Below are 57,671 nucleotides of genomic sequence, written 5' to 3'. Positions count from 1 at the left end.
GCTGGCGTCGGTACTGTCCGCGCTCGGCGACATCGGGGAGATCGCCACGTGCGAGCATCCCGTCGACGGACTCCACCTCGCTCGCCAAGTCGTCCCGCATATCCTCCTGCTGGACATGTCCGCGGAGAAGAGTTCGGCGAGCGCACGTCTGTACGCCAGAGAATTGCCGGAGACCAAGATCGTGGCTCTCGCGCTCCCGGAAACGGAGCAGCGTGTCGTCGCCTGCGCGGAAGCGGGAGTGGTCGGGTACGTCCCGCGCGAAGGATCCATCGACGACCTTGTCGCGACGATACGGCATGCCGCACAGGGGAAAACGCTGTGCTCACCGGTGATCGCGGCCGGACTGATGCGGCGCGTCGCCACGCTCGCCAGCGAAAATCGTCGGCGCGGTTCACGGCCACTGCTGACCGCCCGCGAGGCGGAGGTCGCCGATCACATCGCGCTCGGCCTGAGTAACCGTGCGATCGCCACGTGCTTGGGAATCGAGCTGTGCACCGTCAAGAATCATGTGCACAACATCCTGGAGAAGCTCGGTGTGACTCAACGCGCAGACGTCGCCGAGCATCTCGGGCACAGAATCCGATCCCTCCCGGACAACTGCCGTCCGTCCGAGTGACCGAGCCATCCGGCTCCGGTAGCTAACCCAGCCCGTCAAGTTTTTCATCTTGACGATGCCGCCGCAGTGACACAGGCGCACCTTGGTGGTTGCGGTAGCTCCGAGCGGAGGACCCTCGAAGCTGCAATCGTCTCCGATGCTGGACGCGCTGAACCGAACCGGCGACGAGGCGTCAGCGCGAACATGGGTCCGGATCCGGGTTCACTCGAAAACGGATCCGAGGACTCATTGTCCGAGTGCCGGTGCTGGGGCGTTACTGGATAGAGCCGGGCCATGACAACAGTCGGCACACCGGTGCAGACGGAACCCTCTATATCCCGCGTCACCCTCTTCACCACATCAACAAGGAGGCAGCGCCATGCCTACTATCACTTCGATCTCGCCGACATCGGGGCCCACCTCGGGATTCAACAGTGTGGTTATCACCGGCACCGACTTCACCGGTCCCACGACCGTGCGGTTCGGGACGACCGCAACCACTTTCACCATCGATTCCAGTACGCAGATCACGGCGATCGCTCCGCCGGGGACGGGTACGGTGCCAGTAACGGTTACCACTGGTGCCGGTACGAGTAACGGTGTTTCATACACCTACGTATCGGTTTCCACGGTTCCCACGGTGGCTTCGATCACTCCGAGTTCTGGACCGGTGACCGGAGGAACTTTGGTCACCTTGACCGGCGCCGGGTTCACGGGTGCTACTGCGGTGAGATTCGGCGCTACTCCGGCGACGTCCTATTTCGTGTTGTCGGACAACCTGATCATTGCGTTGTCTCCCGCCGGGACGGGTACGGTGCCGGTCACGGTCACCACTGCAGGTGGTACGAGTGCTGGCGTTCCGTTCACGTATGTGCCGGTTCCCACGCTGACTTCGATCAGTCCGAATTCGGGGCCGGTGACCGGCGGAACTACGGTCACCTTGACCGGCACCGGGTTCACGGGTGCTACTGCGGTGTTTTTCGGCATTCTTCCGGCGACTTCGTTCACGGTGAATTCGGATACGCAGATCACCGCGGTCACTCCGGTTGGCCTCGGCACGGTGCCGGTCAGGGTCACCACTGCAGGCGGTACGAGTAACAGTGTTTCCTACACCTATGTGTTGCTTCCGATCTTGCTTTCGTTGATTCCGAATTCGGGTCCGTCCACTGGGGGGACTACCGTCACTCTGACCGGTGTGGGCCTTTCCGGTGCCACAGGTGTGAGTTTCGGTGCTACGCCGGCGATTTCGTTCACGGTAGTGTCGGACACGCAGATAACGGCGGTTGCTCCTGCTGGGCTCGGTACGGTGCAGGTGACGGTCACCACTGCGGCCGGTACGAGTAATGGGCTGCCGTACACTTACGTGTCGGCTCCCACGCTTCCCACCGTGGCGTCGATCACTCCGAATTCGGGGCCGACGACCGGGGGAACTCTGGTGATCTTGACCGGCACCGGGTTCACGGGAGCTTCCGCGGTACGTTTCGGCGCTACTCCCGCGACATTCTATTTCGTATTCTCGGACACGCTGATCATTGCGTTGGCACCTGCGGGGACCGGTACAGTGCCGGTCACGGTCACCACCGCGGCTGGTACGAGTAGCGGCGTTTCCTACACCTACATCTGAGCCCACCACCTGCATGCGCCTCAGCCCGAGCTGAGGCATATGCGATCACCGATGGGACCGACCCGGATTCACGGGCCGGTCCCATCGCCGTTGTTGTTTCGCCAACCCTGCCCCGACTTTTCAGTCGACATTTACCGTAGCGTGCCGGTTCGGCCAGTTAATTCCAGACGCGATACCACTATGGGGCCGTTGCGGGTTTGTCGAAAGCGTGAGCGGGACGTGTTTATGGCGAAGTGGTTCAAGCAGCTACAGCAGCACCGGTGGAAAATGTGAAGTTTGCACACCATCCGAGCTGTTGTAACAGGAAATACTTCGTCTGGGCGGGCCGCTGTCCCAGGCGCTTTCGAGTGGCGGAGCGATCGGGTGAGCAAATCTGGCGCCTGAGACAAGCTCGGTACTCGAGGTACGGCCGCGAGCCGTCGAGCGGCGCCGCCCCTCGCGGTCGGCGAAACCATCGGCGACCGGTCTCGGCGCTGCGCCGACGACGGCACCACCGCGTCACCGAAAACGACGCTGCCACAACGTCCGACAAGGCCCTCCTAGCCTCGCTTTCGGCGCCGTCAACCCCTGGCAACAATCCGAAAACGGACCAAAACGGATCGGAAGACACGTTGCCCAGGTGCCGGTCTAGGGGTGTTAATGGAAAGTGCCGGGCCACTAAGCGAATCGGGCACCCCCCGGTGCAGAGGAACCATCAACCCAGCAACAAGGAGGCAGCACCATGCCTACCATTACTTCCATATCCCCAACCTCAGGGCCCGCCAATACCAGTGTCACGATTACCGGCACCGGCTTCGACCCTATTGTCACGACCGTGAAGTTCGGCAACGTGTCGACATCTTTCACGGTGGACTCGCCCACCCAGATCACGGCCATCGCCCCCGCCTATTTGTCCGGTACGGTGCTGGTCACCGTCACCACCTCGACTGGTGGCACCAGCAACGGGGTTCCCTTCAACTATGTCGCGGTTCCCGCGTTGAACAGCATCAGCCCCAACCAAGGGTCGACCTCGGGCGGGACGACGGTCACGCTCACCGGATCGGGTCTGACGGGAGCCACCGCGGTCAACTTCGGTGGCACACCGGCGACTTCGTTCACCGTCAACTCCGACACGCAGATCACTGCCGTATCCCCTGCCGGCACTGGGATCGTGCCGGTCACGGTCACCGGCCCAGGGGGCACCAGTGGTGCGGTCCCCTTCATCTATGTCGTGATACCTACTATCACTTCCATCTCGCCGACCGCGGGACCCCCGTCGGGCGGTAACACTGTCACGATAACCGGCACCGGGTTCACCGGCCCGCTGACCGTGCGGTTCGGCACGACCGCGACCATTTTCACCATAAACTCCCCCACGCAGATCACTGCCATCGCCCCTCCTGGGACCGGAACCGTGCAGGTCACCGTCACCGGCTCGGGTGGAACCAGTAACGGCGTCTCCTACACCTACGCCGCGGTCCCCAGCCTGACCTCCGTCACTCCCAGTTCAGGGCCGGCGGCCGGCGGGACAACGGTCATCCTCACCGGAACCGGGCTGGCCACTGCCTCCGGGGTCAACTTCGGTGGCACACCCGCGACTTCGTTCATCGTCAACTCCGACACGCAGATCACCGCCGTCGCCCCCGCCGGAACCGGCACTGTACAAGTCACCGTCACCACCGCGGGCGGAACCACTAACGGCGTCGCCTACACCTACGTCTCGGTTCCCACCCTGACCACGCTGGTTCCGAGCTCAGGCCCAGGCGCGGGCGGGACAACAGTTGTCCTCACCGGGACAGGACTGACAGGAGCCACCGCGGTCAACTTCGGTGGCACACCGGCAACCTCGTTCACCGTCAACAGCGCAACCCAGATCACGGCCGTCGCACCCGCCGGAGCAGGCACCGTGCAAGTCACCGTCACCACCGCGGGCGGAACCAGCAACGGCCTCGCCTACACCTACATTCCGGTACCCACCCTCACCACGGTGGTTCCGAATGTGGGCCCCGTAACGGGGGGGACAACGGTCGTCCTCACCGGAACGGGACTGACGGGAACCACCGCGGTCAATTTCGGTGGCACACCGGCAACCTCGTTCACCGTCAACAGCGCAACCCAGATCACTGCGGTCGCACCCGCCGGAACAGGCACCGTACCAATCACCGTCACCACCGGAGGTGGAACCAGTAACGGCGTCGCCTACACCTATGTCGCGGTTCCCGCACTGACCACGGTGGTTCCGAATGTGGGCCCCGTAACGGGCGGGACAACGGTCGTCCTCACCGGAACGGGACTGACGGGAACCACTGCGGTCAACTTCGGTGGCACACCGGCAACCTCGTTCACCGTCAACAGCGCAACCCAGATCACCGCGGTCGTCCCGGCGGGGACCGGGACCGTGCAGGTCACCGTCAACACACCGGGTGGAACCAGCAACGGCGTCGCTTTCACCTACGTCGCCGTACCCACGCTGACCACTCTGGTTCCGAGCTCAGGCCCAGTCGCGGGCGGGACAACGGTGGTCCTCACGGGCACGGGCCTGTCCACTGCCTCCGCCGTGAACTTCGGTGGCACACCGGCGACCTCGTTCACCGTCAACTCCGACACCCAGATCACCGCCGTCGCCCCGGCCGGAGCGGGCGCCGTGCAAGTCACCGTCACCACCGCGGGTGGAGTCAGTAACGGCCTCGTCTACGCCTACGTCGTGGTCCCCACCCTGATCACAGACGTTCCGAATGTGGGCCCGGTCTCGGGCGGGACAACCGTCGTTCTCACCGGCTCGGGATTGACAGGAGCCACCGCGGTCACCTTCGGTGGCACACCGGCAACCTCGTTCACCGTCAACTCCGACACCCAGATCACCGCCGTCGCCCCGGCGGGGACCGGGACCGTGCAGATCGCCGTCACCACCGTGGGTGGAGTCAGTAACGGCGTCGGCTACACCTACGTCGCGGTTCCCACCCTGGCGACGGTCGTTCCGAATGTGGGCCCGGTATCGGGCGGGACAACGGTCGTCCTCACCGGAACAGGATTGACGGGAGCGACCGCAGTCAACTTCGGTGGCACACCGGCAACCTCGTTCACCGTCAACAGCGCAACCCAGATCACCGCCGTCGCACCCGCCGGAACAGGCACCGTACCAATCACCGTCACCACCGCGGGGGGAACCACCAACGGCGTCGGTTACACCTATGTCGCGGTTCCCGCACTGACTACGGTGCTTCCGAATGTGGGCTTGGAAGCTGGTGGGACAACGGTGATTGTCACCGGCACGGGCCTGTCCACTGCGTCCGCGGTCACCTTCGGCGGCACACCGGCGACCTCGTTCACCGTCAACTCCGACACCCAAATCACCGCCGTCGCCCCGGCGGGGACCGGGACCGTGCAACTCACCGTCACCACCGCGGGAGGAGCCAGTAACGGCGTCGCCTACACCTACATTCCGGTACCCACCGTGACCACCGCTGTTCCGAACGTAGGCCCGGCATCGGGCGGAACAACCGTCATCGTCACCGGCACTGGACTGACAGCAGCCACCGCAGTCAACTTCGGTGGCACACCGGCGACCTCGTTCACCGTCAACTCCGCCACCCAAATCACCGCCGTCGCCCCGGCGGGGACCGGGACCGTGCAACTCACCGTCACCACCGCGGGTGGAACCAGTAACGGCGTCGCCTACACCTACATTCCGGCACCCACCCTTGCCATCGCACTTCCGAATGTTGGCTTGGAAGCCGGCGGGACAGTTGTCGTCCTCACCGGGGCTGGACTGACGGGCGCCACAGCGGTGAACTTCGGTGGCACACCGGCAACCTCGTTCACCGTCAACTCCGCAACCCAGATCACGGCAGTCGCACCTGCCGGGACGGGAACCGTGCCACTCACCGTCACCACCGCAGGTGGAACCAGCAACGGCCTCGCCTATACCTACATTCCGGTACCCACTCTGACAACAGTGGTTCCGAATGTGGGCGTCGAGGCGGGCGGGACGATAGTTGTCCTCACCGGGACGAGCCTGTCCACTGCCTCCGCGGTGAACTTCGGTGGCACACCGGCAACCTCGTTCACCGTCGACTCCGCCAACCAGATCACCGCCGTGGCCCCGGCAGGAACTGGGACGGTGCAACTCACGGTCACGACAATAGGTGGAACCAGTAACGGCGTCGCCTACACCTACATTCCGGTACCCACCATTGCGGCGGTTGCTCCGAATGTGGGCCTGCAAGCCGGCGGCACGACGGTCATCGTCACCGGCGCCGGACTGGCGGGCGCTACTGCGGTCAACTTCGGTGGCACCCCGGCGACCTCGTTCACCATCGACTCCGCAACCCAGATCACGGCGATCGCACCTGCCGGGACGGGAACCGTGCCACTCACCGTCACCACCGCGGCAGGAATCAGTAACGGCGTCGCCTACACCTACATTCCGGCACCCACCCTGACCGCAGCGGTTCCGAATGTGGGCCCGGAAACGGGCGGGACAACGGTCGTCCTCACCGGAACGGGGCTGTCCACAGGAGCCTCCGCGGTCACTTTCGGTGGCACACCGGCGACTTCGTTCACCGTCAACTCCGCCACCCAAATCACGGCCGTCGCCCCCGCCGGTACCGGGACCGTGCAAGTTACCGTCACCACCGCAGGAGGTACCACCAACGGCGTCGCCTACACCTATATTCCGGTTCCCGCCGTGACCATCGCACTTCCGAATGTCGGTTTGGAAGCCGGTGGGACGATAGTTGTCCTCACCGGAACAGAACTGACCGGAGCCACAGCGGTCAACTTCGGCGGCACACCGGCAACCTCGTTCACCGTCGACTCCGCCAACCAGATCACGGCAGTCGCACCTGCGGGGACGGGAACCGTGCAACTCACCGTCACCACCCCGGGTGGAACCAGCAGCGGCATCGCCTACACCTACCTCGGGGTACCCACCCTGAACACGGCGGTTCCGAACACAGGCCTGGCCGTCGGCGGGACGCCGGTCATCCTCACCGGGACACAGCTGACCGGAGCCACAGCGGTCAACTTCGGCGGCACACCGGCGACCTCGTTCACCGTCGACTCCGCAACCCAAATCACGGCGATCGCCCCCGCTGGGACGGGAACCGTGCAACTCACCGTCACCACCTCCGCAGGAACCAGTAACGGCATCGCCTATATCTATATCTGACGGCTGATGCGGCTGGGCCGCTGGCAGGTTGCTGCCGGCGGCCCAGTCTCGTTGCGGTTGAGCGTATAGCGACAGAGCCTCCGCCACCGTGACGGAGGCTGCAGGGGTAAGGGGGCTTTCGTTGGCGACTGTACTGAAGATGCTCCTGGCGGAGCGGCATCTCAAAAGTCATCCGGATTTTCTGGCCGCGTACGACAAGTGCGCCGCCCTGCTCGACCCGCCCATTCCCTCTGGTCATGGGCCGGCGAAGGCGCAGTACTACCAGTGGCTGTCGGGCCGCATGATCGGGCTTCCCCGCGACTACCACTGCCGGGTGCTCGAGAAGATGTTTCCGGGCTGGACGGTCGAAGGATTGTTTCAGATGGCCGACTCGGTACCGGCCGCCGCTCGACCGCATGAGATAGGCCCCTCCGGCGCCGACGTCCAGCTGCAGGCGTTCCTCGGAGCTGAGATGACCACCCGGGGTGCCACTGTGGTGTACCCGACGTTCGAGCTGACCGGGCCATCCGTAAACGCACTCCGGAAGGCCGGAATTTCCCGTCAGCGCACATTCGGGAAGAAGGACAGTGCGGTCGCGGACCGACATCACGTCGATGTCCCGGTGGTTGTGGCGGAGAACGATGTTCGAGGGTTGCTGTACGTGTCCTCCCTGCTCCAGCGCCACACCAGCATTCCGATCACCCTCGAGAGCGACCGCGACATCGTCGCGCGCTGCGACCGCCCGTTCATCAGTTTCGGACTGAGCAGCAACGACTGCACCCATCTGTATCTCGAAACCGTCGAGCGTCCTCTCTTCACCATCCGCGACAGCACTGCCGAGGACGGCTCCAATTCGGAGTGCCTGGAGCTGACCGATGGAACCCGGTATTTCTCGAGCGACAACCGCAACATCGGCATCATTGCGCGGGTGCGACCGAACTCGGATCGGCACCCCGACCGATACTGGATATATTGCGCGGGCTTGGGTCGGCGCGGCACTGCCGGGGCTGGGTGGTATCTCGCCAACTATTGGCGCCCGCTACAGCAGCGTGTCGGTGATCGTGAGTTCGTCGCGGTCATCGGCGTCCACAAGTACTCCGACCAAACGGCCGGTTTGGAGCATCTGTTGATCGAATGACCACCAGTGGATGAGCGGCGCGAGCGTGGACCGAGCACGGCCGGCGGCACGAGAAATTCTCGTCCGGTGCTCGACCACGCCTCCGCGCCGCTGGATCGGCTGCTGTCCAGGCGAAGCCCGAGCCGGCCGCTGTCCTCGAATCACCTGGAGCAGGACGTCACCGCGCCGGCCGGCCGACAACGGCTGGAATCCGACCGCAACCTCACCTCGCCGCCGCCACTCCGGAGACGTTCTTAGCCATGGGAATACAGCAGGACCAGTAAATCCCTTGGGAGTCATACGCTTTCGAGCAGCGAAACCACGCCGGCGAGGTCGATCCTTCCGATTGTCGCCGCGTATGAAACGTGAGGACGACGAGGCATTCTCGATGAGCACTTTTGTTTTGATTCACGGTGGAAGCCACGGCGCGTGGTGCTGGTACAAAATGATCCCTCGGCTCGAGTCGGCCGGGCACCGGGTAGTGACACTGGATCTTCCCGGCCACGGCGTCGATCGAACTCCACTCGAGGGACTCACCCAGCACCACTACGCCGCGGCCGTCGAAGCAGTCCTGCGCACCCTCGAGGAGCCTGCGGTGCTGGTAGCCCATTCGATGGGGGGAATGACGGCGTCCTTGACCGCCGAACGCTGCCCTGAAAAGATCGCCGCTATCGTATATTTGGCCGCCATCGTGCTGAACGGTGGGCGGTCGATGATGACCGACCCCGACATGGCGCGACTTTTCGGAGAACTGAGCTCTTCTCTAGTATTTGATGAGCAGAACGCAGCGAGCATCTTCCCCCCAGAGTTGGCGATTCGGTGTTTCTACGGCGACTGCGACGCCGCGGACACCGCTTTGGCGCTGCGCTTGTTGACCCCCGAACCCAACAGCGCGATGTCCACGCCGATAGACGTGACCGCGCAGCGTTTCGGCACCGTTCCGCGTTTCGGGATTCAGACCTTGAACGACGGTCTTCATCCTGCCGATCTCCAACAGATGATGTACAAGCAGAATGATTGTGCCGAAATCGTGAGCCTGCCGACCGCCCACTCGCCATTCCTGTCCGCTCCGGACCAGCTCACCGAACAACTTTTGTACTTCGCCGACCGAGCCCGGTCCTGAGTTTCCGCGAGGCATCAGCGCTGACAGCTACGATTTTCTGGCAACCGCACGGCGCGCTCCACGCCGCAAGACATCGAATTCACCGGCATGGCCGGTGGGCCCGATTATCGGTCCGCATGCACCTCGGCACAACCCAATGGCCGGGCGGCAGGGGCGATGCGAAGAGCGCCTTGGTCGAGATCGAGCATCAGCGGCCCCTGGGTGGTTTGCAGCTGCCTCCGCAACTGGTCTGGTATGTAGTCCATGGTGGCTATTCGGTTGCGGTAGTTGAGAAAGCTGTGGCAGCCGATTGCCTGGATACCTGATCGACGGGCGCTGGTGACGGCATCGGTCAAGGTCCATACAGCGTTTTCGGCGGGCTGGATGATGTCGATGGCGTCCAGGTGGCGAGACCGGATCCGTTCCCTGAAGAACTTCGCCGCGAAGTGCCGGTAGAGCACATACTCCGAAGCGCCGGTCCATTTGGCATGTTCTACCGTCGCGAGGAACGCCTCCCAGAACGGTCGCGCGTGCTGATGCTCGACTCGCCGCATCAGATCGGCGAGAATCTGCCGGTCGAACACCATGTGGTGTTGCATTCCGCTGTAAGGGTCGACGGGACGCCACTCGGCGAGCAGCCTGGTCGCCGCGGCGATCGCGGAGTGATGAGAGGGCAGCCCATGCTCGCGAGTATCGAGGCGCCACTGCAGCGGATACCCAAGCGCCAGGCAAGCTCTGCCCTCCTCGTCGATGAACACGACGTCGTCGACAAGTGTGTAGTCCGCGTCGAGCACGAGGATGTGCTCGGCCGCACCCGGTAGGATCTCGAAGCAGTCCAGTTTGATCAGTTGCTGGAAATACCACGACGAATTGTGGTGATCGCCGCCCCCCGCGCGCAGAGTCGCTTCGATCATCGCGGGCTTCGGCGACACCGATTCCTCGCCGATCCACCGCACCACGCCGCCGACCCTCACCTGCGCCGCCAGTCGAGCCGACCCGACGACATTCACCGACCGGATCGGGTTGCGACTGTATGTGATCAGCCCCGCGATACAGGTGTCCAGACCGGCAAGGTCCTTGGCTGCTACCGGGATCATGACATCGATCGCTGGTAGGCACGCACTTTCGCTGGCCACGTTCACTCTCCCCGAAGGCTGATCGTCAGAGGCAACCATAGCCAAGACATTCGGCGTATGGTCCGGCCCTGACGTTTTCGCGGTTGGTCGTGTGGGCGGCATCGAGGTCGTCGTCCTTCTCGCCGAGTTGGCGGCGCAGTTCCGCGACTTACTTCCGTCGTTCCAGCGCGCCAGCCGATGGTCGTGCCGCGCGCCAGCCGATGGTCGTGCCGTTGGAGTTCTCTGGCCGACCCACGACAACCCTCGGTCCGCCGCGCTGATTCCGCTGGTGGCGTAACCGATTCCCGGCACGCGGCCAGAGAACTACCGTGGCCGCATGCACTCACCGATCACAGGCACAGCCGCCGGCGTGCCGTTCACCGCCCTGCCACCGGCCGACAACGGACCCGCGCCGCTGATCGTCACCTGGCACATGCTGGATGCGCCGAGGTCGAACGCCGCGTTCGCTGCCGCGTTGCCGATGAACGACCTGCCCGCGTGGCGGGTGCACCTCGGCATGCCGATGTGCGGGGCGCGCATGGTCAACGGCAGCACCGCCGCCGTCTTGGAGCTGATCCGCAAGGACGCTCTGATGTCCTTTCTGTACCCGTTCGTCCGGCAGGCGACCGAGGAGTTCCCGGCCGCGCTGGCGTCGATCCGTGCGCAACTGCCGGTCGACGACGGCCCGATCGGCGTGCTCGGCGGCTCGCTGGGCGGGGCCGTCGCGCTGCGGATCCTGGCTGGCACCGAGATCCCGGTTGCCGCTGGCGCCGTCGTGAACGCCGCCATCCGGATGCGGTCCGTCGTCGACCTGTTCCCAGGCGACTACCGGTATGACACCGAGTCCGACAAGGCCGTCGACAGCCTGGACTTCGTCGCCGAAGCGGGCGCCATCGCTGATCGCGCGCCGCTGCTGGTCGTCAGCGGCGAGCTGGATCACCCGGCGCTGCGTGCCGACGCCTTCCGCCTCGTCGACGCTTTAGGGGAACAGTCCGAACTGCTGTCGATCCCTGGTTTGGCGCATCCGCTCGCCGACGAGCCCGGCATCGAGCCCGCGCCACAACTGCCGTCGGCTCGCGAGGTAGACGCCGGCCTGACCACGTGGTTCCGACGCCACCTCACGGATGCAGGATAGGTGTGTTTCTCAGGACGTTGGTTCCACGGTGGTGAGGTCGAGCTCGACCGCCGCTGTCGGAAGCATTCGCACGGTTCACATTTCGACACCCATCCTGCCCTGCGGCCGATAGTTTTCCGGCCAGTAGGGCGGCCGGTGTCATCACCCCGCCCGCATGGGCGGTGCGGAAGGCGTCGGCCCCCGGTGAAAGCGAACCCACCCAGACCAGATACAGCACCGGCAGCAGTGTCAGCCCGATCGAACGGCTGCACTACGCTGGGCGATCTCGCGTTCGCCGAGCGTGCTTTTGCCGGTCCCGGTAGACACGCTGCCCGCCGAAGTCGTCTACGCTGTCTCTGGCCCACGTGCGCATCAGAATCGGCCGATACCAATATCTTCCGCGTGATGGTGGTGTCCCATTGCCACTGATCGGCGGTGTGTAGATGACCGATGTAACCATTCAGGAGTGCCCGCGTGCCAGGTGAAATCGATTCCGCTGTCTTTCCGCATCTGGAGGCAGACCTCGACCGGGTCCGTGAGGTTCTCGGGCCCATACGGCTGCCGGGCAGGCCCGAACTGACCGCCCTCACAGACGAAGGACCCGACACCTCCCGCCGCCTGGTCCGGCCCACCTTGACCTTGCTGTCGTACTACCTACTCACCGATCCCGCGGCGCCGGCCGACGACCGTACGATTCGCGCCGCCGCGGCCGTCGAGCTACTGCACCTCGGCTCGCTGTACCACGACGACGTCATCGATCACGCGTACGAGCGTCGAGGTCGCCCCAGCGCCAATGCGGTGTGGGGATCACACATGGCCGTACTGGGTGGCGACTCCGTGACGGCCTCGGGCGGGCGCATGCTGATCGAGCTCGGCCGGCGCGAAGGGCTCGCAGGAGCGATCGTGAGTGAGCAGATGTGCGCGGGCATGGTGATCGAGGCCGCCGATCAGTATGTGGCATCCCGCAGCGAGCAGGCCTACCTGGACTCGATCGACGGCAAAACAGCGGCGCTGGTTCGGAGCCTGCGAACGCGAAGCGCACCATCGCATCAATGGCTATATCCCCGCCACGGCCGACTACCTGCCGCTGCGGAGGTCGACCAGTGGCATCGACATCGCCCTCGCCTGCGTGGAGGTGTACCAGGACCGGGAACTGCCGTCGAAGCTGCGCAACCACCCGGTGATCCGGCGTCTGGAGGAACTCGCCTTCTTGGTGACCTTCGTGGAGAACGACCTGGTGTCACTGGATCGGGACGAGGCCGACCATGTCCCTTACAACCTGGTGCGGGCGGTCCGTCACGAGACCGGCTGCACCCGCCGCGAAGCCGTCGAGCAGGTGCAGCGCCGGTTGGCCGATCAGCGTGCCCAGCTCGATGCGGTGCTGCGCTACGCTTCCGCATGCTCCCCGGCCTGTCGGGCCAGGGGAAAAAGTACGCGTCGATGTACGAGGTCATCGCGCAGGGGGCGCTGCGGGTGAATCAGAGCGATCGGCACACGCAGAACTCCACTTCCGCGGCACCGGACCTGGAACGCTTGCGCCGTGAGATCTACCTCCCGGCCGACGAACCGGCTTTTACCGCACCGTAAGCCCCCCAAGCCGGCGAAGCACCGAGGGGTCTTGGTAACAACAACGGCCTAGGACCTATCCCGTTCCGTGACCGCTCGCGGGCACCCGGATCGTGAGAATGAAACCGGGCATCCATCACCGCCGGCACCAGGAGTTGCGCCACCCAGCGCCGGCCGCGCGAGCGCTGGAGTGCGGCCTCATGAGCGGAACCGGCGGGCCACGTCGTGCAGCGCGGTTGCCAGCTGGTCGACGTGGCCGGTGGGGGTGAACTGGGCTGGGGTAACCCGCACACAGTCGCCGCCCGCGACGCCGCCACGCCGGACCGTGAAGATGCGGTACGTGTCCAGCAGGTAGCCGGCGATGGCCTCGTTGTCGGCTTGCGAGGTCCGACCGGAAAGCCGGAACGACGTGATCGCGCCATACATCGACGAGTCGTCCGGGGTCAAGATCTCCAGGTTGTCGATCTGCCGGACCTGATCGACCCAGCGGTTACGCAGGTAGCGCAGCCGGGCTTCCTTGACAGAGGCGCCCAGAGCCTCATGACAGTCCAGAGCGGTCGGCAGGGTGAGGAAGGCAGCCACGTCCAGGGTGCCGGAGTGAACCCGGGAGCGAATGTCGCCTGCAGGGTAGGTTTCGTCGGCGAAGGCCGCGTCGATGTCTGCCAAACGGTTCTTGCGGACGTAGAGGAACCCGGCACCGAGCGGCGCGTTGATCCACTTGTGCAGGGAGAACCCGGCGAATTCCACATCCAGGTCGGGAATGGTGAAGTCGAGCTGACCCCAGGAGTGGGCCGCGTCGACGATCACGTCCACATCCCGTTCCCTGGCCATCGCCACGATTTCCCGTACCGGCACGACCAGGCCTGTGCGGTTGTTCATATGGCTGAGCAACAGCAACCTGACCCGGGGATGGTCGCGCAGCGCCCGGGAGTAGGTGTCGAGAACTGCCTGGCGGGTCGGCGGTTCCGGGATCACGATCCGCACGATCTCGACGCCACGCCGGTGGCGCAGTGCGTTCACCGCGTACTGACAGCTGTGGTAGTCGAGGTCGGCATACATCACGGCATCGCCTGGCCGCAGCCGGTTGTAGCCGGCGATGAGATTCTGCAGCGCCTCGGTGCCGCCACGGGTCAGGGTGACCTCCTCCGCGGACACACCGGCCGCCGCGGCCAGGCGTTCCCGGATGTGTTCGAGTTCCGCTTTATAGGTGGTTCTCAGCAGGTACGAGTTCAACTGGTTGAGCCGGTCCATGTTGCGCAGGTACTCACGACGCACCGGTGCCGGCATAATCCCGTAGTAGCCGTTCTCCAGGTTGATGACTTGCGGGGTCACCGGATATTGGTTTGCCACCGTAGTCCAGAACCGCTCGTCCCTGGCGATCTCATCGAGACCGCGGCCCGAGGGCGCCACCACCGGCGTGATATCCGATCCCCCGTCCTTGGAGTGGTCCCCTCGCAGGATGCCGGGCGCAACGGCACCGGCACCGAGCCCGGTCAACAGCCGACGCCGAGACACAGACATAGCCATTCCTCTCAACAATTGCCTTGCACCGCAAGGCTTTTCGACATGCAGGGCCCACCGCTCCCGGTGGGCCCTCTCCCGGATCTACCGCAGCATCTTCCGATCGCATCGAAGTCGGACTTCCCGGCTGCGGTATGCACTCGACATAATCTGCGCTGTGCGTGCGACCGGTGCGGGCCCGCAGCTGGTCGGGTTCCTGCTGTGGACGGGCCCGATGTCGAACGTCTGGCGCGGATGTGACGTATTCGCGACCGTGCGATCAGCGCATCCCGTCGGTTGCGTCGTCCGCCCCCGCGGGGACAGTTCCTCGACTGGCCGCGTGCACACTCGGTGGCCGGCGGCGGCCTACCGGGTGAGCGCCTGTGATGGAGACAGCTGTGGGCCGGAAACGGTCGAGGCCGTGTAGTGCGAACGTCGCGAGGACGCCGATCAGGCTGAGTCCCAGCCAAATCGCCCAGTCCGCTGCGGCGTCATGGGCGGCGCCGACAATGGCGCCGGTGGCGAGATTGCCGATCAGGATGCCGACACCCACGACGGTGTTATAGAAACCGTAATGAGTCGCCACCAGTCTTCCACTCGAGAGTGTCACCACGGTGTCCATCTCGAATGGAAATACCGCCGCCGTGCCGACCGCCAGGATTGCGGCCGAGACCAGCAGTGCCCCGACCGCGGCTGCGACGCCGAATCGGTCCGGTCCGGATACAACCGCCAGCGGCACGAACGACGCGGTCAGGATCCCCATGCCGACGACCAAGCTACGGCCGGTCCCCCATCTCGCCTTGAACCATCCGGTGATTCGCAACTGCCCGGCGACCGTTACCACTCCGGATACCACGAACACCGCCGACACCAGCAGCTGAGATCGTGCGCCCGCGACGAATTCGGCCTGTAACGGCAGTGCCAGATACACCTGGAACGACAGCACATACGAGCCGATCATCGCCAGCGCAAACCACACGAACCGCCGGTTGGCAACGACCGTGCGCCAATCGTCGAGCACCGAGGGCTTCTCCGCCGCCGCCTCCGTGCGCCGGGCGGGCAAGGCGAACAGCTGCGCCACGGTCAGCGCCGCGAACACCACCGCCGCCGCACCCGCGGTCACCCGGAAATCCACCGCCATCAACGCTAGGCCGACCAGCGGACCGGCCAAGATGCCCGCCTGATAGAAGACGTTGAACACCGCGAACGCTTCCACCCGACGCTCCCCGGTATCGGCCGCAAGGTAGGCACGCACCGCCGGATTGAACAGGGCCCCGGCGAAACCCGTTGCCGCCGACGCGATCAACAAACCAGGCAGTGAGGTCGCGAACACCAGCAGCGCGAACCCACCGGTACGCAACAGACACCCCGCCACGATCAGCGGCTTGTACCCGAGCCGGTCGGCCAGTGTGCCGCCGACCAGGAACATGCCCTGCTGGGAGAAGTTCCGCACGCCCAGCACCAGCCCGACCGCCCACGCCGCCAAACCGAGCGGACCCGCCAAGTAGCCCGCCAGGTACGGCATCAACATGTAAAAGCCGAGGTTGATGCCGAACTGATTGACCATCAACCACCTGGCAGCGAGGTCGAAACTACGAAACTTCCGGAACACCGTCACGAGACCGCCTCCCCGACCAGGGACAGCGCGCGTGGATCGACCACCGTCGCACAGCGAGTCCAAGACTGGACCACCCGCTCGCTCGGATGCGCGATAGTGTCCGGCTCGATCGGCGGGGCGCCGTCCAGCAATCCGTGTTCGGCGCAATACCGATCGTTGTAGACGGTGTCGAAATAGCGGTGCGGACCATCGGGGAACACCGCAGCGACAGTAGCGTCGGCGTCATGGGTGCGGGCCGCCCAGCCCGCGACCAGCGCCACGGCTCCGACGCTCCAGCCGCCGGCGGCATAGTGGGTCGCGGCGAGGGTGCGGCAGGTCCACACCGCCTCCGACGGCGCTACCCAGTGCACTTCGTCGAAGGCGGCATAGTCGATGTTCGGCGGGTAGATACTCGATCCCAGGCCGCGCATCAGGCGAGGGCCCGCGGGCTGACCGAAGATCGTCGAAGCCACCGTGTCCACTCCGATGAGCTTCAGGTCCGGATTGAATCGGCGCAGCACCCGGGCCACTCCGGCCGAGTGTCCGCCGGTGCCTACCGCGCACACCAGCACATCCACCACGCCGAGCTGTTCGATCAGCTCGAGCGCCAACGATTCGTAGCCGTCGACGTTGTCCGGGTTGCTGTACTGGTCCGGGCACCAGGCATCGACATCCTGGTCGAGCAGCTCCGCGACCCGATCGCGACGGGCCTGCTGCCAGCCCCCGATCGGGTGCGGCTCGGCCACGACGTCCACCTGCGTGCCGTAGGCCGCGAGCATTCGCGCGACGATGGGCTCCAGACCGGGGTCGGTCACCACCGTGACCGGGTGGCGGTACACCATTCCAGCCAGCGCCAAACCCAAACCCAATGTTCCACTCGTGGATTCGATGATCCGTGCCCCAGGCGCCAGCTCGCCCCGGACTTCCGCCCGCCGCACCATGTGCAGCGCGGGACGGTCTTTCATACCGCCGGGATTGGCCGCTTCGATTTTGGCCCAGAACCCACGCCCGACCGGTGCCAGCGGGGCGCCGACCCACAGGACGGGAGTGTTCCCGACCAATGCGTGGGGATGCCGGACCGCGCCCGGCGCGGCACCAATCCCTGCGGATATCTCGGTGCGCCTGTCGAACACAATCTTGTTCATGACTGTCGCTTCCTGTATCTGGACCGCCATCAAGACGGTCCGAACGATGAATGGGCAGCGAACACCGGCCGACGACCCGGCAACGTCGGCCTGGCGCTGACCTGTCAGCGTCGCGCGATACAGAACCGCGTGAGTAGATCCCGCCCACCCGCAGCGGGCAGGGACGTCGCCGGTGGACCACGGACACCGCGGCCGTGTGGCGAGAAGACGACCGTGAGGACAACAGCGGCCGCAACCAACATCAACACCAACAGTTGAAGCGATAGGGCCCTCGTCCCTGTGCTTGGCAGCACCGACTTGACGAGGCAGTGCACGATGTGCGGACCGCAGTCATCATCCGAATCTGTTGCAGCCCCGTGGGTGTGCTCCTCCGGCACAGAATGCGCACGGGAGGTGAAGTGCCCGGCTACCGAGGCGGGCGATGGAGGCCGGTGCGCATGGGATCCCAGCAGTGCACAGTCGATCATGTGTGCCACGAGCAGCACCGACACGACAAATGCGACCACGACTCCACCGCGCCGCAACCGACCGAGAGAATTCACAATGTCCGACTATAGCAACTTACCGCTACGGGGTATACCTATCTGGAGAGCCCGAAACGGGGCGCCACAACGGTAACGGCGGCGCACATTCGGCCGAAGTCGAACTCGCCGGTCGTGGCGCTCGAGGTGCCGGGGCGGCACTCATCGCTCCGTCGGCGCTGACGCTGCCGATGATGCTGTTCGGTTCCGCTCCGCGGAAATCGACCAAGGCGCGGGCGTCAGTGGCGGCGGCTCCGGCCGGTGGCACTGCGGGTGTGTTCCTCAGGGGTGTCATCACCGAGTACATCAGCCGGCTCGGGTTTCTACATCAACGCTCCGAGCGCGATTTTCGCGCTTATCGCCGTGCCTGCCCTGATGTCCAGCGCACCACAGCCTTCCAGTCCTGTCGATCTGCTCGGCGCGGTCATCGGTCGACAGCGGCTATCGGGGACCGACCCGCCATGGCACCTCGTTCGGCGGCAGGTCGTTCCATGCGGCGTAGGCGTCATGCTGGCCGAGTGCGATTGATGCCTCGATGAATTCGTGATCGAAGTACAAATAGCTGAACAAGTCACCGCGGCGAGGGCCGTCCCCGCCCAACGCGCGGCCCAGCATCCGTAGCTCTGCATGACGGAGCATTCGCACGATGCCTCGCCGCTGGTGGCGCTGGTTGGCGAATATTTCCTCGGCAAGGTTGCCCAGGGTTGCCCGCGCTGGCGGGGTGATAGAAAGGAAGGGGATGACCTTTCGTGGTCGCCCGGTCGTGGTGACGCATTCTGTCGAGTCGACGAGGGTGTTGACTTTGGCGAGGGTCCGCAGGTCCTCGATCATCCGGTCGACCAGCGCAGCATCCATCAAACGCACGACTACGTCGTCCACGTCGGGCGGTAGGTTGTTCGCAGGCAGTGCAGGTGCTGCGTCGACTTCGGGGTGAGTCGCCACGACGGCGATCGCGTCGGTGCCCAGCGCGATCGCTGGTTTGAGTGGTGCGTTGAGCCGTATACCGCCGTCCAAATACCAACCGTTCCACTGTTGCGGTTCGCTGATGCGAACGGGTGGAAATACGATCGGGATGGCCGACGACGCGAGCACATGCTCGAGCGTGATGTCGGCGGCCACGTAATCAATCGGCCGTTCATCGTCGGGTGGTGGCAGCGGCACTGCGTCGGCGCCGTCGACGAACACAACGGTCCGGTTGTCCGCGCCGGATGTCGCGACTACCGCCAGCGTGGTACGCCCCTCGGCGATATTGGTCCGCAGCTGATTCCAATCGATGACTGATCGGGCCGTGCGGCGCAGCGGATCGGTGTCGAGCAGATTGGTCAGCTGCACTCGCGGTATTCGCAGTAGCTGGCCGGTAGCGCGGGTTGCGACGCGGGGAAACCCGATGATCGGCGACCGGAACACGTCGGAGACTGTGATGTCGCGCCAGACCTGGAGCGCCTGTTGTGCCTGCTCGGCCGGCGGCAAGTGCGACAGGGCGGCAAAGATCGTCGCGTTGATGGCTCCAGCGCTCGTGCCGACAAACCGTAACGTTTCGACACCCGCGCGGCGTAGGCGCGGCACCAGCACCGAAAGCACACCTGCCTCATAGCCGCCGCGGGCTCCGGCGCCAGCCACTACTACGCTCACCCGACGGGGTGGGGACGCAGACCACTCCTCCATCAGTGAACTCCCTTCCTCAGTGAACTGCGTAAGGGTGCACCGGCAATTGGATTTCCGGGCAGCTGGATCGCTTCGATATGGGGAAGCGGCTGGGGTTGAGGGGCTACACCCTTGCACCCTGCACGCGCGTCCACCCCTGCACGAAACCGGGATCCGCGAGCAATGATTGTGACTTGTGGATCGATCCTGGCGGTTGTGGATACCGACGACACGGTGCGCGTCATGATTCTCCTGGACCCAGGACAGATAGCCATTGGCGACGATACCGCAAGAACGCGGCCGGTTGGTTCTGTTCGGAGCCCCCTGGGTTCCCGAAGTAATTCGGAAAACCCACGGTCAGGATCCCGGGGCACGGCTAGGTATCCGATCTGCCTGCCAGCACGCAGTGTCGGCGATGCCTGGCGATAGGTACTCGCTGCCACGGCTACCGCTGTCACCGCGGACGGCACACTGATCACCCGATGCACAGCCGTACACATCCGCGACACCGCGGTGGCGGGCGACGACTTCACCCGACTCCAGCCGGTGGCGGCTGTGCTGGGGACGTTCGACCAGGTGCTCGATGACGGGCGATAGGCGTCCATGCCGCTGGCGGCCGGAACCCGGCTAGCGCGGGATCACGAGATCCGACGCGCTCCAGCCGACGGTACCGCCACGAGGGTCCGGGGCGCTGTGAAGTTCTCGGCGTGGAACCGCGTCGCTATGGCAGCGGCGATGTGCCGCGTGCGCTCGGCGTCGGCGAGCGCGATGACGCTACCGCCGAAGCCACCACCCACCATGCGAGCTCCGTGGGCGCCGGCCGCCAGCGCCGTATCGACCGCGGCGTCGAGTTGCGGTGTGGAGATTTCGAAATCGTCGCGCAGCGAGGCATGCCCTGCGGTCAGGATCGGCCCGATCTCGCGCGGATCGTGACGACCGCGCAGAGTGTGGAGGACCGCGAGCACCCGGGCGTTCTCGGCGACGACATGGCGGGCCCGCCGTCGCAGCACAGGATCGCCGATCCGATCCGTTTCGGCTGGATCGGTGACTTCGCGCAGCGCGCGCACGCCGAGCGCCGCGGCGGCCTCCTGACATTCGGTGCGCCGCTTGCCGTATTCGCCATCGACCAGCTGATGCGGGGTATTGGTGTCGACCACCAGCAGTTGCAGCCCCGCCGCGGCCAGATCGAACGGGATCTGCGTGTGCTCACCCCTGGCGAAGTCGAGGAACAGGGCGTGCCCTGCGGTGCACAGCACCGAGGCCGACTGATCCAGGGTGCCGGTGGCCGCGCCGACGTAGGTATTCTCCGCGGCCCGGCCGATGTCGATGAGGTCGGTGTCGGCGACGGGCAGCGCGAACAGGTCACGCAACGCGATCGCCACCGCACACTCCACAGCCGCCGAGGATGACAGCCCGGCGCCGACCGGCACCGCGCCGTCGAGCTCCAGTGTCACGCCCGCGACCGCATGTCCGCGACGGAGGTATTCGTGCACCACACCCAGCGGATACCTGGCCCAGCCGGACACATCGGCCTCTGCCAGTCCCGTGATCGGCACGTTCACCGACTCGCCGGGATGCTGCCGTGACGAAACCCGTGCCCTGCCGTCGCCCGTCGCCACCGCGGTACAGGTCACCACCTGCGGGACGGCGATCGGCAAGGCGTAGCCGTCGTTGTAGTCGGTATGCTCGCCGATGATGTTGACCCGCCCGGGCGCCGCCCATACCCCGCTGGTCACCGCATCTCCCGCAATTCGGCCGCGACCGTCTCCGGCGTGGTGTCGCTGATGAACACCGACATACCGGACTCCGAGCCGGCCAGGTACTTCAACTTGTCCGCCGCACGACGGGTCGAGAAGAGCTGCAGGTGCAGCCACCAATCCTCGCGGGCCACACCGGATCCTGGCGTCGGCGCCTGATTCCACGCGGCGATATACGGCATCGGGCTGTCGAAGTAGTGCGCAAAGCGTTGCAGCACATCCAAGTACAGTGTCGCGAACGCATCGCGCTGCGCGGCCTCGAGGTCAGGAAGGTCAGCGACGCGACGATGGGGATACAGCAGCACCTCGTAGGGCCAGCGCGCGAACGGCGGCACGAACGCCGTCCACTCCTCATTGGCCGCCACTACCCGCAGCCCGGCCGTGCGCTCGTCGGCCAGCAGGTCACCGAACAGGTTGCCGCCGTGGGACTTCCGGTAGCGCCGCACATTCTCCGACATCCTGGTCACCCGCGGTGTGACGAATGGGTAGGCGTAGATCTGTCCATGCGGATGCGACAGCGTCACCCCGATCTCCGCACCATGGTTCTCGAAGCAGAACACCTGCCCGATGCCATCGATGTCGGCCAGTTCCGCACTGCGCTGCGCCCAGGCGTCCACCACCAATCGGGCGCGCTGAGGATCCAGTTGGGCGAAGGAGGAATCGTGATCGCTGGTGAAGCACACCACTTCACAGCGGCCGAAGCCGTCGCGCAGCGGGGTCAGCGGTGAGCCCGCGACGGTCGCGCCAACCGATCCTGCCCCGTCTGCGTCCGGCACCGCACCGGGCCCGAGCGGGCCTTCGTGACCGGTGGACAGCGAGGGGAACCGATTCTCGAAAACGACCACCTGATACTCGGATTCGGGGATCTCGGTGGCCCGCTCCGGCGTGGACGGGCACAGCGGGCACAGATCGGCGGGCGGCAGGAAGGTCCGGGTCTGCCGGTGCGAGGCGATCACTACCCACTCGCCCAGCAGAGGATCGAAGCGCCGCTGCGAATGCGTGGTCGTCTGTAGCGGCTCGCGAGTGCCGGTCGCGGTGCGCGGTACGCCCGGGTCGGCGTCGAAGTACAGGATCTCGCGGCCGTCGGACAGCTTCCGGCGGGTGGTGATCACTGGGCCGCCCGGCAGTAGACCTGGGCCCAGGTGGGCGGGCGGTGAAGTGGCGGCGGCGCCATGGCGACCTCCGATCGTCGCTCGAGGATTCGGTCGGACAGTACACCGACGACCGTGAACACTCACATCGGATGAATCGGAGCGGCGGCGCCGTGGATGCGGTGCCACCGCCCTCCCTGCGGACGGAGGCAGCGCGGGCAGCGCACGACCCTGTCCTCATGCCGCTCCCGCGACACATCCTCGCGAGTCACGAACTGCCACAGCGCCTCTCCAGGCGGAGACCGTCGATGGGACTGCGGACACAGTCGGCACTGGTCGGATCGCTCTGCTCGTGCGAGCTCGTCGGTGTGTCACATAGCTATTGACAGCGCGTTGGCTGGGATGGTTTCCTCTAGCAGGTCGGTAGATCGATCTACCACCTTGCGGATGGCTACACGGCGCGCCTTTCGGCCCTCAGTAGTCGCGGAGGTCATGTGTTTGCGCGAGAGGGCGTTCATCGATGAAGGCCACCAAGTCGTTCGTTGCGCTGTCCCTGGTAGGGGTGCTGGCATGGGTGGGTTCTGCATGTGGACTGACATCCGGGCACACCGCGACCGCACTGACCATCTATACGGCACGCCCGAGCAGCATCTCGCAACCGGTGATCGACGCGTTCGAGGCCGCGAACCCGGAGTACAAGGGACGTGTACGGTTGCTCACCCTGGGGGCAGGTGAGGTGTTGGAGCGAGTCCGGGCCGAGACGCATCGCCCCCAAGCGGACATATGGTGGGGCGGCACACCACAGCAATTCGGCGAAGCCGTGCAAGCCGGTGTGTTGTCCCCTGCTCGTGACGACGTTATCGCCCGTGTTCCGGAACAGTTTCGAGGGTCGGACAATTTGTGGCTGGGCGAGATGCGCACAGTCAATCTGATCTTCTACAACCACGCGATGGTGGAGCCCGGGCAGGCGCCGAAAGATTGGGACGATCTCATCGCGCCGGCACTGAAGGGAAAGCTGCTGATCCGTGATGTAGCGGCATCGGGAACGATGCGCAGCATCTACGGGGCTTTGATCGGTCGTTCCTATACTCGAACCGGCGACCCCCAGCCGGGTTATGACTTCCTGCGCGCTCTGGACCGCAACACCGAGGCTTATGTCCCGCATCCGAACGACTTGTATCTGCGCGTCCAACGGCAAGAGGCGCCGATCAGTGTCTGGAATCTGCAAGACATCCTGGGACAACGGGCCAGAGGCGCGCCGTTCACGCCGGTGGCACCGACATCGGGTGCACTGATGCAGCTCGACGGTGTCGGCAAGATCAGAAGTGGACCGCACGGCGGCAATGCAGACACCTTCCTGGAGTTCCTGCTCCGCCCCTCCACTCAGCAGATGTTGGCGGATCGGACGTTTCAGCTCCCGACCGTGCCGCTCCCGCGGGATCCGGCCTGGCTGGCCGACATCGATCTACACGAGATGTCGGTGGATTGGGCGACGGTGAATCGCGAGGAGGACAAGTGGATCGACTATTGGGTTCAGAACATCAAGAACCACCGTTGACAAAGCGCTGAGCAATCAACCTCCGGTCCTGTTGGAGACATCGTGATACCGATCGAACTCGATCACATTCAGAAGACCTACGACAACACCACCGAAATAGCCATGAACGCCACCATCGCCGCCGGCGAGCTGTTCACACTGCTCGGTCCATCCGGATGCGGCAAGTCCACCCTGCTGCGGATCATCGCGGGCTTCGTCGACCCCACCCGAGGTCGGATTCTGTTCAACGACAAGGACGTCACGACGATGGCGCCCAACCGCCGGGACACCGGCATGGTGTTTCAGAACTACGCGCTGTTTCCCCACATGACCGTCGCCGAGAACATCGCGTACGGGCTGCGGGCGCGCAAGGTCGACAAGAAGTCGCGTGCCGCGCGTGTCGCCGTGGCGCTCGATCAGGTCGGGCTCGCCGGATACGGACACCGCCGGATCGACCAGCTCTCCGGCGGACAGCAGCAGCGCGTCGCGCTCGCTCGGGCGGTGGTCATCGCGCCATCGGTGCTGCTACTGGACGAACCGCTGTCGAACCTGGATGCGAAGCTGCGGGAGGAAACCCGTGCCGAGATCCGGCGGGTGCAGTCGGAAGCCGGCATCACCACCGTGTACGTCACCCATGATCAGGCCGAGGCGATGGCGATGAGCGACCGTATCGCAGTGCTCGATCGTGGTCGCGTGCATCAGATCGACACGCCGTGGGCCGTGTACCACCGTCCCGCCACCGCCTTCGTGGCCCGCTTCATCGGGCGCAGCAATGTGGTGCCGGTTACGGTCGTCGAGGTGAACGATCGCGAGGTCGGTGTCGAGCTCGCTGGCGGGTCGTCCATTACGGTGCCGATACCGGCATTCGGCCCGATCGGTGTCGGTGACGAACTCGCGCTGTCACTGCGTCCGGAAGCATTGGAATTCGCCACACCACAGCGAGCTGTGGCCGAGGGAAAAGTCACCGACATCGAATTCAGCGGCGCTGCAAGCACTTATACCGTAGTAACGCCGGATCTGACGTTGCGGGTCTCCGTGTCCGACGCCATCGGCCGACCACGGATAGGTGACAGCGTCTCGATCGGGATCGCTTCCGGGCACCCATGGTTGGTGCAGCCATGACCGCCGTCACTGCCGAAATAGCCTCACCCGCCCCAGACGCCCCGAGCCCACCGGGATCCGCGCCGAGCCGCTGGAAGAGAATGCGTCGCCGGCTGCCAGGCAGTTCCAGCGCAAGGTTCGTCTACCTGCCGACGGTGGCGGTTGTGGCGGTTCTCCTCCTCTTCGTCGTCATTCCCATGGTTTACACCGCGATCTCGAGCACGCGAGGAAAAGGCGCCCGGGCGAACTACGAGACATTCCTCCATGGCGGGTCGGGCACGGCGCTGGTGCTGTCGGTGGGGATCTCGCTCGCGTCGGTTCTCGGGTGCGGCATCATCGGCACTCTGCTCGCGGTCACGATGAACCGCTTCGATTTTCCGGGCCGTCGAATTCTCGAGGTCGCCGCGATTCTCCCGATGGCACTGCCGCCATTGATCGGCGCGGTGTCGTTCGTGCTGCTCTACAGCGTGACCGGCATCGTGCCGCGGACACTCTCGCAGTGGTTTGGTATCGATCCGGGTACGGTGGCGGTGAACGGCGTCGGTGGTGTGGTGCTGGTGCACGTATTCACGATGTTCCCGTTCTTCTACCTGCCGGTGGCCGCTGGGCTGGCCGGGATGGACTCGTCGCTGGAGGCCGCCGCGTACAACCTCGGCGCCAGCCGGATTCGGGTGTGGCGCACGGTTGTTCTTCCGATGCTGACTCCGGCGCTGGTATCCGGCGCCCTGCTGACGTTCATGATCTCGATGGCGTCGTTCACCGCTCCGCAGCTCTACAACGTGCAGACGCTGACGATGCAGATCGTCGCCACCAAGACCGGCGGTAACCAGGAACTGGCTGCCGCTCAAGCGACGGGGCTGGCGGTTGTGTCGATCTGCTTTCTCGTCTCGATGCGGTGGTATCAGGGTCGGCGCGTGCACCGCAGTCTGTCCAAGGGGATTCAGCGTGACCGGACCGCGAGCCGAGGGCCGATACGCTGGGTGGCCGCGGTCGCCGCGACTGTACTGGCCCTGGTGCTGATGGCGCCCGTGCTTACCGTGGTGCTGGTGTCGTTTTCGGTGGACAACTCATGGACGACACAGATCCTGCCGCCCGCCTACACGCTGGGCAATTACGCCACGCTGTTCACCGATCCGGGCAGCCTGCTGCCGATGTCGGTCAGCGTCCAGATGAGCTTTCTCGCCACGGTGGGGGCCGTACTGGTCGGGGTCGCCGCGGCGTACGTCGTCGCCCGCTGGCGCGGACGCGGCCGCGGCGTGATCGACATCATGGTGATGCTGCCGTGGGCCCTGCCCGGCACTGTCGTCGGCGTCAATCTGGTCAACGCGTTCGACGAACCGCAACCGAGCAATCTTGGGATCTCGCTGGTCGGGGCCTTGTGGATCCTGCCCGTCGCGTATTTCGTTCGATTCGTGCCGCTGGTATTCCGGTCGACCGGCGCGGCGCTGGGCACCGTCGATCCCGCACTCGAGGAGGCCGCGCTCAGTCTCGGATCCGGCCCGCTACGGGTATTGCGCACGGTCACGATCCCTCTGATCGCCAAAGGCGTCGTCGCGGGGGCGTTGCTCGCCTTCGTCGACGGTGTGGGTGAGTACGTCGCGTCGGTGGTCGTATATCCGGCCAGTTTTCCGCCGCTCTCGGTGGAGATCTACCACCGCATCTACTCGTCCGAATTCGGCACCGCCGCCGCCTACGGAACGCTGCAGATCGCGTTGATCCTCGCCGTTCTGATAGTCGATAACACTCTGCAACACAACCGGCGGCAACGGCGCCATCAGTCTGCGGCGACGGTAGTCACTCGTGCGGGAATCTGACCACGACAGGAACGGATACTGATACATGGCAAAGCGATTCACCTCCGGCCGAGTGCCGCCGAGCGAGATGGAACCGATTTTCGATACGTCGGCGCGTTGGCAATGTTGGCTCGATGTCGAAGCGGCGCTCGCTCTTTCGGAGTCCGACCTGGATCTCATCCCGCCAGAAGCCGGCTCCGCAATTGCCCGCGGCTGTCAGCTGGACCGGCTCGATGTAGCTCGCATCGAAGCCGAAATGGAACGAACCAGCCACCCCTTGATGCCCTTGATCGTCGAACTCAGCCGCACCGTGGAGCCACCACATGGCCGATGGGTGCACTGGGGAGCCACCACCCAGAACATCACCCAGACGGGCGACACCTTATTGCTGCGTCGCGCCTGCGTCCTGATCCGGAAACAGCTGCTGAGCATCCTCGCCGCGCTCGCCGAACTCACCGACCGCAGCGCGGACATGGTCATGGCCGGCCGCACCCACGGCCAACACGCTGTGCCGATCACCTTCGGATACAAGAGCGCCGCGTGGATCGACGAGTATCTGCGCCATCTCGAGCGGCTCGACCAGCTGGCGCCGCGGCTGTTCGTCGCCCTGCTCGGTGGCGCTGCGGGAACCTCTGCATCTCTGGGCGAACAAGCCCCGCAGCTGCAGCGACTCGTTGCCGACCGACTCGGGCTGGCGCTGATGGCCGTTCCTTCCCGCAGCATCGGCGATCATCAGGCCGAACTGGTCACCGTGCTCGGGCTGGTCGCTGCGACCAGCGGAAAGATCGCCCGCGAGATCTATCAGCTGATGAAGACGGAATACCAGGAGGCGGAGGAGCCCATCCCGGCCGGCACAGTGGGCAGCTCGACGATGCCGCACAAACGCAATCCGCAGCTGTGTCAGGACATCATCGGTATCACTGCCGAGATTCGGGCATTGGCACCGCTGGCTCTCGAATCGGCCATGGGTGAGCACGAGGCCGACCACGCCTCGTCTGTGTTGTTCGATACGCAGCGGCGTGCTTGTGAGCTCACCGCGGAATCATTGGCGCGCATCGAAGTCATCGTCGCCGGACTGCGTCTGGATCGAGAACGCATGCGCCGCAATCTCGATCTGTCCGATGGCATGATCTTGTCCGAGGCGATCATGCTGCGGCTCGGTCGAACCCTTGGTCGGCAAACTGCACATGAGCTTGTCTACGACGCGGCCCACACTGCGATAACCACCGATGTACCATTCGCTGCCGCTCTTACCGCGGACGCCCGCGTCGCCGGTAGGCTCGATGCCCAGGACATCGAAAGTTTGCTCCAGCCCGACGCGCACCTCGGATTCGCCCCGGCCATCGCGCGTGAGCAGGTCGACCGGGCTCGTGCGGCGGTTGTTCGCTGCGCGGGAAGCGACCGCGCCGGCGCGGAGTGGGAGGCGGGCACAACAGGTGACGAATCAGCAGGATGAGACCCGACACGCTACTTTGCAAGACGTAGCGAACCGGGCAGGCGTGTCCCGGGCGACCGCGTCCTTGGTCGTCCGCGGCACCGGCCGGGTGTCACAGCGGACGCGTGACCGCGTCCATCAGGTGATGGACGAACTCGGCTATGTCTACAACAGAAGTGCCGCTTCGTTGCGAGCCGGTCGCAGCAACGTCATCGGCGTACTGGTCACCACAGTGACCAACCCCTTCTTCGCCGAGGTGATCGTCGGGCTCGAACAGCGTCTGGCCCGACTGGGCTACGTGTCGTTGCTGGCGAACACCCTCAACGATGCCGACCGACAGGCACGGCTGGTCACTTTTCTCCAGGAGAGCAACGTCGCCGGTGTGGTAATGGTGCCAGCCTTCACCACCGATCCGCGTACCCTCCAATCGTTTGCCGCCCGCGAGATCCCCCTGCTGTTCTTGACCCGCGCCGCAGGTGAAGACCCGGATCTCTACCTGCGCACCGACGACGTCGCTGATGGCGATCTGGCGGCAGATCATCTGTTCTCGCACGGGTGCCGCACCGTCGCCTATCTCGGCGGGCCGGCGGATTCGGTTGCTCGGCGCGACCATCTCGCCGGAGTGCGGGCCGCGGCCGAACGCCACAACCTCGCGCCGGTGCGGCTCATCGACATCACGTCCCCCACAACCGCACGCGGGGGTCTTGCGGCCGGGCGCCAACTGCTTGCCAGCGAAGCGGCGTGCGATGGCATCATTTGTCATAGCGACGACATCGCGCTAGGTGTCTATCGCGCGCTCCATGATGCCGGACGGGCCACGAGCATCCCAGTGATCAGCTTCGACGATGTCGGCCATGCCGAGCTGATGGAGCCGCCACTGACCACGATCCGCCGCCAGCCGCTCGAGTTCGGCCGCCGGGCGGCCCAACTGCTGCACGACCGACTCATCGGCGATGTCACCGGGCCGGTGACCACTGTCCTCCCGTCCGAGTTGGCCATCCGACGGTCCTGCGGTTGCCGCCCGGATTCGACCCGCACGGACTGAAACCGGGTATCGGCGGCGCCGACCGCCACGCGACGGGCGGATTGAGCGTCGCGGAACCCGGCGAGCCCGGATCCGTGACCGCCGATCGCCATCCGGATCGACGGCTGGGCGAGTTCGGCCTTGATGCGCTGAGCACCCTCGCGGACGGTCGAATCGGCGTCCACATCCATGCCCGGGGTGATACCCCAGCTCAGGCGCGGTGTAGGGAGCTCCAGGTAGCGCATTGCGCCAGCCGCACAAAAGGTGGCGAAAACTCTGGGACGCGGGGCCCTGGCCTGCATGGCATGTGCGGCGCCAATTCCGCCGACCGCGCCCTGCGCCACCTCCGCTGACGCCACAAGCGCGCCACCGTCGGATCCGATGCGGACAGATTCGTTTCGGAAAAATAGCCGACTGTCCCATGCTCGGTATCCACTGTCGTTCGAATCCTTCGTGAGAGATGTCTTCGGCCTCGAACTCGGGTTGCGGATGATCTGCCCGTTGCCCCCGCCGGGCCGGGTCGCCCTGGCCGAGACGATCCGATTGCGCGAGCGCGCCGACAGCGTTGTGCACCTGTTCGAGCCGGACAACGGCGAGTGTCCGATGCCCAGAAGAAAAGTGGGTACAACGCGTGGCCGTTCACATTGCGAGGGTCGCGGACCGTCATTAAGTTCATTCCATGGGATCGGCTTTTCCGCGTTTACTCTCGCCGCTCGAACTGAGGCATGTCACGCTGCGCAATCGCGTGGTGATGGGGTCGATGCACACCGGCCTGGAGGAACGGGAGTGGCACATCGACCGGCTGGCCGCGTATTTCGCCGAACGGGCCCGCGGCGGTGTTGGCCTGATCGTCACCGGCGGATACGCGCCCAATCGCGAAGGCTGGCTCTCGGCGTTCGGCGCCGCGATGCTCACCGAGGCCGACGCGGAGCGACACCGTCTCATCACCACAGCGGTACACGAGGCCGGGGGCAAGATCGCGATGCAGATCCTGCACGGTGGCCGCTTCTCGCATATTCCCAACAACGTATCGGCCTCGGCCGTGGCGTCGCCACTCAGCCCGTTCGAGCCTCGGGCGTTGACCGAGCAGGAAATCGAATCGACGATCGCCGACTACGCGCGCTGCGCGCAGCTGGCGGAACGGGCCGGATACGACGGAATCGAGGTGATGGGCGGCGAGGGCTGGCTGATCTGCCAGTTCCTCGCGCCGTGCACCAACATCCGAACCGACCGATGGGGTGGATCGGCGGCCAATCGACGGCGATTCGCGCTCGACATCGTTCGGCGGATCAGGGCGGCGGTCAGCGATGACTTCTTCATCATATTCCGGATGTCCATGGCCGAGTTGGTCGAAAACGGACAAACCTTCGAGGAAATCGTCGAGCTGGCGAAGGATTTGGAAGCCGCCGGAGTGGACGCCCTCAACACCTTGATCGGCTGGCACGAGTCGCGGGTGCCGATCAGCGCGACCATGGTGCCGCGGGCCGCGTTCGTCGAATACACCGCCAAACTCAAGGCACACGTGAGCATCCCGGTGTGTGCCTCGTATCGCATCAACATGCCCGAGGTCGCGGAGGACATCCTGGCCCGCGGCGACGCGGATCTCGTCTCGCTGGCCCGGCCGTTGCTGGCCGACCCGGAATGGGTGAACAAGGCCGCCGAATCCCGGGTCGACGAGATCAACACCTGCATTGCTTGCAACCAGGCATGCCTCGACCATTCCTTTCTCGACCAAACAGTATCCTGCCTGGTGAATCCGCGGGCCTGCCACGAAACGCTGCTGCAGCTGCTGCCCACCCGGCGCGCTAAACGCGTCGCTGTTGTCGGCGCAGGCCCGGCCGGCCTGTCGGCCGCAATCGGGCTGGCCGAGCGTGGCCACCACGTTGAGCTCTTCGAAGCCGACGACAGGATCGGCGGCCAGTTCGATTTGGCCCGCCGCATCCCCGGCAAGGAGGAGTTCAACGAGTCGATCCGGTACTTCCATCGAAAGCTCGAACTCACCGGTGTCAGAGTGCATGTGAACACTCGCGTCACCGCCGAACAGCTCGCCGCGGGCAACTGGGACGAAGTCGTCCTGGCCACCGGCGTGCGCCCCCGCATTCCCGACATCCTGGGAATCGACCACCCAATGGTGCTGTCCTACCCGGAACTGATCCGGAGCGAAAAGCCCGTCGGCAAGCGTGTCGCCGTTATCGGCGCGGGCGGGATCGGTTTCGATGTCAGCGAATTCCTCGCAGTCGACCGGCAGAGGGCCCTGACCCTCGAGGAGTGGCAGGCCGAGTGGGGCATCACCTACGACGACCGCGCACCCGGCCAATTGACCACGCGCAGACCCTCCCCCGCCATCAGAGACGTGACAATGCTGCAGCGAAAGTCGGGCCCGTTCGGAAGAAGCTTGGGCACAACGACCGGCTGGATCCACCGCGCGGCCCTGGAAGCCAAGGGAGTCAAGCAGATCGGCGGCGTCAACTACGAGCGGATCGACGATCGCGGCCTGCACATCAGCTTTGGCAACAACCGGGAAGACCGGCGCGTGGTCGACGTCGACAACGTCATCGTCTGCGCCGGCCAGGAATCCGTCCGAGACCTCGAAGACCAACTCGAAACCCTCGGCATACGGGCACACGTCATCGGCGGAGCCGAGGAAGCCAAAGAACTGGACGCCAAACGTGCCATCAGCCAGGGCACCCGTCTGGCAGCCGAAATCTGAGCCCGCAACCCCCTACTCCGTCATCTGCTGGTCGAGGAAGGCAAGGAGCTCTTCGGGATTGCTCGCTGCTGCGACGACGGCGCGGTCACTGCGGGTGTCGGATTCAGGTCCTTTCACGGTTTCGGCCAGCGTCGCGCGGATGCGTTCGACGAAGTGCTCCTTCTCGCCACCAGAGGACATGGTCGACAAAAACGCTCGAAGCGAAGCGATATGGTCATCGGCCGGGGACGTGGCTGGGGTGGTATCCAGCCGTGAGCGCAAGAATTTCGCCACTGCGTCGACAGTCGGGTAGTCGAACACCAGTGTCGACGGCAGCTTCACACCTGCCGCCTCGGCCAGCCGGTTACGCAGCTCGACACCGCCGAGTGAATCGAATCCCATTGTGCTGAAAGGCATCTCGGCGTCTATTGCCGCCCCGGACGGGTAACCGAGGACCGCCGCGGCATGGTCGCGCACGAATCCGAGCACGAGCGCTTCCCGTTCGTCCTCCGGCGCGGCGGCCAAGCGCGCGGCCAACCGGCGGCCGGCTGCGGCGCCGTTCGTCGCGCGTAGTGCCCGTGCGGACGCCAGGCTTCTGAGCACATCGGGTAACAGACCCTCTCGGGCTTGCGCCGCCAGGGTGAGCTTGTCGAATTCGACACAGGCGACCATGGCCTCATCCGAGGCGACCGCGGCATCGAACAGCTCGGTACCCTCGTCGTTGCCGAGCACCTTGATTCCCATACGCTCCAGCCGTGTCACCGCAGCCCGCTCCAGATGGCCGGTCATGCCGGTGCTTTGGTTCCACGGTCCCCAAGCCACCGACAAGGCAGGCAGCTGCTGGGCGCGGCGGGTGCGCGCGAGACCGTCGAGTACCGAATTCGCCGCCGAGTAGTTGCCCTGCCCCGGCGAGCCGAGCACTGCCGCAAGCGAGGAGAACACTACGAACGCCGAGAGATCGTGAGCTCGAGTAAGTTCATCCAGGTTCAGCACACCGTCGACTTTGGGTGCGAGCACCCGATCGATCTGCTGCGCGGTCAGCGATTCGATCATAGCGTCGTCGAGTACTCCTGCGGAGTGGATCACCGCCGTCAGCGGGTGCTCGGGCCCGATCGAGTCGAGCACAGCCGCCAACTCCTCCCGGTCACCGACATCACAAGCGACGACCCGTGTTTCGGCTCCCAAGCTGGCCAGCTCGGCGACCAGTTCCGCGACGCCGTCGCCCGCCTCGCCTCGGCGGGACACCAGAAGCAGGTGTTCGACGCCGTGTGCGATGACCAGATGCCTGGCCATCACCGCGCCCAGTCCGGTGGTACCACCAGTGATCAACACGGTGCCGTCTCCGAACGCGGCACCGTGGGTGTCGGCCTCGGAACCACCGCGGGCGATCAGCCGTGGCACGAACATCCGCAGGTCACGGACCGCTACCTGAGCCTGTCCCGACTCGAGCACGCGCCACAGGACATCGGGGCGCACAGCCTGCCCCGAAGACGTTCGTAATCCGGCGTCACCGTCATGGTCCAACAGTACAAACCGGCCGGGGTGTTCCGATTGGGCGCTGCGGACCAGCCCGATCACCGCGGCCGCGGCCAACTCCACCGACTCGTTCGGCAGTCCCGCCGCACGACGAGTCGCCACCACGAGCCGGGTGTCGGTCAACCGTTCGACCGACAGCCAGGAGCGCAGCATATCCCAGGCCGTGTGGACCGACTGCCGAATTGCCGCGGCACGCTCACCGCCCGGATCGTGCTCGCCCACGGCGGAGCTCTCGGCGAGCGACCACACGACTACGTCCGGAATATTCTCGGCCGCAACGAGTTCCGCAACATTGGTGTAGTGGCGTTCGATTCCGGGTATCCGCACCGAACCCAATGTTGCGGGCACCCAACCGGACGGCAGCGACGGTGCGGCAGGCAGCGCGAAGTCGGTCCATTCCAGGTGCAGCGGCACAGTGCGGCGAGCTGTGCTCGTCGCGGCCAGAACGTCGGCGTCGATGAAACGCACGCCGACCGCATCAATGCTCACGACGGCCTCACCTGCGTCGTCGACAGCGTCGATCCGGGCCTGCCCGCTCTCGTCCCGGACCATTCTCGCGCGCACCGCCGCCGCGCCGGGACGCCACAGCCGGACTCCGGTGAACGAGAAGGGCAGCAGCACCCGCCCCGCAGACGCCGGTGATCCGGAGTCGCGGATCAGCTCGTCGAGAGCGGGGTGCAAACAGGCGTCCAAGAGTGCGGGATGGATGCCGAACGCGGACGCCGAGTCGCTCACGGATTCATCGAGGGAGACTTCGGCGAACGTCTGCTCGCCGCGGTTCCACATCGCGGTCACGCCCTGGAATACCGGGCCGTAGTCGAAACCTCGCTCTGCCAAGCGGTCATAGAGGGATCCGTCGTCCGACGGCTGAGCACCCGGCGTCGGCCACAGCCCTGCCCCGGAATCCGGGGCGCGGTCATCGACCGCGGTCAGGGTACCGCGTGCGTGCGGTACCCACGGGTCCCCGTCGGCGGCTTCGGAGCGGGAGTAGATCGCGAACGTGCGTCGGCCATCGTCGTCGGGCACGTCGACGCTCAGCTGCAGATCCACTTCGGAATCGCCGGCGAGCCGGAGTGGGGCTTGCAGCAGCAGTTCCTCGATACTGTCGACGTTCAGTCGTGCTCCTGCGGCCAGTGCCATTTCCACGAAGGCTGTCCCAGGTAGCAGTACCGAGTCGAATACCGTGTGGTCGGCTAGCCAGGGATGAGTCCGTGTTGACACGTGTCCGGTGAACAGCCATTCGTCTTTTCCGGCGAGTTGCACCGCGTTTGTCAGCAACGGGTGCCCGAACGAGCCGGTCGTGACCTCGGCGGTGGTCTGTAGCCAGTACCGTTGGTGGTGGAAGGCGTATGTGGGCAATGCGACCCGAGTCGCGGTCGGAGCCAAAGCTGTTGCGGCCACTGCCAGACCGGCGCAGTGGGCACGGGCCAACTCGACGGTGAACTGTTGCGGTCCGCCATGGTCGCGTCGCAGCGTGCCCAGCACGGCCACGCGATCGGCGACACCGAGCGCTTCCGCTGTCGACTCGACCCCGATTGTCAGCACCGGATGGGGACTTATTTCGATGAACGCGTTCACCCCCGCACCGATCAATGCCTCGATCGATTCGGCGAACCGCACCTGCTCCCGCAGCCCCCGGTACCAATACCCCGCATCCAACGACTCGGTATCGATGTAGTCTGCGACCACGGTCGAGAAGAACGGCACCGAACCCGATATCGGAGCGACCGAAGCCAACTCCGCCGATACCCGATCCCGAATCGATTCCACGGCCGTCGAATGCGACGCATAGTCCACCGGGATCCGTTTAGCCCACACGCCCTCGCTGGCGCACTCGGCCAGGAACTCGTCCATCGCTGATGCCTGCCCGGACACCACGACCTGTCCTGGACCGTTCACCGCTGCCACCGACAGCCGGTCTCCGAACCCGGACAGACGCTGCCCGACCGCGTCGACGCTCGAGCCGACCGACGCCATACCGCCGGAACCGGCGAGTTCTTCTGCTACGGCGCGAGAACGCAGCGCCACCACTCGTGCACCGTCGGACAAGGAAAGTCCACCAGCGACAACAGCCGCCGCGATCTCACCCTGCGAATGTCCGATCACCACCGTGGGCTCTACTCCGCTAGAGCGCCACAACCGGGCCAGCGACACCATCACCGCGAACAACACCGGTTGCACCACATCTACCCGTTCCAGCGACGCTGCTTGCGGGTCTCTGCGCAGCACGGCGGTCAGCGACCAGTCAACGAATGGCGCCAACGCCGCTTCGCACTCGGCGATGGATTTCGCGAACACCCCACCCGCGGCCAGCAACTCCGCACCCATCTGTTCCCACTGGCTGCCCTGCCCTGGGAACACGAACGCCACCTGCCGCGCGGCAGCACGACCGGACACCACGCCATCGGTGTCCTCGACGGACTCTGCCAACCTCGCCAACCCGGCTTTCAGGTCGGCGGACTCTCGGCCCACGACCGCAGCACGCCATTCCAACTGTGAACGATGCCGCAGCAACGAGTACGCCACGTCCGCCGCACCCGCCTGCGGATGATCGACCAACCATTCCCGCAACCGAACCGCTTGATCTCGGACCCCCTCCCGCGTCTTCGCCGACACCACCCATGTCACGTACCCATCCGAATCCGGTTCCGCGACAGTGGATTCGGCTGGATTCGACAGCGGCGGTTCCTCGAGAATCACGTGCGCGTTGGTGCCGCTGATCCCGAACGACGACACTCCCGCACGACGCACCCGCTCACCCGCGGGCCACGGCTGTGGCTGGGTCAGCAACCGCACCGACCCCGCCGACCAATCCACATGCGGGCTCGGGGCGTCGACATGCAGGGTCTTCGGCAGAGTCTCGTGCCGCATCGCCTGCACCATCTTGATCAACCCACCCACACCCGCCGCCGCCTGCGAATGCCCGATATTCGACTTCAACGACCCGAGATACAGCGGCTCCTCGCGCCCCTGTCCATACGCGGCCAGCAACGCCTGCGCCTCGATCGGATCACCCAACGTCGTCCCGGTTCCATGCGCCTCCACCGCGTCCACATCCTCCGGACGCAAGCCCGCAGCCGCCAACGCCGCCGCGATCACCCGCTCCTGGGACGGACCATTCGGCGCGGTCAAACCATTACTCGCACCATCCTGATTGACCGCAGTACCACGCACCACCGCCAACACGGTGTGACCCAAACGTTGTGCATCCGACAACCGTTCCACCACCACCATCGCCGCCCCCTCCGACCAGGTGATCCCGTCGGCGGCTGCCGAGAACGGCTTGCACCGACCATCCCGAGCCAGACCACGCTGCCGGGAGAACTCCACGAAGACCATCGGCGTGGCCATGACTGTCGCACCCCCCACCAGTGCCAGCGAACTCTCTCCCTGACGCAGCGCCCGACATGCCGTATGCAACGCCACCAGCGATGACGAACACGCCGTGTCCACCGTCATCGCAGGCCCCTCCAAACCCAGCGCATAGGCCACCCGGCCCGACACCACACTCCCCATGACACCGGTGACGGCGTACCCCTCGACCTCGGGCCCGGCCTTATGCGCCAAAGCCGCGTAGTCCTGATACATCGCGCCGGTGTAGACACCGGTGTCGCTGCCCCGCAACGACGTCGGGTCGATCCCCGCATGTTCCAGAGCCTCCCACGACACTTCCAACAGCAACCGCTGCTGCGGATCCATCGCAGTGGCCTCACGAGGGCCGATTCCGAAGAAGCCCGCATCGAAATCGGCCGCATCCCGCAAGAACCCGCCCTCCCGCACGTAGGACGTGCCCGAATGTTCAGGATCCGGATCTATCAGGCGTTCCAGATCCCAACCACGATCGGACGGAAACGCACTGATCGCATCGGTTCCCGACAGCACCAGATTCCACAGGTCGTCCGCGGACGCGACACCGCCAGGATAACGGCAGGCCATTCCCACAATCGCGATCGGCTCATCGGCTCGCACCCGACGCGCAGGCTTCTGCTGCCGCTGTCCAACGGGGGCGCCCCCGACTCGGGACCGGATGAATGTCGCCACCGCCCGGGTGGTGGGGTGGTCGAAGACCAGGGTCGACGGCAGCCGGAGACCGGTGGCCACGCCGAGCCGGTTGCGGAACTCCACCGCCCCCAACGAATCGAAACCCATGTCACTGAACGGCGTATCGACATCGACCGGGTCGCCCGAAGCATGACCTAACACCGCGGCAACCTGATCGCGCACGAACTCCAGCACAACCGCGTCATGTTTATCCGGCGCTCGAGACGCCAACAGTGTCGCAAGGGCCTGCCCCGGAATCGCTTTCGATCCGGAGTCCCCACCACCACTGGCGGCGCGACGCGGCAACGCCACCAATGACTGCAGCACACCGGGCAACAGACCCGCACGAGCCTGGGTGGACAACGCCGCGATATCGAGGTCCACCGCAACGACACACGGCGCGCCCACGCCGCCCGCCAGATCCAGAAGTGCGAGCCCGTCGGCTGCGGCCAACGGCCGAAAGCCGTTGCGTGACAACCGATCCACTGCAGCAGCGCCGATATCGGCCGTCATTCCGCTGCCCGGACCCCATGGGCCCCAGGCCACGGACACCGCGGGTAGGCCCGCGTGGCCGCGGCGCCGCGCCAGCGCGTCCAGCACCGAGTTCGCCGCCGCGTAATTGCCTTGCCCCGGCGATCCGAGCACCGCCGCGGCCGACGAGAACAACACGAACGCCGACAAGTCCCGTTCCACTGTGAGTTCATGCAGGTTCAGCGCCGCATCCACTTTCGACGCGAGCACCCGATCGACCTGCTCGGACGTGAGGGTATCGACGGTGCTGTCGGCCAGCACGCCCGCCGCATGGACAACAGCCGTCAGTGCGGGGCCGTCCGAGATTTCGTCCAGCATCCTAGCCACTGCGGCACGATCGCTCACATCACAGGACAGCACTCGGGTCCGAGCCCCGAGTTCGGTCAGCTCGGCCACCAGTTCCGGAACGCCCTCGGCCCGCTCACCACGCCGAGACACCAACACCAACTCGCGCACCCCATGCGTAGCGGCCAGATGCCGCGCCACCACCGCACCCAAACCACCGGTGCCACCGGTGATCAACACCGCACCCGAGCCGACCGCCCACCCGTCGCCCGACCACAACCCCTCATCGAGACGCTTCGCGCCGCTCGCCCGCCTCTCTACCAACCCGGTCGCCGGTGCCTCGCAGGGAACCAGCTGCGGCGCCAGCAGTGCACCCGCGCGCACCGCCAGCTGCGCCTCCTCGGTGGCCACGGCCTCTGCGATCAGTTCCGGGGCCACCTCGCCGTCGCGATCGACGTCCAGCAGGACGATTCGACCAGGGTTCTCCGATTGCGCGCTGCGCACCAAGCCCCAGGTGGCTGCCGCGGCCAGATCAGGATTCTCTCCGGGGAGACCCGCGCCATTGCATGTCACCACCACCAGTCGTTGCTCGGTCGCGGGAAGCCGCAACCAAGACTGCACTGTTGCCAGCACCGTGTGCACCCGACTGCGCACAGCCTCGGCCGAAACCGACGATTCACCGTTCACAACCGACAACTCGCGACCTGAATCCGACGACTCGCGGTCGAAAGGCGACGACTCGCGGTCGTACCACACCAGTACATCCGGGATGGTGTCCGCATCGCGGGAAGTGACCGTGCGCCACTGCACCTCGTAGAGCCGGTGTCGAACGGTGCCCAGCGCGTGGCTGTTCACCGGCCGCGCCTGCAGTGACTCGACAGTCAACACCAGAGCGCCGGTGTCGTCGCCGAGCTCGAGCATGATGCTGTGTTGGTTCGCGGCATGCGCTTGGCCATCACGGTTATGCTCCGCTGCCGCCTCGGGCCTGACACTCATGCCGCGGTCGGCTCCGATACGTCGGATCCGGGCCTGCACGGCCGTTGCCCCCGGACGGTACAACCGGACACCGTTGAAAGAGAACGGCAGCGGCACTTGGTCGGCCGCGAGGCCGTCGGCCATCTCCTGTATCGCGGCATGCAACCCGGCATCCAACAGCGCGGGATGGATGCCGAACCGGGCACCCGCCATCGCCATCTCGTCAGGTAACCGCACGTCCGCCAGGACATCACCGCTGCCGTCCCGCCACAGGCGATCCACCCCCTGGAACGCGAGCCCGTAATCGAACCCGCGCGCGGCCAGGCGGTCGTACAGTACCTCGCCAGGCGTCGGATCGTCCTGCGACATGTCCAGGTCGTACACCGGAGCATCCATCGCTGAGCCGGGCGCCAGGATGCCACGCGCATGTGTGATTCCGCTCGAGCCCTCTGACGGTTCGGCGACTGTCCGCGACGCCACGACAAACGGCCGCCGTCCGTCGTCATCAGGCGCTTCGACAGTGATCTGGATGTCGACCTCGGTTTCGGCGGCGATCCGCAGCGGCGCTTCCAGGACAAGCTCCTCGACGATCTCCACGCCCAACCGAGCACCGACCGCGAACGCCAGCTCCACGAAACCCGTTCCCGGAAACAACACAGCGCCGAATACCCTGTGATCGGCGATCCACGGATGCGCTGCCGTCGAAAGCCGGCCGGTGAACAACCACTCGTCCTTACCCGCCAGGGAGATCGCCGCCCCCAGCATCGGGTGGTCGATCGGCATCAGACCCGCACGCCCCACATCACCGACGCCGACGACCGGCTGTGGCCAGTACCGCTGGCGTTGGAACGCATAGGTCGGCAGGGAAATTCGAGGCGTCGACCGCCCTGCGTACATGCGACGCCAGTCCACCGTGAGCCCCGCAACGTGCGCGGTGGCCAGGAAGGTGGTGAACTGCACAACCTCGTCCGCGCCGCGCCGGGCGGTGGCAGCCACCACGGCCCGGGTCTCGACCTCCGGCTCGAGCGCCAGACACTGGCTGGTCATTGCGGCCAGAACGGCGTCCGGGCCCACCTCCAGAAACCGTCGTGCCCCGGCGGCGACCAACGCCCGCATCCCCGGAGCGAACCGCACCGCCGACCGCACCTGACGCACCCAGTACTCCGGATCGGTCAACGCACCATCGGCCACCTCACCGGTCACATTCGACACGATCGGCAACAACGGCTCCCGATAGGTCAACCCCACTGCCACTGCGCGGAACTCGTCCAGCATCGGTTCCATCCGCGCTGAATGGAACGCATGGCTGACCCGCAACCGATTGGTCTTCACCCCGGCGACAATGAGTTGTCGCTCGACCTCTTCGACGGCATCCAGGTCGCCGGACAACACCACCGCCTCCGGACCGTTGACCGCCGCGACCGACAACCTGCCCCCGAAGTCGGCCACCATGGCGCACGCTCGGTCCTCGGAGACGGCTGCCGCGAGCATCGCGCCACCTTCCGGCAGTGCCCCCATCAGCCGGCCTCGCGCGGCCACCAGTGCGCACGCGTCCTCGAGCGACCACACGCCCGCCACATACGCGGCAGCGAGCTCGCCGATCGAATGCCCCGCAACCACATCCGGTGTGAGCCCGAACCACTCCAGCAGCCGGAACAGCGCCACCTCGAACGCGAACAACGCCGGCTGCGTGAACTCCGTGCGATCGAGCAGTCCTTCGGAGGTGGAAGCCGGGTGAGCATCGCAGGAACGAGGAGCGGAGCCCGCCTGGAGCCGACCATCGAAAACAGAATCGGCGAACATCACCTCCCGCAACGGCCTTCCGAGCAGACTGTCGAACGCCGCGCAGATCTCGTCCAATGCCGCAGCGAACACCTGGAACGCCCGGTACAGGTCCGCGCCCATGCCAGCTCGCTGCGCCCCTTGACCGGTGAACAGGAAAGCCGTTTTTCCCGCCCCGGCGATGCCGTCTACCACGCCTGCGGTCGACGCACCGGAGGCCAGCGCGGCCAAGCCGGCGAGTAACTCGCCGCGGTCGCGCCCGAGGACGACACCCCGTCGATCAAGCAACGCCCGTGAGTCCGACAACGACCGCGCCACCGCCCACACATCCACATCTGGACGCTCGACCAACCATGCCCGCAACCGGCTCGCCTGTCCCCGCAACCCCTGCGCCGACTTCGCCGACACCACCAACGGCACCACGCCGACATCGACGATGTCGACGTCCACCCCGGCAGACCCGGGCTCGACCGGCGATGGTGGTGTCGGTGCTTCCTCGAGGATCGCATGTGCGTTCGTGCCGCTGATTCCGAACGACGACACCCCTGCGCGCCGTACCCGACGACCCGTCGGCCAGGGCTCGGGCTCGGCCAACAGCCGGATGCTGCCTGCCGACCAATCCACGTGCGGGCTCGGCGCATCGAAGTGCGCGATCTTCGGCAGTATCTCGTGCCGCATAGCCTGCACCATCTTGATCACACCCCCCACCCCGGCAGCCGCCTGCGTATGACCGGTATTCGACTTCAACGCACCCACTCGCAGCGGCTCCGACCGATTCTGCCCATAAGTGGCCAGCAACGCCTGCGCCTCGATCGGGTCACCCAACGTCGTTCCGGTCCCATGCGCCTCCACCGCGTCCACATCCGCCGGCACCAAACCCGCGTCGGCCAACGCCGCCGCGATCACCCGCTCCTGCGCCGGACCGTTCGGCGCGGCCAAGCCGTTGCTGGCACCGTCCTGGTTGACGGCAGTACCACGTACCACGGCAAGCACGTTGTGGCCCAGGCGTTGTGCGTCCGACAGCCGTTCCACGACGAGGACTCCCGCACCCTCCGACCAGGCCGTTCCGTCGGCGGCGGCCGAAAACGATTTGCATCGGCCGTCCGGTGCCAGGCCGCGCTGCCGGGAGAAATCCACGAAGATCAACGGCGTAGACATCACCGTCACCCCGCCAACCAATGCCAGCGAACCTTCCCCCTGGCGCAGCGCATGGCAGGCCATATGCAAGGCGACCAGCGACGAGGAACACGCCGTGTCCACCGAGATCGCGGGCCCTTCCAAGCCGAATGCATACGACAACCGTCCGGACACGGCGCTCCCGGTCACGCCGGTCCCGATATATCCTTCGACCTCGGGACCGGCCTTGCGCACCACGTCCTCGTAGTCCTGGTACATCCGTCCCATATAGACACCGGCATCGCTGCCCCGCAGCGACAACGGATCGATCCCCGCGTGCTCCAACGCCTCCCACGACACCTCCAACAACAACCGCTGCTGCGGATCCATCGCCGCTGCCTCACGCGGACCGATCCCGAAGAAGCCCGCGTCGAAATCGGCCGCGTTGTGCAGGAAACCGCCTTCTCGGGTGTAGGAGGTACCCGGGTTGTCCGGGTCCGGGTGGTACAGGCCTTCCAGCGGCCAACCGCGATCGGACGGAAACTCACTGATGGCATCCGTGCCCGACAACACCAGATCCCACAGATCATCCGGGGATTCGACACCACCCGGATACCGGCAGGCCATTCCCACGATCGCGATCGGCTCATCGGCGCGCACTCGACGTGCAGGCTTCTTCCGCTGCTCGGCAGCAGGTGTGTCCTCGATCCGTGATCGGATGAACGCCGCCACCGCCCTGGTTGTGGGATGGTCGAAGACGAGGCTGGCGGGTAACCGCAAACCGGTGGAGCCGGCGAGTCGGTTGCGGAACTCCACCGCGCTCAGTGAATCGAAACCCATTCCGCTGAAAGGCTTCTCGACGTCGACGAACTCGCCGGAGGCATGACCGAGCACCTCGGCAACCTGCTCACGCACGAAGTCGAGAACGATCGCGTCGTGCTTGTCCGGCGCCGCCGACGCCAATCGAATTGTCAGGTCCCCACCACCGCTGCCAGCGCGGCGTGGCGCGGACACCAACGATCGCAACGGGCCCGGCAACAGGCCGGCGCGAGCCTGAACGGTCAACGCTGACATGTCGAAATCGACCGCGACGACGAACGGTACGTCCGCGCCGCCTGCCAGGTCGAACAGCGCAAGTCCGTCGGCTGGGGCAAACGGTCGAAAGCCCATGCGCGACAGTCTGTCGACTCCGGCCGCACCCAATTCGGCCGTCATACCGATATCTTGGTTCCACGGACCCCAGGCCACCGAGACCGCGGGCAAGCCCGCGTTGACGCGTCGCCGCGCCAACGCGTCGAGCACCGAGTTCGCCGCCGCGTAGTTGCCCTGACCCGCCGATCCGAGAATCGCCGCGGCCGAGGAGAACATGACGAACGCCGACAGATCATGACCGACAGTGAGATCGTGCAGGTTCAGCGCCGCGTCGACCTTCGGCGCCAGCACCCGGTCGACCTGCTCTGCTGTGAGCGTGTCGACGGTGCCGTCGGCCACGACACCCGCGGCGTGGATGACGGCCGTCAGCGCGGGACCGTCGGAGATCTGGTCGAGCATCGTCGCCACGGCGGCGCGATCGCTCACATCACAGGCCAGCACCCGCGTTCGAGCCCCGAGTTCGGACAACTCGGCCACGAGTTCGGCGACACCGTCGGCCCGAGCACCGCGCCGAGACACCAACACCAGATCACGCGCACCATGTGCCGCGACCAGGTGCCGGGCCACCAGCGCGCCCAATCCGCTGGTGCCGCCGGTGATCAGCACCGCACCCGAGCCGCAGACAAGGGTGGAGCCGGCCGCTGACCCGTCGCGACGAGCCAGCCGCGGCGCCAGCAACACACCCGCACGCACCGCCAGCTGCACCTCGTCGGACCGGACGGCCGCCGAAATCAGTTCGGGAGCCACCTCGCCGTCGCTGTCGTTGTCCAGCAAGACAATCCGACCGGGATTCTCCGACTGAGCGCTACGCAGCAGCCCCCACGTGGCCGCCGCTGCCAAATCGGTGTCCTCACCCGGCAGACCCGCTCCATTGCGTGTCACCACAACCAGTCGCGCATCGGCCGCTACCGGAAGACGTAACCACGATCGAATCGTCGCGAGCACCGTGTGCAGGCGTCGCCGCACGGCGTCCGCGGACAATGATCCGACCTCGATCGACAGTGATCCATCACGGGCCGACGACGGGTCGGTGTCATCGAGGAACCACACCACTACGTCGATGCTGGGCCGCTCCGCGCCATCGTTCGTGTCCAGACCGTTGTCCCCGGCGATCGCGGCCAGCGCGGCCATGTCCGGGTACGTCGCGTCGAATCCGGGCACCGGCGTCGAACCCACGACCGCGACCCGCCCGATGCTCGTACCAACCTGTGCGCGCGATTCGACGGCACTCCACTGAACGTCGTAGAGCCGATGGCGACCGGCGGATCGACCATCGTTCAATGCCCGACTGTGCACCGGACGCGCCTGCAGCGCCTCGACGGTCAACACGGGAGCACCAGCGTCGTCGCCGAGCTCGACCCGCACACTATCGGCTCCGCTGCGCCGAATTCTTGCCTGCACGGCTGTCACCCCGCGGCGGTACAACCGCACGCCGGTGAACGAGAACGGCAGTGGCGCCTGGTCCTGCGGCAGGTCCGCGGTCAGCACCTCCCCAGCGGCATGCAGTGCGGAGTCCAGCAGCGCGGGATGTATGCCGAACCGGGAAGCGTCCGCACGAACCTCGGCAGGCAACCGCACATCGGCCACGACGTCGCCGCCATCGCGCCACAAGCGAGTCACACCTTGGAACGCGGGTCCGTAATCGAGTCCGCGCGCGGCCAACCGGTCGTACATCATGTCACCGGGCGTCACGTCGTCTTCCGCTGCCGGCACGGCCGCATCGCCGGATGCCGGAACATCGATGGCCACGCCGGGAGCGAAAATACCGCGCGCGTGGGTAATTCCGCTTGCTCCCGCGGACGGTTCATCGACCGTCCTGGAGGCTACGACGAACCGTCGGCGCCCGTCGGCGTCCGGTGCTTCGACAGCGACCTGGACGTCGATCTCGGCCCGGTCGTCACACCGCAGCGGCGCTTCCAATACCAGCTCGTCAACGGTCTCGAAACCCAATCGAGCACCGGCCGCCAGGGCCAGTTCGACGAAACCCGTCCCCGGCAACAATACCGTGTCGAATATCTTGTGATCGGCAATCCACGTTTGCAATGCCGTCGAAAGTCGCCCGGTGAAAAGCCACTCGTCCTTGTCGGCTATGGCGACCGCCGCACCCAGCAGGGGGTGGTCCATCGACACCAGACCGGCACGACTCACATCGCCGAGGCCGTCAGTGGTCGGTACCCAATACCGTCGACGTCGGAACGCATAGGTTGGCAACGGAACTCGACGTACGGACCGGCCCGCGTAGAGGGAGCGCCACTCCACCTCGAGTCCCGCCGTGTGGGCGGCGGCGAGGAATGCGGTCAATTGAGCGACCTCGTCTTCACCGCGCCGTCCGGCAGCGGCCACCACCGACCGGGTCTCGACATCGGGTTGCTCGGACAGACACTGGCGAGTCATCGCCGCGAGGACCGCATCCGGGCCGAGCTCGAGGAACCGCCGAACTCCGGTCGCGGCCAGCACCTGAACACCCGGAGCGAACCGCACGGCCGCCCGTACCTGACGTACCCAGTACGACGGATCGGTCAACTCACCATCGACGACGGCGCCGGACACATTCGACACGACCGGCACGGTCGGCTGGTGATAGGTCAACCCTTCGGCCACTACCCGGAACTCGTCCAGCATCGGCTCCATCAACACCGAATGGAATGCGTGACCGACCCGCAACCGAGAAGTCTTCACTCCCTCCGCCACCAGCCGATCCGCAATCTCCTCGACACCCGCCACATCCCCCGACAACACCACCGACGACGGGCCATTCACCGCAGCAATCGACACCCGCCCCCCGAACTCGGAAAGCACCGCGGCCGCATGTTCCTCCGACACCGCCACCGCCGCCATCGCCCCGCCCGCCGGTAACGCACCCATCAACCGCCCACGCGCGGCCACCAGCGCACACGCATCCTCGAGTGACCACACACCCGCCACATATGCCGCCACCAGCTCACCGATGGAATGCCCTAGCAGCACATCCGAACGCAGACCGAACGACTCGACGAGCCGGTACAACGCCACCTCGAACGCGAACAACGCCGGCTGCGTGAACTCCGTGCGATCCAGCAGTGTCGACTCGCGGCCGCTCGCGCCCTCGCCGGGCGCCACACCATCCTCGGCGAACATCACATCCTTCAATGACAGCGCGGAGCTCCTCGAGGGGTGGTGGTCGGGCGACGGGCGATCCCGGCCGAGAAGCCGATCCAACACGGCGCAGACCTCATCCAGCGCTGCCGCGAACACCGGAAACGCCGCATACAGCTGCTTACCCATGCCCGGCTGCTGCGCGCCCTGACCGGTGAACAGGAACGCCGTGCGTCCCGAGCCGACGCTACCGCGAACCACACCGACACCGCGGGTGTCCGCACCATCGGCAAGGGCGGCCAGACCCGCCAGCAACCCTTCTCGGTCTCGCCCCATGACCGCGCCGCGCCAGTCCAACCGGGCGCGCGACGTCGCCAAGGAATACCCGACATCCCACGCGTCCACGTCGGGATTACCGATCATCCACTGCCGCAATCGATCGGCCTGCGCACGCAAAGCCTCGCCGGACCTGGCCGATACCAGTAGTGGAACGATATCCGACCCGACGGCTTGCGCAGCAACCGTCTCCTCGGAATCGATCGTCTCCGGATTACCGCCGCACGCCTCGGTGACCGGATCTGCGGGCGCCTCCTCGAGGATGAGGTGGACGTTGGTACCACTGGCCCCGAACGACGACACACCCGCGCGCCGGACCCGTTCTCCGGCGGGCCACGGCTCGCTGTCCTGCAGCAGTCGCACCGTGCCCGCCGACCAATCCACGTGCGGCGTGGGCGCATCCACATGCAGTGTCTTCGGAAGAAGGGAATGGCGCATGGCTTGCACCATCTTGATCACGCCCCCCGCCCCCGCCGCCGCCGACGTATGACCCACATTCGATTTCACCGAACCCACCCGCAACGGCCCATCCGCACGCCGCCTGCCGTAAACGCTGATCAACGCCGACGCCTCGATCGGGTCCCCCAGCATCGTGCCGGTGCCGTGCGCCTCCACCGCGTCGATATCCGAGGGCTCCAGACCGGCATTCGCCAATGCCTGCTCGATGACACGTTCCTGCGATGGGCCGTTCGGCGCGGTCAACCCGTTGCTCGCACCATCGTGATTCACCGCACTGCCACGCACCACCGCCAGGACGGAGTGACCGAGTCTGCGTGCGTCCGACAGCCGCTCCAGCACCAGCACACCGAGGCCCTCGGAGAACCCCGTCCCGTCGGCGGCGGCCGCGAACGCCTTACACCGCCCATCCTGCGACAAAGCGCGCTGACGCGCGAAGGTGATCAACAGAGACGGATCCGACATCACGGTGACCCCGCCCGCCAGGGCGAGTGTGGCCTCGCCGTGCCGCAACGCCTGGCACGCCAGATGCAATGCCACCAGCGAGGACGAGCACGCGGTATCGACCGACACGGTCGGGCCTTTGAATCCGAAGGTGTAGGAGATTCGACCGGACAACACGCTGTTCTGGACGCCGAGGTAGGCATGGCCTTCCGTCTCGGCGGTGATGGACGGGGAGCCGATGCGGGGACCGTAATACTGGTGGTTGACGCCGGCGAAGACCCCGGTGTCACTGCCACGCAACGACTCCGGGTCGATCCCCGCATCCTCCAATGCCTCCCACGACGCCTCCAACATCAGACGCTGCTGTGGATCCATCGCCGAGGCTTCCCTCGGACTTATACCGAAAAAGCCGGCGTCGAAATCGCCGATGGAGTCGAGGAAGCCGCCTTGACGGGTGTAGACCGTGCCCGGCACATCCGGATCCGGGTTGAACAACCGCTCCAGATCCCACCCCCGGTCGGACGGGTAGTCCCCCACCGCATCGGCGCCGGAGGCGACCAGATCCCACAGTCGCGCAGGAGAATCCACCCCACCCGGATACCGGCAGCTCATCCCGACAATGGCAATCGGCTCTCGCGCACGCTCCTCCAGCTCCTGGATCTGCCGATTGGCCGCACGCAGGTCGCCGGCGAATTTCCGCAGCGTCTGGGTGAGTCGTTCCTCGATACTCATGGTCGTCCGAACTCCTCGTCGAGCAGATCCAATAATTCGCTGCCGGAATGGGCAGAAAGGTCGTCGTATTCGTCGCTCTGCCGCCGGTCACCGAGGTGAGACCGAAGACGGTCACTGATGCCGAGCAGTCGGGTGACGGCCGCAGAGTCCTCGCCCGCGGCGGCGAGGACGCGGTCGACCATCGCCTCCAGTCGGGCGAGGTCTTCGGCTACGGTGCGTTCCGCGGGGGCATCCATAGCGGCGATCTGTCCGCGGAGGAAGGCGGCCAGTCTCGCCGGCGTGGGGTAGTCGTACAGCGCGGTCGTGGACAACTGCACACCGACTGCCGATTGCAGCCGGTTGCGGAGTTCCATCACGCCGAGCGAGTCGAACCCGAGATCTGCGAACGGCCGTCGCGAGGCGATCACGTCCGTACTCGCCTGCCCCAGGACAGCCTCGACCTGAGCGACGATCACGTCGATGATGAGGCGATCCTGCTCGCCTGGCGAGGCGCCCGCCAGCTGGGCCATCAGATCCGGCGTCCGGCTTGTCTCGCCGTAGCCGAGGCTGTCGGTCGCATCATCCGTACCCGACTGCCGCACATCCGCCACACCGATCGGCGGCAACCAGTACCGCTGGTGCTGGAACGCATAAGTGGGTAACGCAAGCCGCGACACAGCACGGCTTTCGAACAGCAGCGTCCAGTCCACACCGACACCCACCACATGGGCTTGCGTCAGCGCCGACACGAACTGGGTCGACTCCTCGACCGAACGCCGGGCAGCCGCGACCACCATCGACTCGGCCCCGACACCCGGAGTCCCGGCCAGACGCTGCCCAACCAACACCGACAGCACCGCATCCGGCCCGATCTCCACAAACCGCCGCACCCCCGCCTCGACCACCGCGTCGATTCCGGGCCCGAAGCGCACACAACCACGCACCTGCTGCACCCAGTACCCCGGATCGGTCATCTCCGCACCGACCACGGCACCCGAAACATTCGACACGATCGGCACGGTCGGCTGGTGGTAAGTCAATCCTTGGGCGACTCTGCGGAACTCGTCGAGAATCGGCTCCATCATCATCGAATGAAACGCATGACTCACCCGCAACCGGGAGGTTTTCACGCCCTGTACGGCAAACGCGTCCTCGATCTCGGCGATCGCGAATACATCGCCGGACAACACCACCGACGAGGGACCGTTCACCGCAGCCAACGACACCTGGCCGTCGAACTCGGGCACCACAGTGGCCGCACGATCCTCCGACACCGCTACCGCCAGCATCGCCCCACCCGCCGGCAGCGATCCCATCAACCGACCACGCGCCACCACCAGAGCACACGCATCCGCCAACGACCACACCCCCGCCACGTACGCGGCGGCCAACTCACCGATCGAATGCCCGATCAGCATATCCGGCACCACACCGAACGACTCCAGCAACCGGAACAACGCCACCTCGAACGCAAACAACGCGGGCTGCGTGAACTCCGTCCGATCCAAGAGTGTTGATGCGCGACCGCTCGCTCCATCGCTGGGGGCCGGATCGCCCTCGGCGAACATCAACTCCTTCAACGACACACCGAGCAGCGGATCGATCTGGGCGCACACCTCGTCGAACACTGTCGCGAACACCTCGAACGCCGCGTACAACCCCGCGCCCATGCCGGCACGCTGCGCACCTTGACCGGTGAACAGAAACGCGGTCTTGCCCGAACTCGCTGTCGCCGCGATCACCCCTGGCGCACCCGTCGCCAACTCGGCCAGACCGGCCAGCAGCTCGTCACGATCACGCCCGACGACGGCTCCGCGGCAGTCGAGCAGGGCCCGTGACGTCTCCAAGGAGTACGCGACATCCCACGGGTCCGCGTCATGATTGTCGATCGCCCACTGCCGCAGTCGATCCGCTTGGGCGCGCAGGCCCGATTCGGAACTCGCCGACACCAGCCACGGAACCGCTGGGCCGGGGTCGGGGCGGTCTGCGGACGCGGGCCGGGGACGCGGATCTCGAGGAAGAGGTGCTTCTTCCAGGATGGCGTGGGCGTTGGTGCCGCTGATGCCGAACGAGGACACCCCTGCTCGGCGAATGCGTCCGTTGCGTAGCCACGGTGTGTCCTCGGTCAGCAACTCGACCGCGCCCTCTGACCACTCCACATGCGGGCTCGGCGCGTCGACATGGAGTGTCTTCGGCAGAGTTTCGTGCCGCAGTGCCTGCACCATCTTGATCACGCCTGCGACGCCTGCCGCGGCGACGGTGTGGCCGATATTCGACTTCACCGACCCGATACGCAGCGGCCGATCCGGTCGGTTCTGCCCGTATGCGGCGATCAGTGCCTGCGCCTCGATCGGATCACCCAATGTCGTCCCGGTGCCGTGCGCCTCCACCGCATCCACATCGGAGGGCTCCAACCCGGCATTCGCCAACGCCGCCGCGATCACCCGCTCCTGCGACGGGCCATTCGGCGCCGTCAGACCGTTGCTCGCACCGTCCTGATTCACCGCGGTCCCGCGCACCAGAGCCAACACGTCGTGACCCAGCCGCTGCGCGTCCGACAACCGCTCCAGCACCAGCATGCCGACGCCCTCCGAAAACGCGACGCCGTCGGCCGCGGCGGAAAACGCCTTGCACCGCCCATCCGGCGAAAGACCTCGCTGCCGTGCGAAATCGATGTACAGGTCGGGCCGGGCCATGACCGTCACACCGCCGGCCAACACCAGTGAACTCTCTCCCTGCCGCAGCGCCTGGCACGCCAGGTGCAGAGCCACCAGCGACGACGAGCAGGCGGTATCCACGGTGACAGCAGGCCCCTCCACACCGAGGACATAAGCTACCCGGCCGGACAGCACACTCTGCGTATTGCCGGTGAGCCGGTATCCCTCGAGATCTCCGACCACCCGATCGGCGTAATCCGAGAGGCACGCCCCGGCGAACACTCCGGTATCGGTGCCGCGCAACGATGTCGGGTCGATACCCGCGGATTCCAATGCCTCCCAGGACGCTTCCAGCAGCTGACGTTGCTGCGGATCCATCGCGGACGCTTCCCGTGCGCCTATCCCGAAGAACCCGGCATCGAAATCACCTGCGCCATCGAGGAATCCGCCCTGACGAGTGTAGGAAGTGCCAGGCTTGTCCGGGTTTGCATCGAACAAGTGCTCCAGATCCCAGCCGCGATCCGACGGGAACTCGCCGATCGCGTCGACTTCGGAGGCAACCAGTTTCCACAGCTCGTCCGGGGAGCCGACCCCGCCGGGAAACCGGCAGCTCATCCCCACGATGGCGATCGGATCAGCTGTCGACACCCGACGCGGAGCCCGCTGGACAGGTTCGACCGGTGTTGTCGGCTCGACCCGGGACAGCACCAACTTCGCCACCGCCGCCACGGTCGGGTGGTCGTACATCAAGGTCGACGGCAACGGCAGACCGGTGGCCTTGGCCAGCCGATTGCGGAACTCCAAGACGCCGAGCGAGTCGAACCCGATACCGCTGAACGGCTTGTCCACGGCGATCGAGTTCGCACCGGCGTGGCCGAGAACAGCCGCGGCCTGGACCCGAATCATCTCGACGATGATCTGTTCCCGCTCGGCCGTCGAACGGCCCTGCAGTTGTGCCGCCAGACCCGACGACTCGCTCGCGGGCCCGACCATCCGGCGATACGCACGCGGCGTCAGTCCGCGCATGATCGCATGCGACTCAGCAGGACTCGTCTCGACAAGAGCGGTTCGGTCGACCCGGGCGGCCACGAACAAGGGCCGTCTGCTTGCCAATGCCGCATCGAACAGCGCCATGCCCTCCGCGTCGCTCAACGGCGCGAAACCCTGTCGGCGTAACCGGGCGAAGTCGGCCGCACCGGTCATACCGGTGCGCTCCAGCCACGGCCCCCATGCCACCGACGTCGCGGGTAGACCGGACACCTGCCGGTGTTGCGCCAGGGCATCGAGGAAGACATTGGCAGCGGCATAATTGGCCTGGCCCGGATTACCGATCAACCCCGCGATCGAGGAATACAGCACGAACGCCGAGAGATCCAGGCTTTTGGTCGCCTCGTGCAGATTCCATGCCGCATCCACTTTCGGCCGCAGCACCTCCGCGATCCGCTCCGCCGTCAACGCGGCGAACACGCCGTCGGCCAGCACTCCCGCGGCATGGACGACGCCGGTCAACGGATGCTCCGACGGTATCGCCGCCACCATCGCATCCACTGCGGCCCGGTCGGCCGCGTCGCACGCGATCACCTCCACGTGCGCACCGAGCGCGCTGAGCTCGTCCCGGACCTCGGCGGCGCCGGGGGCGTCCGGGCCCCGCCTACTCGTCAACACCAGCCTGCGCACGCCGTATTCGGTGACCAGATGCCGCGCGGCCAACGCACCGAGCCCCCCGGTACCACCGGTGATCAGCACAGTGCCATCGGGCCGGAAGGACCCATGCCGTTCGGCGGCAGCCACGACCGCGAGCCGGGGTGCGAATGCCGTCCCGCACCGCACCGCTACCTGATTGTCACCGACCAGGGTCGAAACCAGGACCACAGCGTCCCTGTAATCCGTCTCCTCGTCGATGTCCACCAGGAGAATCCGGTCCGGGTTCTCGCTCTGCGCGGTCCGCAGCAGACCCCATGCCGTCGCCGCGACCAAGTCCACCGATTCACCGGGATGCACCGCCACCGCCTGCCGCGTCACCACGACGACGGTCCCGTCCCGAGTCAGCAGCCGCTGCACTCGCACCGCCAATGCGGTGACCGAGTCCCGCACCGCCGCAGGAAGATCGCGGTCGGCCCGCGCATCGCCGAGGCGCAGCACCATGGCGGGGCTGTCGGCGATGGTGACGATCTCCCCGTCATCGGCCAGGCTCCAGGCTTCAGCCACGACGTGCCTGTCCACGGGTACGGGGAGCGGTACCCAATCGACGCCGTAGCCGGTGCTGTCGGTCCGACGCTGCGCCGCGCCGAGCGCGTCGGTCGACAACGGCCGCAGGGTCAACTCCCCTACCTCGGCCACGAGCATGCCCGACGCATCGGCAAGTGTCATCGCGATCCGCTCATTCGCTGGCGACGAGCCGGCCGCGACCGCCCTGACCCGCAGCGCCGTCGCTCCCGTCGCGTGCAGTACGACGTCGGCCCAGGAGAACGGGACGGCAACCTCACCAGCCCGGGTCACGGGAACCAGCCCACCGACCAGGACCGCGTGCAGCGCCGCGTCCACCAGTGCCGGTTGTACACCGAATCCCGTGACCTCCGACCGAACCGATTCCGGCAGAACGACTTCGGCGAACACTTCGCCATCACGCCGCCACAAGCCGGTCAGTCCCCGGAACGCCGGTCCGTACTCGTAACCCGCCGCCGCCAGGTCCGCATAGGCGGCATCGATCTCCACAGCCATCGCGCCGACCGGCGGCCAATCCGCCATGCCGGTGTCGATCGACGGCAGGTCCGACTGGACAGTGAGGGTCGCGACCGCATGGCGGACCCACCCGGCCGGGTCCGCTGCGTCCGCTCCGTCGTCGGGGTCGCTGCCTGCGGCACGGGAGTACACCGACACCGTCCGCGCACCCATCTCATCCGGCCCGCCCGCCATCACACGCAGCTCGACCGTGCCTGCGGACGGCAACGGCAACGGCGCTTCGATGACCAACTCCTCGAGCCGAGGGCAATCCACGACGGTTCCGACGTGCAGCGCCAGCTCCACCACAGCGGCGCCGGGCAGCAATACCACCCCAGCGACGGCGTGGTCAGCCAGCCACGGGTGGGTCATCAACGACAACCGCCCCGTCAACACCACCCCGTCGGAGTCCGGCAACCGCACCATCGCACCCAACAACGGATGCCGCGCATCCTCCAAGCCCGCCCCCCGCACATCCGACACCCCCACCGGCTGCAGCCAATACCGCTGATGCTGGAAGGCGTATGTCGGCAAATTCACCTGAGAGGCCATCGGCGCCAACGCCAACACCGCGACCTCTACACCCACACAATGCGCCTGGGCCAGCGCGGTGGAGACCTGCTCCGGCCCCCCATGGTCGCGCTTCAACGTCCCGATCACAGCCACACGATCCGCCAAACCAATCGCCTCCAGCGTCGACTCCACCCCCATCGTCAACACCGGATGCGCACTCACCTCGATAAACGCATTCACGCCCGCACGCGCCAATACCTCAACCGACTCCGCGAACCGCACCGGCTCACGCAACCCCCGATACCAATACCCCGCATCCAACACCTCGGTGTCGACATAATCCGCGAACACGGTGGAAAAGAACGGGACGGACCCCGACATCGGCGCCACCGCGTCCAGCTCGGCCGATACCCGATCCCGGACCGACTCCACCGCGCTCGAATGCGACGCATAATCCACCGGAATCCGCTTCGCCCACACCCCGTCGGCCGCGCACGCCGACAAGAACTCGTCTATGGCCGACGCCTCTCCCGACACCACCGTCTGCCCCGGACCATTCACCGCCGCCACCGAAAGCCCCTCCCCAAAACCGGCCAACCGCTCCGTGACCGCCTCAACGGTCGAATTCACCGACGCCATACCGCCACGGCCCGCGAGTTCCTCCGCAACAATCTGAGAGCGAAGAGCCACCACCCGCGCACCATCGGATAACGAAAGCCCACCCGCAACCACAGCCGCCGCGATCTCACCCTGCGAATGCCCTACCACCACAGCAGGTTCAACCCCGCTCGCACGCCATAACCGCGCCAACGACACCATCATCGCGAAAAGCACAGGCTGAACCACATCCACCCGGTCCAGCGACGCCGCACCCGGCTCTCCCCGCAACACCGCTGTCAACGACCAATCCACAAACGGGGCCAATGCCGCTTCGCACTCCACGATCGCCTCAGCGAATACTCCACCGGCGCTCAACAACTCAGCAGCCATCCCCACCCACTGACTCCCCTGCCCCGGGAACACAAACGCCACCCGACGCGACACAGCACGACCGGACACCACACTGTCCACGCCTTCAGGGTGCTCGGCTGCCGACGCGGTCAGGCCCGCCAACCCAGCCTTCAACTCGGCCAACTCCCGCCCCACTACTGCAGCCCGCCACTCCAACCGTGCACGGTGACGCAACAACGAATGCGCCACACCCGCCGCATCCACCTCCGCACGCGGCCGCAACCACTCGCGCAGCCGAACAGCCTGGTGTTGCAACGCCTCCCGGCTCTCCGCGGAAAGGGTCCAGCACAGAATGTTCGCACCACGTTCGACAGCAACAGGTTCGGTGTGAGCCGGCGAGGGCGCCTCTTCCAGGATCATGTGCGCGTTGGTGCCGCTGATCCCGAACGACGAGACCCCCGCACGACGCACTCGGTCACCGGTCGGCCAGGGTTCCGCCTCGGTCAGCAGCCGCACCGCCCCCGCGGTCCAGTTCACATGCGGGCTCGGCGAGTCGACATGCAATGTCTTCGGCAGTGTTTCGTGCCGCAAGGCCTGCACCATCTTGATCACGCCACCCACGCCCGCTGCGGCGACCGCGTGACCGATATTCGACTTCAGCGATCCGAGACGAAGCGGCTGCGCATCGGAGCGATCCCGTCCGTAGGTCGCGATCAGCGCCTGCGCCTCGATCGGATCACCCAGCGCCGTCCCGGTGCCGTGCGCCTCCACCGCATCCACATCCGACGGCACGAGACCGGCGTCCGCCAAAGCCGCCGCGATCACCCGTTCCTGCGACGGACCGTTCGGCGCGGCCAGTCCATTGCTGGCGCCGTCCTGATTGATCGCGCTGCCGCGGACAACGGCCAACACGTTGTGGCCGCGGCGCCGGGCGTCCGACAAGCGCTCTACCACCAGCACGCCGACCCCCTCGCACCATGTCACGCCGTCGGCGGCGGCGGCGAACGCCTTGCACCGCCCATCGACCGCCAACCCCCGCTGGCGTGCGAATTCCACGTACAGACTCGGGCTCGCTACAACACTCACCCCGCCCGCCAACACCAGGGACGCCTCACCCTGGTGCAGCGTCTGGCAGGCCAGATGCAGCGCGACCAGCGACGACGAGCACGCGGTGTCGACCGTGACCGCAGGCCCCTCCAGGCCGAGAACATAGGCGACACGGCCGGATATCACGCTGGGTGACGTCCCGGTCAGCCGGAAGGCCTCGTATTCGTCGGTCACCGCACGCGAGTAACCCGACGAGCCGGCACCGACGAACACACCGGTGTCGGTGCCGCGCAGCGAGGCAGGGTCGATCCCCGCGTCCTCCAACGCTTCCCAAGAGACTTCCAGCATCAACCGCTGCTGCGGATCCATCGCGGCCGCCTCACGCGGACCGATGCCGAAAAAGCCGGCGTCGAAAGCGCCCGCATCAGTCAGGAATCCACCTGCCCTGGCGTAGGTGGTGCCTGGCTTGTCCGGATCCGGATCGAACAACCGCCCTAGGTCCCATCCCCGGTCCGACGGGAACGGTGTGATCGCATCCCGGCCCGCCGCGACGAGGTCCCACAGGTCCTCGGCCGAGGCAACGCCGCCGGGAAAGCGGCAACCGATGCCGACGATCGCGATCGGCTCATCGGAACGAGTGCGACGCGTCATCCGCCGCACGCCGACATCCACACGTTCGAGGCGCGAACGCACCAGGCGCGCCACCGCGGTCGGTGTCGGATGGTCGAATATCAATGTGGTCGGCAACTCCACACCGGTGGCCGTCACCAGCCGATTACGCAGCGTTTGCCCGCTCAACGAATCGAACCCGAACGCGGTGAACGGCCGATCGGGATGCACGGCGTCGGGCGAATCGTGGCCGAGCACTGCCGCGGCCTGCTCGGCCACCACCGCGAGCACCAACGCCTCGCGTTCGCGTTCGGGAACGGCGAACAGCCGCGGCGCCAGCGGACCTGTTACGACGGCGCTCCGACTCTCGGCCGAAGAAACGATGCGCTGCGGCGGCACAGTGGAATCCGCGATCGCGGACTCCACTGACTCGACCGCGGGAAGCGTCCAGCACTGCCGCCGTTGGAACGCATACGTCGGCAGGTCCACCCGCGCGGCGGGTGCGGCCAACACCTCCGGTGTCACGTCGATCCCGACG

22 protein-coding genes and 2 pseudogenes (1 of these 24 running past the window's edge) are annotated in these 57,671 nt (G+C 66.0%); 15 read left to right on the top strand and 9 right to left on the bottom strand.

Annotated features, from left to right (window positions below; all coding sequences use genetic code 11):
- The 5 genes from AB0H00_RS28005 to AB0H00_RS27985 form a co-directional block, all read left to right on the top strand.
- On the top strand, nt 1–616 hold the 3' portion of the coding sequence (locus AB0H00_RS28005) for a response regulator transcription factor (RefSeq protein WP_357272100.1). Its footprint begins 44 nt before the window's first position; the window shows 616 of its 660 coding nt (coding positions 45–660); its start codon lies off the left edge, out of view; the stop codon is at nt 614–616.
- A 358-nt stretch (nt 617–974) separates the two neighbouring features.
- A complete protein-coding gene (locus AB0H00_RS28000) occupies nt 975–2,219 on the top strand; it encodes an IPT/TIG domain-containing protein (protein WP_357272098.1) in 1,245 nt (414 codons plus the stop codon).
- Nucleotides 2,220–2,940: 721 nt separating this feature from the next.
- The gene (locus AB0H00_RS27995) at nt 2,941–7,368 is read left to right on the top strand and encodes an IPT/TIG domain-containing protein (protein ID WP_357272096.1); all 4,428 of its coding nucleotides are present in this window, start codon (nt 2,941–2,943) and stop codon (nt 7,366–7,368) included.
- Nucleotides 7,369–7,489: 121 nt separating this feature from the next.
- Nucleotides 7,490–8,485: a hypothetical protein gene (locus AB0H00_RS27990; protein ID WP_357272094.1), complete on the top strand. Its 996-nt coding sequence runs from the start codon at nt 7,490–7,492 to the stop codon at nt 8,483–8,485.
- Between the two features lie 10 nt (nt 8,486–8,495).
- The gene (locus AB0H00_RS27985; protein ID WP_357272092.1) at nt 8,496–9,587 is read left to right on the top strand and encodes an alpha/beta fold hydrolase; all 1,092 of its coding nucleotides are present in this window, start codon (nt 8,496–8,498) and stop codon (nt 9,585–9,587) included.
- A 104-nt stretch (nt 9,588–9,691) separates the two neighbouring features.
- On the opposite strand, the gene AB0H00_RS27980 is transcribed toward AB0H00_RS27985, so the two are convergent.
- Nucleotides 9,692–10,702, bottom strand: coding sequence for a DUF6492 family protein (locus AB0H00_RS27980; protein ID WP_357272090.1), 1,011 nt, complete (start codon nt 10,700–10,702; stop codon nt 9,692–9,694).
- A 316-nt stretch (nt 10,703–11,018) separates the two neighbouring features.
- On the opposite strand from AB0H00_RS27980, the gene AB0H00_RS27975 reads away from it, so the two are divergent.
- The 3 genes and pseudogenes from AB0H00_RS27975 (at nt 11,019) to AB0H00_RS27965 (ending at nt 13,272) form a co-directional block, all read left to right on the top strand.
- Nucleotides 11,019–11,816, top strand: coding sequence for an alpha/beta hydrolase (locus tag AB0H00_RS27975; RefSeq protein ID WP_357272088.1), 798 nt, complete (start codon nt 11,019–11,021; stop codon nt 11,814–11,816).
- Nucleotides 11,817–12,269: 453 nt separating this feature from the next.
- Nucleotides 12,270–12,755: pseudogene (locus AB0H00_RS27970) on the top strand (polyprenyl synthetase family protein); the annotation flags it as partial.
- The gene (locus tag AB0H00_RS27965; RefSeq protein WP_357272085.1) at nt 12,748–13,272 is read left to right on the top strand and encodes a terpene synthase family protein; all 525 of its coding nucleotides are present in this window, start codon (nt 12,748–12,750) and stop codon (nt 13,270–13,272) included. The pseudogene AB0H00_RS27970 and the gene AB0H00_RS27965, both read left to right, overlap by 8 nt.
- 287 nt (nt 13,273–13,559) lie before the next feature.
- Here AB0H00_RS27965 and AB0H00_RS27960 read toward each other — a convergent pair whose 3' ends face one another.
- The 3 genes from AB0H00_RS27960 to AB0H00_RS27950 all read right to left on the bottom strand — a co-directional run bounded on the left by AB0H00_RS27960 (nt 13,560) and on the right by AB0H00_RS27950 (nt 17,603).
- A complete protein-coding gene (locus tag AB0H00_RS27960; protein ID WP_357272083.1) occupies nt 13,560–14,882 on the bottom strand; it encodes an aminotransferase class V-fold PLP-dependent enzyme in 1,323 nt (440 codons plus the stop codon).
- A 259-nt stretch (nt 14,883–15,141) separates the two neighbouring features.
- Nucleotides 15,142–16,428 (bottom strand): MFS transporter, encoded by a 1,287-nt coding sequence (locus tag AB0H00_RS27955; RefSeq protein WP_357272081.1) that lies wholly within the window; start codon nt 16,426–16,428, stop codon nt 15,142–15,144.
- Between the two features lie 47 nt (nt 16,429–16,475).
- Nucleotides 16,476–17,603: a PLP-dependent cysteine synthase family protein gene (locus AB0H00_RS27950; protein WP_357272079.1), complete on the bottom strand. Its 1,128-nt coding sequence runs from the start codon at nt 17,601–17,603 to the stop codon at nt 16,476–16,478.
- Between the two features lie 640 nt (nt 17,604–18,243).
- On the opposite strand from AB0H00_RS27950, the pseudogene AB0H00_RS27945 reads away from it, so the two are divergent.
- A pseudogene (locus AB0H00_RS27945) lies at nt 18,244–18,550 on the top strand (MFS transporter); the annotation flags it as partial.
- A gap of 15 nt (nt 18,551–18,565) precedes the next feature.
- Here AB0H00_RS27945 and AB0H00_RS27940 read toward each other — a convergent pair.
- From AB0H00_RS27940 to galT, 3 genes are all read right to left on the bottom strand, one after another.
- Entirely contained in the window at nt 18,566–19,789 is a 1,224-nt protein-coding gene (locus AB0H00_RS27940) for a patatin-like phospholipase family protein (protein ID WP_357272077.1), read from the bottom strand.
- A 617-nt stretch (nt 19,790–20,406) separates the two neighbouring features.
- Nucleotides 20,407–21,504, bottom strand: a complete 1,098-nt coding sequence (galK, locus tag AB0H00_RS27935) for a galactokinase (RefSeq protein WP_357272075.1) — start codon at nt 21,502–21,504, stop codon at nt 20,407–20,409.
- Nucleotides 21,501–22,616, bottom strand: coding sequence for a galactose-1-phosphate uridylyltransferase (gene galT / locus AB0H00_RS27930; RefSeq protein WP_357272119.1), 1,116 nt, complete (start codon nt 22,614–22,616; stop codon nt 21,501–21,503). The genes galK and galT overlap by 4 nt, the downstream gene beginning before the upstream one ends.
- Nucleotides 22,617–23,136: 520 nt before the next feature.
- On the opposite strand from galT, the gene AB0H00_RS27925 reads away from it, so the two are divergent.
- The 6 genes from AB0H00_RS27925 (at nt 23,137) to AB0H00_RS27900 (ending at nt 32,216) form a co-directional block, all read left to right on the top strand.
- The gene (locus AB0H00_RS27925; protein WP_357272072.1) at nt 23,137–24,174 is read left to right on the top strand and encodes an extracellular solute-binding protein; all 1,038 of its coding nucleotides are present in this window, start codon (nt 23,137–23,139) and stop codon (nt 24,172–24,174) included.
- Nucleotides 24,175–24,216: 42 nt separating this feature from the next.
- Nucleotides 24,217–25,275, top strand: coding sequence for an ABC transporter ATP-binding protein (locus AB0H00_RS27920; protein WP_357272070.1), 1,059 nt, complete (start codon nt 24,217–24,219; stop codon nt 25,273–25,275).
- Nucleotides 25,276–25,418: 143 nt separating this feature from the next.
- Nucleotides 25,419–27,068, top strand: a complete 1,650-nt coding sequence (locus tag AB0H00_RS27915; protein ID WP_357272069.1) for an iron ABC transporter permease — start codon at nt 25,419–25,421, stop codon at nt 27,066–27,068.
- Nucleotides 27,069–27,093: 25 nt separating this feature from the next.
- Nucleotides 27,094–28,503: an adenylosuccinate lyase family protein gene (locus AB0H00_RS27910; protein ID WP_357272067.1), complete on the top strand. Its 1,410-nt coding sequence runs from the start codon at nt 27,094–27,096 to the stop codon at nt 28,501–28,503.
- Nucleotides 28,484–29,527, top strand: coding sequence for a LacI family DNA-binding transcriptional regulator (locus AB0H00_RS27905; protein ID WP_357272065.1), 1,044 nt, complete (start codon nt 28,484–28,486; stop codon nt 29,525–29,527). The genes AB0H00_RS27910 and AB0H00_RS27905 overlap by 20 nt, the downstream gene beginning before the upstream one ends.
- Before the next feature lie 658 nt (nt 29,528–30,185).
- On the top strand, nt 30,186–32,216 hold the full coding sequence (locus AB0H00_RS27900; protein WP_357272063.1) for an NADPH-dependent 2,4-dienoyl-CoA reductase: 2,031 nt from the start codon (nt 30,186–30,188) through the stop codon (nt 32,214–32,216).
- A gap of 12 nt (nt 32,217–32,228) precedes the next feature.
- Here AB0H00_RS27900 and AB0H00_RS27895 read toward each other — a convergent pair whose 3' ends face one another.
- A complete protein-coding gene (locus AB0H00_RS27895; protein WP_357272061.1) occupies nt 32,229–48,656 on the bottom strand; it encodes a type I polyketide synthase in 16,428 nt (5,475 codons plus the stop codon).
- On the bottom strand, nt 48,653–57,658 hold the full coding sequence (locus AB0H00_RS27890; protein WP_357272059.1) for an SDR family NAD(P)-dependent oxidoreductase: 9,006 nt from the start codon (nt 57,656–57,658) through the stop codon (nt 48,653–48,655). Before AB0H00_RS27890 ends, AB0H00_RS27895 begins: the two co-directional genes overlap by 4 nt.
- Nucleotides 57,659–57,671 lie beyond the last annotated feature (13 nt).

The organism is Nocardia sp. NPDC023852, assembly GCF_040639505.1.
Classification (GTDB): domain Bacteria; phylum Actinomycetota; class Actinomycetes; order Mycobacteriales; family Mycobacteriaceae; genus Nocardia.
Note: the sequence above shows the minus strand (reverse complement) of the source record. Positions and strands in the feature narration are given on the sequence as shown.

Bases quoted from the DNA above. Each gene is read 5' to 3' on its own strand.
- AB0H00_RS27965 (WP_357272085.1), top strand. From the start codon at position 12,748: ATGTGGCATCCCGCAGCGAGCAGGCCTACCTGGACTCGATCGACGGCA.
- AB0H00_RS27960 (WP_357272083.1), bottom strand. From the start codon at position 14,882: ATGTCTGTGTCTCGGCGTCGGCTGTTGACCGGGCTCGGTGCCGGTGCC.
- AB0H00_RS27900 (WP_357272063.1), top strand. From the start codon at position 30,186: ATGGGATCGGCTTTTCCGCGTTTACTCTCGCCGCTCGAACTGAGGCAT.
- AB0H00_RS27910 (WP_357272067.1), top strand. From the start codon at position 27,094: ATGGCAAAGCGATTCACCTCCGGCCGAGTGCCGCCGAGCGAGATGGAA.
- AB0H00_RS27925 (WP_357272072.1), top strand. From the start codon at position 23,137: ATGAAGGCCACCAAGTCGTTCGTTGCGCTGTCCCTGGTAGGGGTGCTG.
- AB0H00_RS27995 (WP_357272096.1), top strand. From the start codon at position 2,941: ATGCCTACCATTACTTCCATATCCCCAACCTCAGGGCCCGCCAATACC.
- AB0H00_RS27955 (WP_357272081.1), bottom strand. From the start codon at position 16,428: ATGGTCAATCAGTTCGGCATCAACCTCGGCTTTTACATGTTGATGCCG.
- AB0H00_RS27940 (WP_357272077.1), bottom strand. From the start codon at position 19,789: ATGGAGGAGTGGTCTGCGTCCCCACCCCGTCGGGTGAGCGTAGTAGTG.
- AB0H00_RS27895 (WP_357272061.1), bottom strand. From the start codon at position 48,656: ATGAGTATCGAGGAACGACTCACCCAGACGCTGCGGAAATTCGCCGGC.
- AB0H00_RS27975 (WP_357272088.1), top strand. From the start codon at position 11,019: ATGCACTCACCGATCACAGGCACAGCCGCCGGCGTGCCGTTCACCGCC.
- AB0H00_RS28000 (WP_357272098.1), top strand. From the start codon at position 975: ATGCCTACTATCACTTCGATCTCGCCGACATCGGGGCCCACCTCGGGA.
- AB0H00_RS27985 (WP_357272092.1), top strand. From the start codon at position 8,496: ATGAGCGGCGCGAGCGTGGACCGAGCACGGCCGGCGGCACGAGAAATT.
- AB0H00_RS27950 (WP_357272079.1), bottom strand. From the start codon at position 17,603: ATGAACAAGATTGTGTTCGACAGGCGCACCGAGATATCCGCAGGGATT.